Source organism: Marinovum sp. PR37 (genome assembly GCF_028807375.1).
Classification (GTDB): domain Bacteria; phylum Pseudomonadota; class Alphaproteobacteria; order Rhodobacterales; family Rhodobacteraceae; genus Marinovum; species Marinovum algicola.
On sequence record NZ_JARAML010000006.1, the window covers coordinates 164,028 to 210,391 of the forward strand.

The 46,364-nt window shown below is 65.0% G+C and carries 38 protein-coding genes, 3 tRNA genes and 3 rRNA genes (1 of these 44 only partly in view); 22 read left to right on the forward strand and 22 right to left on the reverse strand.

Going from position 1 to position 46,364, the window contains the following annotated elements; genetic code table 11:
- On the forward strand, positions 1-909 hold the 3' end of the coding sequence (gene uvrC, locus PVW49_RS07640) for an excinuclease ABC subunit UvrC (RefSeq protein WP_074836995.1). Its footprint begins 966 nt before the window's first position; 909 of the gene's 1,875 nt are visible here — the last part of the coding sequence; the start codon falls outside the window, past its left edge; it ends in the stop codon at positions 907-909.
- A 127-nt stretch (positions 910-1,036) separates the two neighbouring features.
- Here uvrC and gph read toward each other — a convergent pair whose 3' ends face one another.
- The 5 genes from gph to PVW49_RS07665 form a co-directional block, all read right to left on the reverse strand.
- Positions 1,037-1,690: a phosphoglycolate phosphatase gene (gene gph, locus PVW49_RS07645; protein WP_274590258.1), complete on the reverse strand. Its 654-nt coding sequence runs from the start codon at positions 1,688-1,690 to the stop codon at positions 1,037-1,039.
- Positions 1,687-2,364, reverse strand: coding sequence for a ribulose-phosphate 3-epimerase (gene rpe, locus PVW49_RS07650; RefSeq protein ID WP_274565816.1), 678 nt, complete (start codon positions 2,362-2,364; stop codon positions 1,687-1,689). Before rpe ends, gph begins: the two co-directional genes overlap by 4 nt.
- Before the next feature lie 76 nt (positions 2,365-2,440).
- Positions 2,441-3,442: a P1 family peptidase gene (locus PVW49_RS07655; protein ID WP_274590259.1), complete on the reverse strand. Its 1,002-nt coding sequence runs from the start codon at positions 3,440-3,442 to the stop codon at positions 2,441-2,443.
- Positions 3,439-4,179, reverse strand: a complete 741-nt coding sequence (locus tag PVW49_RS07660; protein ID WP_274590260.1) for an SDR family oxidoreductase — start codon at positions 4,177-4,179, stop codon at positions 3,439-3,441. Before PVW49_RS07660 ends, PVW49_RS07655 begins: the two co-directional genes overlap by 4 nt.
- Before the next feature lie 16 nt (positions 4,180-4,195).
- On the reverse strand, positions 4,196-5,641 hold the full coding sequence (locus PVW49_RS07665) for an aldehyde dehydrogenase family protein (protein WP_074836998.1): 1,446 nt from the start codon (positions 5,639-5,641) through the stop codon (positions 4,196-4,198).
- Positions 5,642-5,823: 182 nt separating this feature from the next.
- On the opposite strand from PVW49_RS07665, the gene panB reads away from it, so the two are divergent.
- Both panB and panC read left to right on the forward strand, forming a co-directional pair.
- On the forward strand, positions 5,824-6,657 hold the full coding sequence (gene panB / locus PVW49_RS07670; protein WP_048529490.1) for a 3-methyl-2-oxobutanoate hydroxymethyltransferase: 834 nt from the start codon (positions 5,824-5,826) through the stop codon (positions 6,655-6,657).
- Positions 6,654-7,508, forward strand: a complete 855-nt coding sequence (gene panC, locus PVW49_RS07675; RefSeq protein ID WP_274590261.1) for a pantoate--beta-alanine ligase — start codon at positions 6,654-6,656, stop codon at positions 7,506-7,508. Before panB ends, panC begins: the two co-directional genes overlap by 4 nt.
- A gap of 135 nt (positions 7,509-7,643) precedes the next feature.
- Here the strand turns inward: panC and PVW49_RS07680 are convergent, their stop codons facing one another.
- From PVW49_RS07680 to PVW49_RS07690, 3 genes are all read right to left on the reverse strand, one after another.
- On the reverse strand, positions 7,644-7,991 hold the full coding sequence (locus PVW49_RS07680; protein WP_274565810.1) for a hypothetical protein: 348 nt from the start codon (positions 7,989-7,991) through the stop codon (positions 7,644-7,646).
- A gap of 85 nt (positions 7,992-8,076) precedes the next feature.
- Complete coding sequence (locus PVW49_RS07685; RefSeq protein WP_274590262.1) at positions 8,077-9,363, reverse strand: acetylornithine deacetylase/succinyl-diaminopimelate desuccinylase family protein; 1,287 nt, start codon at positions 9,361-9,363, stop codon at positions 8,077-8,079.
- A 200-nt stretch (positions 9,364-9,563) separates the two neighbouring features.
- Positions 9,564-10,550 (reverse strand): DUF2125 domain-containing protein, encoded by a 987-nt coding sequence (locus PVW49_RS07690; protein WP_274590263.1) that lies wholly within the window; start codon positions 10,548-10,550, stop codon positions 9,564-9,566.
- A 74-nt stretch (positions 10,551-10,624) separates the two neighbouring features.
- Here PVW49_RS07690 and PVW49_RS07695 point away from each other — a divergent pair, with 74 nt between their 5' ends.
- The 3 genes from PVW49_RS07695 to PVW49_RS07705 all read left to right on the forward strand — a co-directional run bounded on the left by PVW49_RS07695 (position 10,625) and on the right by PVW49_RS07705 (position 15,118).
- Complete coding sequence (locus tag PVW49_RS07695) at positions 10,625-11,155, forward strand: gamma-glutamylcyclotransferase (RefSeq protein ID WP_048529498.1); 531 nt, start codon at positions 10,625-10,627, stop codon at positions 11,153-11,155.
- Positions 11,156-11,227: 72 nt separating this feature from the next.
- Positions 11,228-12,472, forward strand: a complete 1,245-nt coding sequence (locus tag PVW49_RS07700; protein WP_048533649.1) for a biopolymer transporter ExbB — start codon at positions 11,228-11,230, stop codon at positions 12,470-12,472.
- A gap of 3 nt (positions 12,473-12,475) precedes the next feature.
- Entirely contained in the window at positions 12,476-15,118 is a 2,643-nt protein-coding gene (locus PVW49_RS07705; RefSeq protein WP_274590264.1) for a peptidoglycan -binding protein, read from the forward strand.
- A gap of 9 nt (positions 15,119-15,127) precedes the next feature.
- On the opposite strand, the gene PVW49_RS07710 is transcribed toward PVW49_RS07705, so the two are convergent.
- Positions 15,128-16,141: an NADP-dependent oxidoreductase gene (locus PVW49_RS07710; protein ID WP_274590265.1), complete on the reverse strand. Its 1,014-nt coding sequence runs from the start codon at positions 16,139-16,141 to the stop codon at positions 15,128-15,130.
- 102 nt (positions 16,142-16,243) lie between these two features.
- Here PVW49_RS07710 and PVW49_RS07715 point away from each other — a divergent pair, with 102 nt between their 5' ends.
- From PVW49_RS07715 to PVW49_RS07730, 4 genes are all read left to right on the forward strand, one after another.
- Positions 16,244-17,881 carry a long-chain fatty acid--CoA ligase gene (locus PVW49_RS07715; protein ID WP_274590266.1) on the forward strand — a complete coding sequence of 546 codons (1,638 nt, stop codon included), beginning with the start codon at positions 16,244-16,246 and terminating at the stop codon, positions 17,879-17,881.
- A 3-nt stretch (positions 17,882-17,884) separates the two neighbouring features.
- A complete protein-coding gene (locus PVW49_RS07720; protein ID WP_274590267.1) occupies positions 17,885-19,114 on the forward strand; it encodes an acyl-CoA dehydrogenase family protein in 1,230 nt (409 codons plus the stop codon).
- Positions 19,115-19,207: 93 nt separating this feature from the next.
- The gene (locus PVW49_RS07725) at positions 19,208-20,227 is read left to right on the forward strand and encodes a phosphotransferase family protein (RefSeq protein ID WP_274590268.1); all 1,020 of its coding nucleotides are present in this window, start codon (positions 19,208-19,210) and stop codon (positions 20,225-20,227) included.
- Positions 20,217-20,621: a PaaI family thioesterase gene (locus PVW49_RS07730; protein ID WP_274590269.1), complete on the forward strand. Its 405-nt coding sequence runs from the start codon at positions 20,217-20,219 to the stop codon at positions 20,619-20,621. The genes PVW49_RS07725 and PVW49_RS07730 overlap by 11 nt, the downstream gene beginning before the upstream one ends.
- Before the next feature lie 3 nt (positions 20,622-20,624).
- Here PVW49_RS07730 and PVW49_RS07735 read toward each other — a convergent pair whose 3' ends face one another.
- The 12 genes from PVW49_RS07735 to PVW49_RS07790 form a co-directional block, all read right to left on the reverse strand.
- Positions 20,625-21,044 carry an acyl-CoA thioesterase gene (locus PVW49_RS07735; RefSeq protein ID WP_048529511.1) on the reverse strand — a complete coding sequence of 140 codons (420 nt, stop codon included), beginning with the start codon at positions 21,042-21,044 and terminating at the stop codon, positions 20,625-20,627.
- Positions 21,041-21,802, reverse strand: coding sequence for a TIGR02186 family protein (locus PVW49_RS07740; RefSeq protein ID WP_074837007.1), 762 nt, complete (start codon positions 21,800-21,802; stop codon positions 21,041-21,043). The genes PVW49_RS07735 and PVW49_RS07740 overlap by 4 nt, the downstream gene beginning before the upstream one ends.
- Complete coding sequence (locus PVW49_RS07745) at positions 21,802-22,725, reverse strand: sulfite exporter TauE/SafE family protein (RefSeq protein ID WP_048529515.1); 924 nt, start codon at positions 22,723-22,725, stop codon at positions 21,802-21,804. The genes PVW49_RS07740 and PVW49_RS07745 overlap by 1 nt, the downstream gene beginning before the upstream one ends.
- Positions 22,726-23,006: 281 nt before the next feature.
- Positions 23,007-23,972 (reverse strand): ABC transporter permease, encoded by a 966-nt coding sequence (locus PVW49_RS07750; protein WP_048529516.1) that lies wholly within the window; start codon positions 23,970-23,972, stop codon positions 23,007-23,009.
- 3 nt (positions 23,973-23,975) lie between these two features.
- A complete protein-coding gene (locus PVW49_RS07755) occupies positions 23,976-25,070 on the reverse strand; it encodes an ABC transporter permease (protein ID WP_048529518.1) in 1,095 nt (364 codons plus the stop codon).
- A gap of 212 nt (positions 25,071-25,282) precedes the next feature.
- Positions 25,283-26,887 carry an ABC transporter ATP-binding protein gene (locus tag PVW49_RS07760; protein WP_274590270.1) on the reverse strand — a complete coding sequence of 535 codons (1,605 nt, stop codon included), beginning with the start codon at positions 26,885-26,887 and terminating at the stop codon, positions 25,283-25,285.
- Positions 26,888-27,160: 273 nt separating this feature from the next.
- Entirely contained in the window at positions 27,161-28,156 is a 996-nt protein-coding gene (locus PVW49_RS07765; protein ID WP_274565800.1) for a BMP family lipoprotein, read from the reverse strand.
- 145 nt (positions 28,157-28,301) lie between these two features.
- Positions 28,302-28,715 (reverse strand): GNAT family N-acetyltransferase, encoded by a 414-nt coding sequence (locus PVW49_RS07770; protein WP_274565799.1) that lies wholly within the window; start codon positions 28,713-28,715, stop codon positions 28,302-28,304.
- A complete protein-coding gene (gene tsaB, locus PVW49_RS07775) occupies positions 28,705-29,331 on the reverse strand; it encodes a tRNA (adenosine(37)-N6)-threonylcarbamoyltransferase complex dimerization subunit type 1 TsaB (protein WP_274565895.1) in 627 nt (208 codons plus the stop codon). Before tsaB ends, PVW49_RS07770 begins: the two co-directional genes overlap by 11 nt.
- A gap of 18 nt (positions 29,332-29,349) precedes the next feature.
- Positions 29,350-29,913 carry a NifU family protein gene (locus tag PVW49_RS07780; protein ID WP_048529526.1) on the reverse strand — a complete coding sequence of 188 codons (564 nt, stop codon included), beginning with the start codon at positions 29,911-29,913 and terminating at the stop codon, positions 29,350-29,352.
- Positions 29,914-30,102: 189 nt separating this feature from the next.
- Positions 30,103-30,558: a universal stress protein gene (locus PVW49_RS07785; protein ID WP_048529528.1), complete on the reverse strand. Its 456-nt coding sequence runs from the start codon at positions 30,556-30,558 to the stop codon at positions 30,103-30,105.
- 53 nt (positions 30,559-30,611) lie between these two features.
- On the reverse strand, positions 30,612-31,475 hold the full coding sequence (locus PVW49_RS07790; protein WP_274590271.1) for a branched-chain amino acid aminotransferase: 864 nt from the start codon (positions 31,473-31,475) through the stop codon (positions 30,612-30,614).
- A gap of 167 nt (positions 31,476-31,642) precedes the next feature.
- On the opposite strand from PVW49_RS07790, the gene PVW49_RS07795 reads away from it, so the two are divergent.
- Positions 31,643-32,830, forward strand: a complete 1,188-nt coding sequence (locus PVW49_RS07795) for a calcium-binding protein (RefSeq protein WP_274590272.1) — start codon at positions 31,643-31,645, stop codon at positions 32,828-32,830.
- A gap of 57 nt (positions 32,831-32,887) precedes the next feature.
- Here the strand turns inward: PVW49_RS07795 and clpB are convergent, their stop codons facing one another.
- Complete coding sequence (gene clpB / locus PVW49_RS07800) at positions 32,888-35,506, reverse strand: ATP-dependent chaperone ClpB (protein WP_274590273.1); 2,619 nt, start codon at positions 35,504-35,506, stop codon at positions 32,888-32,890.
- Between the two features lie 296 nt (positions 35,507-35,802).
- Here clpB and PVW49_RS07805 point away from each other — a divergent pair, with 296 nt between their 5' ends.
- The 11 genes from PVW49_RS07805 to PVW49_RS07855 all read left to right on the forward strand — a co-directional run bounded on the left by PVW49_RS07805 (position 35,803) and on the right by PVW49_RS07855 (position 46,329).
- A complete protein-coding gene (locus PVW49_RS07805) occupies positions 35,803-36,114 on the forward strand; it encodes a hypothetical protein (RefSeq protein WP_074837015.1) in 312 nt (103 codons plus the stop codon).
- 172 nt (positions 36,115-36,286) lie between these two features.
- Complete coding sequence (pyrF, locus tag PVW49_RS07810) at positions 36,287-36,991, forward strand: orotidine-5'-phosphate decarboxylase (protein ID WP_274590274.1); 705 nt, start codon at positions 36,287-36,289, stop codon at positions 36,989-36,991.
- Positions 36,992-37,139: 148 nt separating this feature from the next.
- Positions 37,140-38,045 carry a protein-methionine-sulfoxide reductase catalytic subunit MsrP gene (msrP, locus tag PVW49_RS07815; RefSeq protein ID WP_074837017.1) on the forward strand — a complete coding sequence of 302 codons (906 nt, stop codon included), beginning with the start codon at positions 37,140-37,142 and terminating at the stop codon, positions 38,043-38,045.
- The gene (gene msrQ, locus PVW49_RS07820; protein ID WP_074837018.1) at positions 38,045-38,662 is read left to right on the forward strand and encodes a protein-methionine-sulfoxide reductase heme-binding subunit MsrQ; all 618 of its coding nucleotides are present in this window, start codon (positions 38,045-38,047) and stop codon (positions 38,660-38,662) included. The genes msrP and msrQ overlap by 1 nt, the downstream gene beginning before the upstream one ends.
- Before the next feature lie 29 nt (positions 38,663-38,691).
- On the forward strand, positions 38,692-39,135 hold the full coding sequence (locus PVW49_RS07825) for a DUF302 domain-containing protein (protein WP_048529542.1): 444 nt from the start codon (positions 38,692-38,694) through the stop codon (positions 39,133-39,135).
- Between the two features lie 815 nt (positions 39,136-39,950).
- Positions 39,951-41,414: ribosomal RNA gene (locus PVW49_RS07830) — 16S ribosomal RNA — on the forward strand.
- A gap of 205 nt (positions 41,415-41,619) precedes the next feature.
- Positions 41,620-41,696: transfer RNA gene (locus PVW49_RS07835), tRNA-Ile, on the forward strand.
- Between the two features lie 175 nt (positions 41,697-41,871).
- A tRNA-Ala gene (locus PVW49_RS07840) sits at positions 41,872-41,947 on the forward strand.
- 477 nt (positions 41,948-42,424) lie between these two features.
- Positions 42,425-45,852 (forward strand): 23S ribosomal RNA (locus PVW49_RS07845).
- A 164-nt stretch (positions 45,853-46,016) separates the two neighbouring features.
- Positions 46,017-46,131 (forward strand): 5S ribosomal RNA (rrf, locus tag PVW49_RS07850).
- The 16S, 23S and 5S rRNA genes sit together here with 3 tRNA genes alongside, the layout of an rRNA operon.
- 121 nt (positions 46,132-46,252) lie before the next feature.
- Positions 46,253-46,329 (forward strand) — tRNA-Met (locus PVW49_RS07855).
- The last annotated feature ends 35 nt before the right edge of the window (positions 46,330-46,364 follow it).

A 46,364-nucleotide genomic window follows, 5' to 3' on the forward strand; every position in this document is an offset into this window, starting at 1 on the left:
AAGCAGCTGATCCTGAGCCATGCCATCGAGAACGCCGACCTGATGGTCGAGGCGCTGGGCCAGAAGGCCGGGCGCAAGGTCTCGTTGCTGGTGCCCCAGCGCGGCGAAAAGGCCGAGCTGATCGAGAGCGCCACCCGCAACGCCCGCGAGAGCCTGGGCCGCAAGATGGCCGAGACGGCGACCCAGGCCAAGCTGTTGCGGGGTGTGGCCGAAGCCTTCGGGCTCGACCGTCCGCCGGCTCGGATCGAGGTCTATGACAACAGCCACATCCAGGGCGCCCATGCGGTGGGGGCGATGATCGTGGCGGGGCCCGAGGGCTTCATGAAGAGCCATTATCGCAAGTTCAACATCCGTGGCGACGACCTGACGCCGGGGGATGACTTCGGCATGATGAAGGAGGTGCTCACTCGGCGCTTCAAGCGGCTGCTGAAGGAGGACCCGGAGCGCGAGAAAGGGCTCTGGCCCGACCTGCTTCTGATCGACGGCGGTGCCGGCCAGGTCTCGGCGGTGGCCGAGATCATGCGCGAATACGGCGTCGAGGATATTCCGATGGTCGGCGTCGCCAAGGGCATCGACCGCGATCAGGGCAAGGAGGAGTTCCACCGGGTCGGCCAGCGGGTGATGGCGCTGCGCCGCAATGACCCGGTGCTCTATTTCATCCAGCGCCTGCGCGACGAGGCGCACCGCTTTGCCATTGGCACCCACCGGGCGAAACGATCGAAGGCGGTCGGGGCGACGCCGCTGGACGAGATCGCCGGCGTCGGCGCGGCGCGCAAGCGAGCGTTGTTGGCGCATTTCGGCTCGGCCAAGGCGGTGAGCCGGGCCAACCTGGTGGACCTCAAGGCGGTGGACGGCGTGTCGGAGGCGCTGGCGGAGAAGATCTACGCCTTCTTTCACGAGAACGGCTAGCGGCTCTCTCGCGGGGCGCTGGCGCGCGCCGGCCTGTCTCCGTTCACGCCACGGAGGCGTTGGGGGCGCTGCCCCCAAACCCCCACTTCAAACCGGGGGCTCTGCCCCCAGACCCCCGGCGGTATTTTCAAAGAGAAGAAGACCGGGTTGCGATGAGATTCGGCAGGTCGGCGAAGCTGGAGAAGCTGGCGGTATGGGACAAGTCTTCGACCGCGGACTTGCGGTAGCCTTCGGTGAACAACAGGAAGGGAATGCCGGCCGCCTCGGCGGTTTCGGCATCGGTTTCGCTGTCGCCGACGTAGAGCGCGGTCCCGGAGCCGTCGAGGGCGGCATGCAGCATCGCGGGATCGGGTTTGCGGGTGGGCAGGCTGTCGCCGCCGATCACCCGGTCGAAGAGCAGCGTCAGGCCGGTGTCGGCAAGGCATTTCAGTGTCGCCGCATGCGGTTTGTTGGTGCAAATCGCAAGGCTGTGGCCCTCGTCCCTGAGCACCGCCAAAGCGGCGCGGACGCCGGGATAAAGCGCGCTCGCCGGGGTTTCGACACGGGTGTAGAGCGCGAGGATCTCGTCGTGCAGCGGGTCTGTGTCGGCCTCGGGCAGGCGCAGTTCCCGGGCGACCTGACGGACCAGCGCGGGCAGGCCCTTGCCGACAAAGCCCTGTACCGTCCGTTGCGTCAGCGGGCCGGTCCCGCGGGTGGCCAGCGCCGTGTTCACGCAATCGGCGATCTGGGGCACGCTGTCGATCAGCGTGCCGTCGAGATCGAAGGCGATGGTCAGGCTCATGCCAGGCTGTCGCGGATGGCCTGCATGTTGCGGCCGTAGACCTCGGGGGCCTCGACCGAGCCGCCCTTGAACACCGCCGAGCCGGCGACCAGCACGTCGGCACCGGCCGCGACCACCAGCGGCGCGGTGTTCGGGTCGACGCCGCCGTCGATCTGGATATGCACCTCGCGGTCGCCGATCATCTCGCGCACCTTGCGGACCTTGGCGGTCAGGTCGATGAACTTCTGCCCGCCGAAGCCGGGGTTGACGGTCATCACCAGCACCATGTCCGCGAGGTCGAGCACATCGGCCACCGCTTCGGCCGGGGTGCCGGGGTTGAGCGCGACACCGGCCTGCATGCCGGTCGCCTTGATCGCCTGAAGCGTGCGGTGGATATGCGGCCCGGCCTCGACATGGGCGGTGAGCATGTCGGCGCCGGCTTCGGCATAGGCCTCGATATAGGGATCGACCGGGGCGATCATCAGATGCACGTCCATGAAGGTCTTTACATGCGGTCGGAACGCCTTCACCGCCGGGGGGCCGAAAGTAAGGTTGGGCACGAAATGCCCGTCCATCACGTCGACATGCACCCAATCGGCGCCCTGATCCTCGATGGCGCGGATCTCCGCCCCGAAGTTGGCGAAATCGGCGGAAAGGATCGACGGGGCGATCTTGACGGAACGGTCGAAGGGCATGGGCATCTCCTGGCGGTTTGCCGCCTCATAAGCCGCGCCGGCCGCAAGGTCCAGCGATCCGGGCGCCGGCCGGGCTTCAGCCCGGCCCCCCCGAAGACCAGCAGGGCATCGTGTCCTCCGGCGCCGGGGTGGCGTGAAACACCGCCCGCGCGATTGCCCGGCTGAGGCAGGTGGCGGCTGCGTGGCAGATCTCGATCATCTGCCAGTCCGGCGCGGTCATCTCCACCGCGCCGGTGGCGGCGGCAAAGACTAGGTCGCCGTCCATCGGCGTATGGGCCGGCACCACCGCCCGCGCGATGCCGTCATGCGCCGCCACCGCCATGCGCCGGGCCTGCGCCTTGGTAAGCCGGGCGTCGGTGGCGACCACGGCGATGGTGGTATTGGCGCCTGGGGCCAGCGCCGCGAGCTTGCGGCTCTGCGCCAGGTCGAGGTGTTGCGGCGCGGGATCGGGGCCCAGACCGCCGAATTCGCGGCCCAGTTCGAAAGGCGCAGCCCAGAAATGACCTGTGCCGGGGGTGGTGACGCTGCCCACCGGGTTGGCGGCGACCAGCGCCCCGACGGTGATCTCGCCGCGCCGGAGCGAGGCCGAGCCGAGACCGCCCTTGAGCATTGCCGTGGTGGCGCCGGTGCCGGCGCCGGCAGTGCCGAGGGCGAAATCCTCGGCGGCATTGGCCAGGGCGCTGCGGCCGAGCGCGGGATAGGGGTTGGCCGCCCAGGCCTTGTCGCCGCCGTTGAGCAGGTCAAAGAGGATCGCCGCCGGCACGATCGGCACCCGGGCGGGGCCGACGGCAAAGCCGCGGCCCTGTTCGGCCAGCGCGTCCATCACGCCCTGCGCCGCCGCAAGGCCGAAGGCCGATCCGCCGGAGAGCACCAGCGCATCCACCGCCGGCGCCATCTTGTCGGGTTCCAGGAGATCGGTCTCGCGCGTGCCGGGGGCGCCGCCCATGACCGCGACCGAGGCCACGAACGGCGCCGCGCCCACCAGCACCGTGGTGCCGGATTTCAGCGTCGCGTCCTCGGCATTGCCGACGCGCAGACCGGCGATATCGGTGATCAGGTTGCGGGGGCCGGGGGTCATATGCAGCGGCCTCCGTCGACTTCCATGCAGACCCCGGTGACAAGGCTGGCCTCGTCAGAGCAGAGATAGCAGGCGGCGCCGGCGATGTCCTCGGGCGTCGAAAAGCGGCCCAGCGGGATGGTGGCGAGGAACTGGGCCCGTTGTTCGGGCGTGTCCTCGCCCATGAAAGAGGCCAGCAGCGGGGTGTCGCCCGCCACCGGATTGACGGCGTTGACGCGGATGCCATGTGGCGCCAGCTCGATCGCCATGGCGCGGGTGGCGGTGGTCATCCAGCCCTTCGAGGCGTTGTACCAGTTCAGGTTCGGCCGGGGCGAGACAGCGGCGGTGGAGGCGATGTTGAGGATCACGCCCGACCCGCGCGCCTTCATCAGCGGCACCACGGCGCGGGCGGCAAGATAGACCGATTTGCAGTTCACCGCGAAGACCCGGTCGAACTCGGCTTCCTCGATCTCCTCCATCGGGGCCGGCATATGGGTGACGCCGGCGTTGTTGACCAGGATGTCGATCTCGCCCATGGCCGCGCGGGCCTCGGCCACCATCCGCGCCATGCTGCCGCCGTCGGAGACATCCACATGTGCCGCGCGACCGCCAATCTCGCGGGCCTGCGCCTCGGCGGCCTCGTGATTGATATCGGCGAGCAGGACCAGCGCGCCCTCGGCGGCAAATTTCCGCGCGATGCCGGCGCCAAAGCCCGATCCCGCGCCGGTCACGATGGCGCGTTTGTCCTTCAATCTCATGCTCTCTCTGCCTCCCTCAGCCATGATAGGCCGCCACGGTCTTGAGCGTTGAAAAGCCGTATAGCGCCTCGAAGCCCTTTTCCCGGCCGTGGCCGGATCTGCCGGTGCCGCCAAAGGGCAGTTCCACCCCGCCGCCGGCGCCGTAATTGTTGAGGAAGACCTGGCCCGAACGCAGCCCCCGCGCCAGCCGCATCTGCCGCGCGCCGTCCCGGGTCCAGACACCGGCCACCAGGCCGTAATCGGTGCCATTGGCAATCCGCAGCGCCTCTTCCTCGGTGTCGAAGGGAATGATCACCTGCACCGGGCCGAAAATCTCCTGCTGGGCCAGCGGGTGGTCCGGCGGCACCCTGTCGAGCAATGTCGGCGCGGTGAAATAGCCCGGGCCCTCGGGCACCTCGGCCCGGGCCGCCATGGCGAGCCCCTGCGACTGGTCCAGAAAGCAAGCGACAAGGCCTTGCTGGCGGGCGCTGATCAGCGGGCCGACATCGAGATCCTCGAGCGCCGGGCCGACCCGCAGGGCGGCGTAGCGCGCGGCCATCCGGTCGCGCAGCGCGGCATGCACCTCGCGCTGCACCAGCACCCGCGACGCGGCCGAGCAGGTCTGGCCGGCATTCTGGATGCCGGCGCCGACGAGAAAGGGCAGGGCGGCGTCGAGATCGGCATCGGCAAAGACCAGTTGCGGCGACTTGCCGCCCAGTTCCAGCGTTACCGGCACGACATGTTTCGCCGCCAGCGCCTGCACTGTCGCGCCGGTGGCGACCGAGCCGGTAAAGCTCAGGTGGTTGATGCCCGGATGGCCGGCCAGCGCCGCACCGGCCTCGGCGCCGAGGCCCGGCACCACGTTGAGCGCGCCCTTCGGCAGCCCGGCCTCTTCGGCCAGCCAGGCAAAGGCCAGCGCGGTCAGACAGGCCTCTTCCGCCGGTTTCAGCACGCAGGCATTGCCCGCCGCCAGCGCCGCGCCGACGGATCGGCCGATGATCTGCATCGGGTAGTTCCAGGGCACGATATGGCCGGTCACCCCATGCGGCTCGCGCAGGGTATAGACGGTGTAGCCATCGAGATAGGGCAGGGTTTGGCCGTGCAGCTTGTCGGCGGCGCCGCCGTAGAATTCGCAGTAGCGCGCCAGCGCCACCGCATCGTTGCGCGCCTGGGTCAGCGGCTTGCCGACGTCGCGCGCCTCGAGCTCGGCAAGCCAGTCGACACGCGCGCGGATCAGCCCGGCCAGGCGCGTCAGGATGCGGCCGCGCTCTGCCGCGGGCATCCGGCCCCAGCCGCCATCGCGGGCAGCCTGCGCGGCCGTGACGGCGGCGTCGATATCTTCGGGGCCGCCGCGGGCGATGCGGGCCAGATCGCTGGCGTCCGACGGGTCGATCAGCGCGAGCGTCGCGCCGCCCTGCGCCGCGCGCCAGCCGCCGCCGATCAGCACCAGCGACGGATCGAACGGCAGATCCGTGAGCGTCATCCGAGCCTCCTCTTGCTTTGCCCCACGATCCGTCAGCGGTTCGCGGACCGCAAGCCACGATTTATCCTTGCGTCACGGCGCCCGCTTCGGCCACGATCTTGCGCGGCAAAGTGCGGTGGTCACTGGATTCCCCCGATGGCCGCTGTTACATCGGGGCAACGCGAAGCAACCGGAGGCCCGCCATGAGCGCGACCGCCCGCCAGAAAGCCCTCATGCCCAGTGAAATCCGGGCGATGAAGGGCGGCACACCGATCGTATCCCTCACCGCCTATACGACGCCGATGGCGCAGATGATGGACGCGCATTGCGATTTCGTCCTTGTCGGTGACAGCGTCGCCATGGTGCAGCACGGGCTCGCCTCGACGCTTTCGGCGACGATGGAGATGATGATTCTGCACGGCCAGGCCGTGGCGCGCGGGCTCGAGACCGCGATGATGGTGGTCGACCTGCCGTTCCGCAGCTTCGAAGAAAGCCCCGAGCAGGCGTTCCGCAATGCTGCGCGGATGATGGCCGAGACCGGCGCCGGAGCGATCAAGCTCGAGGGTGGCGAACATATGGCCGAGACCATCCACTTTCTCACCCGGCGCGGCATCCCGGTGATGGCGCATGTGGGCCTCACGCCACAGGCCATCCATACGCTGGGCGGCTACAAGGTGCAGGGCCGCGGGGCTGGGGCCGAGCAGATCCTCGCCGATGCGCGCGCCGTGTCCGACGCCGGCGCCTTTGCAGTGGTTCTGGAAAAGGTCACCGAGAGCCTGGCCGACCGGATCACCGCCGAAGTGCCGATCCCCACCATCGGCATCGGCGCCTCGGCGGGCTGCGACGGCCAGGTGCTCGTGGTCGACGACATGCTGGGGCTGTTCACCGCCTTCAAGCCGAAATTTGTCAAACGCTATGGCCAGCTCGGCCAGGACGGCGCGGCTGCGATTGCCGCCTATGCCGCCGATGTGCGCGCCCGCGCCTTTCCGGCGGCCGAACATGTCTTTGCCGACGAAGCGCCGGGAAAAGCCTCGTGAGCGTGCCGATCATTCGCGAGCCCGCGGCGCTGCGGGCGATGACCGCCGGGTGGCGGCGCGCCGGCGAGGCGATCGGCGTGGTGCCCACCATGGGCGCGCTGCACGACGGCCATCTCAGCCTTGTAGCGGCGGCGAAACAGCGGGCCGACCGGGTGATCGTGACGATCTTTGTCAATCCAAAGCAGTTCAACAATCCCGACGACCTCAAGAACTATCCCCGCACCGAAGAGGAGGACGCCCGCAAGCTCGAGCGCTTCGGGGTCGATGCGATCTGGGCGCCGGAGGGCGACATCATGTATCCGCCGGGGTTTTCGACCAATGTGTCGGTGGCCGGGCTGACCGGCGTGCTCTGCGGCGCCTATCGGCCGGGGCATTTCGATGGCGTGGCGACGGTGGTGACCAAGCTCTTTCGTCAGACCGCGGCCGATTTCGCCTTTTTCGGCGAGAAGGATTTTCAACAGCTTCAGGTCGTCCGCCGGCTGTCGCGCGATCTTGATCTCGGGGTCGAGGTGGTGGGTTGTCCGACGATCCGCGAGATCGACGGGTTGGCGATGTCGTCGCGCAACCTGCTGCTTTCGGATCGGGCCCGGGTCAAGGCGCCGCGCCTGCATGAGGTGATGGAAGAGATCGCCGCCGGGCTGGCTGCGGGCCGGCCGATGCCGGAGCTGGTGCCGCCGGCGCTGCTGGCGCTGGAAAAGGCGGATTTCCTCAAGGTCGACTACCTCGAACTGCGCAGCTGCGACACGCTCGCGCTGCTCGAGTCCCCGCGCGAGCCGGCCCGGCTCTTTGCCGCCGCCTATCTCGCCGGGGTGCGCCTGATCGACAATATCGATATCCCGGTGCGTGGCTGACGCTGCCTCGGCCGGCGGCGAGCCGACCGCGGGCGCGCGCCGATATCCGGCTTGAGGCTTGGTTTGCCGCCGGCGGCCAGGCCGCACCGGTGTCGCGCGGGCAAGCGGCCGGGCACCGGGGCGCCCGGCGCGGCTTCATGCCCGGGCCTCCGTTTCTCCCGGCAGTCGGGCGAGGGCGGCGACGAGGAAGGCCGCGGCCAGGGTGATCGTGATGATGATCGGCCAGCTTGTCAGGAACCAGCCGGCCACGCCGGTCAGCACCTCGGCAAGCAAGGCAAAGGCCGAGGCCGGCCCCTGTGAGGGGTGGTGCGGAAAGAGCGCGACATAAGCGGCCAGCAGTGCCGCGGCGGCACTGCCCAGCGCGGTGAGCAGCGCGCCCAGGGTGCCGTCCCCTCCGGTCGGCGTGCCGAAATAGAGCCGGAGCGAGATTGCGAAGGCCCCGAGCCCGAGCAGGACGGAGAGGGCCAGAAAAATGCGGGTCATCGAACACCTCGGATGCTTGCGGTAATCCAGGAAAAAACGCATGGCAGCCGTCGAAGGTTCCGGCCGGTTCCGGGGTGTCGCGAGGTCAGTCGGTCAGCAAAAGCGCGGCCAAGGACAGCGCCATGACCTGCGCGCTCTGGACCATGTCGTCGATGCCGACCCATTCGTCGGGCTTGTGCGCCAGTTCCAGAACGCCGGGTCCATAGGCGATGCAGTTTTTCAGTCGGCCGATGCGGTCGATATGCTTCTGATCGTAGGTGCCGGGCGAGGCGACATATTCCGGCGCCTTGCCCATGACCTCGCGGATCGCCTGCGCCACCGTTGTGACAACCGGCGCCTCGCGGTCGGTCATCGAGGGGGCGACATGGTTGATCTCCTGCAACCGGTAGTCGAACCTCGCGCGGGTCGCCTTCAAATCGTCGAGCAGCGCGCGGACCTCGCCGGCGACGCCGGCATGGGTCTCTTCGGCAAGATAGCGCCGGTCGATCACCACGCGGCAGCTGTCGGGCACGCAATAGGCGGGCAGGCCGGTGTAATCGTCGGGCGGCTCGAGTTCGCCGCCGTGGATCGAATTGATGTTCATCGTCGATTGCCGCGCGCCTTCGGGCACCACCGGCATGTCGGTGCGCCGTTGCGCCATGGCGGGGTAGAGCCGGCTCTCGAAGGCATCGATCACCGCCCCCATGTGGCGCACCGCGCAATCGCCGAGAAAGGGCATGGCGCCATGGGCGATCTCGCCTCTGGTTTCGATCTCGGCCCACCAGGCGCCGCGATGGCCCAGGCAGATCCGGTCCTTGTTGAGTGGCTCGGGGATGATGACATGCTGCACGCGCTCGGGTGCAAAAAATCCCTGTTCGGCGAGATAGGCGACGCCGCCATAGCCGCCGGATTCCTCGTCGGCGGTGCCAGAGATCTCGACCGCGCCGTGAAAGTCGGGGCAGAGATCGACAAAGACCTCGGCCGCGAGGATCGCCGCCGCCAGCCCGCCCTTCATGTCACAGGCACCGCGGCCGTAGATCCGACCTTCCTTCACCTCGCCGCCGAAAGGATCGACCGTCCATCCTTGGCCGACCTCGACCACATCGGTATGCGAGTTGAAATGCACGCAGGGCCCGGTGTGCCGGCCCTCGCGGCGGGCCATGACGTTCCAGCGCGGGTATCGGTCGCTGTCGCCCGGGGCGCCGGTCGCGCGGATCATCTGGATGTCAAAACCGCGTTTTTCCAGGCGCCGGCCGAGAAACTCGCAGATTTCCCGATAGTTGGCGCCGGGCGGGTTCAGCGTGGGAATGCGGATCAGCGCCTGCGTCAGCGCGATCAGATCGTCGCGCCGGGCGGTGAGTTCGTCTTTCAGGCGGTTGGTGATGGCGGTCATGGGCGCAGTCTCGCGTTTGGGACCGCGGGGCGCAAGGGCATGGTTGGCCGGGGCGGTCGGGAGGACGCGGGTTTCCGCGATGTGCCCGGTTTCGGGCATCCTCCGGTGACGCGCGGTTCGATGTCCCGCAAGGGGGGCGCCCCGGGCATGATCCGGCCGCTCCTCGGGCCGCGAGGTCCCGGGTCGAGCCCGGGACGGGGTCAACGCAGGAGGAACCTCGGGGCGTCACCCACCGGCACCGGGCCAAGCCAGATCGCGCCCTCCTCGAGCCGCAGCGTCAGATCGAGCGAGCGGCGACCACCGGAGAGCCCGGCCATCAGCGTCAGTGTCGCCTCGACCCCGTCGGCCAGCACATCCGCGACCTGCCCGGAGGCGCGGGCCACCGCGAGCATCTCCTGCCAGTTCTGCGCCTGCACATGCACATCGCCGGTGGCGCGGCCTTCTCCATCGATCTCGAGATCGCCGGTCAACCGGAGCGCCATCGGACCCCATTCCAGCGCCGCTTCGCGGACCGCGATCCGGGTCGGCTGCGGCCGCGCCTCGGCCGAGGTCAGCGTCCAGGGCGCGTCAAAGCCCAGTTGCGCCGCAATCCGCGCCTCGGAAAAGGTTTGCGGCAGGGCGCCGCCGGTGGCCTGGTTGAGCCCGCGCGGCAGGGCCAGCCCCTCGGCGGTCAGCGCCACGTCATAGCTGGCCGCGTCCACCCGGGTGCCGGCCAGGCGCAGCTGCGCCAGCGCCGTGGTCGCGCCGTCGGTGCCGGTGATGTTGAGCACATCGGCCACCAGGGTGCCCCGTGTCAGCGCGTGGTCCTCGCCCTCGGTCACCAGGCTGGCCTGCATCTGCTCGCTGGTGACGTGCAGCGGGCCGTCGGGCGTCACGATCACCTGGTGGCGGGGCCAGGCGGCAATCGCGTGATGGCGGTTGTAGCTCAGCAGAAAGAGCTGAAAGAACGGCGCTTCCCAGCCCAGCCCGCTTTCGGGGTCCAGGATGCGCAGATCGGTCCAGGTGGTGTCGTGGCGGTTGGGAAAGCCGCGCACCTTCATCTCGGCATACCCGGCCTCCCAGCCATCGTCGCGGCGCTCGGCGAACCAGCGCTGGTAGCCGGCCATGAGGCTCTGTTTGCCCCAGAGCCAATAGCCCGACCAGGCCAGGGCGGCGACGAGTATCACAAAGGCGAGACGTTTCATCATGGGCTTTCTCCGCGCGTGGGCTTTCGCCTCTTGCGGCAATGCTTTACTGGCAGAAGGCGGAAAGGAAAAGCATGATGGCACTCTGGGTCTTCGGATACGGCTCGCTCCTGTGGAACCCCGGCTTTGCGGTGGCGGAAAGCCGCCTTGCCTCGCTTGAGCATTATCACCGCAGTTTTTGCATGCATTCGATCCATCATCGCGGCACCGAAGCGGCGCCGGGCCTGGTTCTGGCACTCGACGAGGCGCCGGGCGCGATCTGCGACGGGGTGGCGCTGCGGGCCGAGCCGGGCACCGAGGACGACACGCTGGCCTATCTGCGCGACCGCGAGCTGGTGTCTTCGGCCTATGTCGAACGGCATGTGATGCTGGGGCTGGAGGATGGCCGCCAGGTCGAGGCGCTGGCCTATGTCATCAACCGCGATCACTGGCAGTACTGCCGCGACATCCCGCTCGAGGACCAGGCGCAGATCATTGCGCAGGCGGTGGGCGGCCGGGGGCCGAATACCGAATATCTCTGGAACACCGCGCAACATCTGACCGAACTGGGCATCGAGGATGCAGATTTGCAATGGTTGGCCGACCGGGTCCGTGACATTTGCCGATAACGCCTTGGCTTGACCGGGAATCCTCCCTAGAGTCCGGACGGATTTAGCTATCTTCAGGAATGGTCCCTCATGGTGGACAAGCCGGACCGCGAGGCCGCACCGAGATTTTCCCAGCCTGTCCGTCAGGTCTTCTTCATGGTCACCGTTCTGGGGCTTGTCGTGGCCGGTCTGGTGCTGGCGTTGCCCCGCGTGCTGCCGGTGTTCCTGTCGAACCCCTATCTGAACGGCTTCATCGTGCTGGTCTTCGTGATCGGCGTGCTGGCGACCTTCTGGCAGGTGCTGACGCTGATCGGCTCGGTCCGCTGGATCGAGAATTTCGTCTCGGAGAACGACGCCGGCAAGGAGGCGCCGCGCATCCTTGCGCCCCTGGCCGCGCTGATGCGGACCCGGGGCAAGCGGATGCAGATTTCGGCCACCTCGTCGCGCTCGATCCTCGACTCGGTGGCGCAGCGGATCGACGAGGCGCGCGAGATCACCCGCTATATCGTCAGCCTGCTGATCTTTCTGGGGCTTCTGGGCACCTTCTACGGGCTGGCCACCACGGTGCCGGCGCTGGTCGATACCATCCGCTCTCTGACCCCGGCCCCGGGCGAGACCGGCGGCCAGATCTTTGAGCGGTTGCAGGAAGGCCTCCAGGCGCAGCTCGGCGGCATGGGCACCGCTTTTGCCTCGTCGCTGCTGGGGCTGGCCGGCTCGCTGGTCGTGGGGCTGCTGGAATTGTTTGCCGGCCATGGCCAGAACCGGTTTTACCGCGAACTCGAGGAATGGCTCTCGACGATCACCCGTCTGGGGTATGCCGGCTCGGGTGAGGGCGAAGGCGCGAGCGACCAGCAATTGCTGGTCGCGGTGGTCGATCACATGTCCGAACAGATGGAGCATCTGCAACAGATGTTCGCCCAGTCCGACGAAAGCCGCGCGGTGGTGGATGACAAGCTCTCGACGCTGGCCGACAGCGTCGAGCGGATGACCGAACAACTCGAGCGGCAATCGGCACCGACCACGGCCCTGACCCGGCTGGCCGAGGGGCAGGAACGGCTGATCGACGCGCTCGAGAGCCGCAAGGGCGACGGCGAGGGCGGCATCGATGCCGAAAGCCGGATGCGTCTGCGCTCGATCGACGTGCAGATGCTGCGCATTCTCGAGGAAATGTCCGCCGGCCGGCAGGAAAGCATGGCCGAGCTGCGCACCGATCTGGCGCAGCTGACCCGGGCGCTCAACATGGCGGTGCGGCAGGTCAGCGCCGCAAGCGCCGCCTCGTCCCGGCCGGGCCGCCACCTGAGGCCGCCCAAGGTGGGAACCCCCGAACAGGAGGGCTGATCCATGGCGTTGTCACGCCGCACCGGTCAACGGTTTCAAAATTCGATCTGGCCCGGCTTCGTCGATGCGATGACCGGCTTGTTGCTGGTGCTGATGTTCGTGTTGACCATCTTCATGGTGGTGCAATTCACGTTGCGCGAAACCATCACCGGCCAGGAAAGCGAGCTCAACCAGCTCTCGAACGAGATCGCGGCGCTGGCGCAGGCCCTGGGGCTCGAACGGGAAAAGACCGCCGAATTGCAATCCGAGGTCGGCAATCTGGTCTCGACGCTGGTCGATGCCAATACCCGTGCCCGGGAACAGGCCGCCCTGATTGCCGGCTTGCAGCAGGACGTGACCGAGCGCGATGCCGCGCTGTCGCAGGCCGGGCAGCGGATCGCCACGCTGGAACAGACGGTTGTCGAACGCGAGGATGCGCTGGGCGCGGCCAATGCGCGGATCGCCTCGTTCGAGGATCGGGTCGCCGGGCTGCTGGCCGATCAGGAAACCGCCACCGCGCGGATCGCCGAGCTGGAAGATAGCGAGCAGGCGCTTCTGTCGGAGCAGGAGGCGCTGCAACTGGCCTTGGCCCAGGCCCGCGACGAGATCGACGCCGAGGTCGAGGCGGCGCGGCTGGCGGCGGCGCAGGCCGATGCGCTCGAGGCGATGATTGCCGATCTCAAGGCGCAGCAAGAGGAGTCCTCGGCGGAATTTTCCAGCCAAGTCAGCGCGTTGGAAGACCGGCTGAGCGAGGAAGAGGCGCGGCGGCTGGCCGAGGCGGCAGCGGCGGAGGCTCTGCGCGAAAAGCTGATGACGGCGGATGCCGAGCTTTCGGCAATGACGCTGGCGCTCGAGGAGCAGCGGCGCGAGGCGGAAGAGACGCTGTCGATGTTGGCGGCGGCGCAGGCGGCGGAACAGGATCTGGATGCGCGGCTGGCGGCGGCACTGCTGTCGCAACGGGCGGCCGAGACGCGGGTTGCCGAGATCGGTGCAACGCTCGAAGAAACCGCGGCCGAGACCGAGGCGCTCAAGCAGCAGCTGGCGGCGGCGCTTCTGGCCCAGCGGCAGGCCGAGCAGCGCAATGCGGCCCTGGCCGAGGATTTGCAGGCCGCGATCAGCGACGACCGGAGCACCTCGTCTCAGCTCAATGCGCTCGAGGCGCAACTTGCGGCCGCGCTGCTGGACAGCCAGGATCAATCGGCCCGGATCGGCGAGCTGGAACAGGCGCTGACCGCCCTGCGTGACAGCACCGACGCGGAAAAGGGCGCGCTGGAGCAGCAACTGGCCGAAGCGCTGGCCGCCAAGATCACCGCCGAACGCAGCGCCCGCGAGGCCGGGCAGGCGGTAGAGGCCGCCGAGGACCGGCAGGCGACGCTCGAGGCCGAGCTGGCGCGGGCGCTGGCGGCCCAGTCCGATCTGGCGGGCGTCGAGGACGAGTTGGCCGAAGCGCTGGCCGCTCAGGTCGCGGCGGAACAGGCGCGGGCGGCGGCGGAAGGCCGTCTCGAGACCGCGCAGGCGCGGCTTTCGGAGGCGCGGACCGAGACGCAATCGCTCGAGGACCGGCTGGCCGAGGCGCTGGCGGCACAATTGGCGGCGCAGGAAAACGCCGCGGCGCTGGGCGGGCAGCTGGAAGCGGCGCAGGAGGGTGTGGCGGCGCTGGAAAGCCAGCTTGCCAACCTGCGCGCGACGCTGGACGAGACCGAGACCGGCGAGGCCAGCCTGCGCGATCAGCTTTCGGCGGCGCTGGCGGCTACGGTCAAGGCCGAGACCGCGCAGGAGGACATTCGCAAGCAGCTGGCCGAGGCCCTGGCGCTGAAGCTCGCCGCCGAAGAGGCGGCCGAACAGGCCGAGGCCGCGGCCAGGACGCGGGCGCAGGAAGTGACCAACCGCGAGGCGCTTCTGGCGGCGGCACGGCAGGAGCTGGAGCAACAGACCCAGGTTTCGACCGAGGCGCAGAGACGCGCCGCGCTTCTTAACCAGCAGGTTGCCACGCTGCGCGACGAACTCGGGCAGTTGCGGGCCTTGCTCGATGATTACAAGGCCCGCGACGCGGCGCAGAACATCCAGATCGAGAACCTCGGCTCCGACCTCAATGTGGCACTGGCGCAGAAGGCGCTGGAAGAGCGCCGCCGGGCCGATGCCGAGGCGCGCAATGCGGCGTTGCTGGCGGCCGAGAAGGCGCGGCTCGAGGAAGAGGCCAAAGACCTCGAAAGATACCGTTCGGAATTCTTCGGCCGGCTGCGCGATCTGCTGGGCAGTCAGGAAGGCGTGCGGATCGAGGGAGACCGCTTTGTCTTTTCCTCGTCGGTTCTGTTCGGCTCCGGCGATGCCCGTCTCTCGGACGCGGGCCAGCACGAGATCGCCAAGGTGGCGAACATCCTCAAGGCGGTGGCCGATGACATCCCCGACGAAATCGACTGGGTGATCCGTGTCGACGGCCATACCGACGATGTGCCGATCGTGGGCTCGGCGCAGTTCGCCGACAATTGGGAGCTGAGCCAGGCCCGGGCGCTTTCGGTGGTGCGCTACATGATCAATTTCCTCGGCATCGCGCCCGAGCGGCTGGCGGCAAACGGCTTTGGCCAGTTTCAGCCGGTCGATCCCGGCACTTCCGAGGCCGCGCGGGCCCGCAATCGCCGGATCGAGCTGAAACTGACCGAGAAGTAGCCCGACCGGTCAGAGCGCCACGATCTGCTTGCCGAGGTTGCCGCCCCTGAGCATGTCGAGAAACGCCTGCGGCGCGTTCTCCAGCCCCTGCGCCACATCCTCGAGCCAGGTGACGCCGCCGGATTTCACCAGCGGCGCGACCTCGTCGAGGAAGGCGGGGAAATCGTCCCAGTGGTCAAAGATGATCAGCCCCTGGATGCTCAGCCGCTTGACCAGCACCTGACGCCAGAGGGCGGGCAGGGTGTCGGGCCCGTCGGTGGAAACGCCCTCGTACCAGGCGACGGTGCCGATCACCGGCACCCGCGCATGGGTGTTGAGCAGGGGCAGCACCGCGCGCAGGACGTCGCCGCCGACATTCTCGAAATAGACATCGACGCCATCGGGCGCGGCAGCGGCAATCGCCGCGCGCAGATCCGCCACCTCGTCAAAGGCATGGTGATCGATCGCGGTGTCAAAACCGAAGGTCTCTTGTGCGATGCGGCATTTCTCGGCCCCGCCGGCAATGGCCACGGTGCGCATTCCGGCGCGTTTCGCCAATTGCCCGACCATCGATCCCACAGGCCCGGTCGCCGCGGCGACGACCAGCGTCTCGCCCTGTTGTGGCCGGCCGTATTTGGTCATCCCGGTCCAGCCGGTAAAGCCCGGCATCCCCAGCACCCCGAGCGCGGTCGACGGCGCGAGATCGGCGTCGAGCTTGCGCAGCTCCTTGCCCGGCAGCACCGCGTGGCTCTGCCAGCCGGTCATGCCGGTCACCAGATCGCCCTCGGCAAAGCCTTCGGCGCGGCTCTCGACCACATGGCCCACGCCCTGGCCGGTCATCACCGCATCCACCGCCACCGGATCGGCATAGGATTTCGCATCGCTCATCCGCCCCCGCATGTAGGGATCGAGCGACAGATGGCTGACCTTGACCAATACCTCATCTGCGCCCGGGGCCGGCATCTCCGCCTGCTCGAGCCGGAAATGTTCCGGCCCTGCTTCGCCTTCGGGCCTTGCTGCCAATACCACACGTTCTACGACCATCTTACGTTCAGTCCTTTTCCGAAATCTGTTGCACCGCGGCGCGCTTCGCCGCCAGACTGTCACCTAGGCCGCCGGGAGAGCAAGCCAAAGGGAGGACGCCCCATGATGGGTCAAATGATGCAGCGCCCGCTGCAAGTGATTGAACTCTTGCGATATGGGGCGGAAATCTTCCCCGAGGCCGGGCTGGTCTCGGCGCTGTGCGAAGGCGGGCGTCACCGGCAGAGCTACCCCGAGACCCTGGCGCGCACCGCGCAGCTTGCGCATGGGCTGGCCGGGCTGGGCATTGTGCCGGGCGACCGGGTCGCGACCCTGGCCTGGAACACCCATCGGCATTTCGAGCTCTACTACGCCACCGCCGGCATGGGCGCGGTGGTGCATACCATCAACCCGCGGCTCTCGCCGGAACAGATGCTCTATGTCATCGGCCACGCCGGGGATGCCGCGATCTGTGCCGATCTGACCTTCGTGCCGATCCTCGAGGCGCTGGCGCCGCAACTGCCCGAGGGGATCCGCCTGATCGTGATGACCGACCGGGCGCATATGCCCGACAGCCCGCTCGACCTGATCTGCTACGAAGAGCTGCTGGCTGGCCAGCCCGAGACCTACCATTGGCCCGAGACCGACGAGAACGCTGCCATCGGCCTGTGTTACACCTCGGGCACCACCGGCCACCCCAAGGGCGCGCTCTATTCGCATCGCTCGACGGTGCTGCATGCCTTTGCCATCACCCTGGCGCTGCGGTCCTCGCTGACCGAGGGCGCGCGCATCCTGCCCGTGGTGCCGATGTTCCACGTCAACGCCTGGGGGCTGCCCTATTCCGCGCCGCTGGCCGGGGCCTCGCTGGTGATGCCGGGGCCGGGGCTGGCGGGCGATGCGCTCTGGGAGCTGATGAACGAGGAAGAGGTGACCTCGGCCTGGGGCGTGCCCACCGTTTGGCTCGGGCTTCAGGCAGAGATCGCCAGGCGCGGCGGCAATCCCAAGGGGTTCTCGCAGGTGGTGATCGGCGGTTCCGCCGCCTCGCGCGCGATGATCGAACGGTTCGAGACGGCAGGGGTGTCGGTCTGCCACGCCTGGGGCATGACCGAGATGAGCCCGGTCGGCACCCACGGCATCCTCAATGCCGCGATGCAGGCCCTGCCGCTGGACGACCGGCTGGATCTTCAGGCCAAGCAGGGCCGCCGGGTGTTCGGCTGCGAGATGAAGATCACCGATGCGGATGGCGCCCCGCTGCCCCATGACGGCACTTCCGTGGGCGAACTGCATGTGCGCGGCAACACCATCATCTCGGGGTATTTCGCCAATGACGCCGCCACAAGGGAGGCCTTCGATGCCGAGGGCTGGCTGGCCACCGGCGATGTGGCGACGCTTGATCCGCAGGGCTTCCTGTCGATCCAGGACCGCGCCAAGGACCTGATCAAATCGGGTGGCGAGTGGATTTCCTCGATCGACCTCGAGAATTGCGCCATGGCGCATCCGGGGGTGGCCAATTGCGCCGTGATCGCCGTGCCGCATCCGAAATGGGACGAGCGGCCGCTGCTGGTGGTGGTGCCCGCCGGCGATGACCGCCCCGGGCTGTCGGAGATTCACGACCTGATGCAGACGCGGTTCGCCGCGTGGCAAATGCCCGACGATCTGGTCTTTGCCGAAGATTTGCCGCTGACCGCCACCGGCAAGGTCTCCAAGCGGCAGCTGCGCGCGCGCTTTGCCGAATACACACACCCCGATCTGCGAAAGGGATAATCCATGGATCTTGGTATGACAGACCGGGTGCGCCCGCTGGTCGAGGCGGTGCGCGCAATGGTGCGGGACGAGATCGCGCCGCTGGACCGGGAGTTCCACGCAGAAGTGGGCCGGCATTCCTCGGGCGACCGGTTCCGCCACAGCGCGCGGCAGATCGAGATTCTCGAAACCCTCAAGGCCCGCGCCCGCGACCGCGGGCTCTGGAATTTCTGGCTGACCGACAGCACCCGCGGCCAGGGGCTGACCACGGTCGAATATGCCTATCTCGCCGAGGAGATGGGCAAGGTGCATATCGCCGCCGAAGTGTTCAACTGTAACGCCCCGGACACCGGCAACATGGAGGTCTTTGAACGCTACGGCCCGCAATGGATGAAGGATCGCTGGCTGGCGCCGCTGCTCGAGGGCGAGATCCGTTCGGCCTATGTGATGACCGAGCCCGATATCGCCTCGTCCGATGCGGCCCAACTCGCCTTTGCCGCGCGGCGCGACGGCGACGATTACGTGCTGAATGGCGAAAAGTGGTGGATCTCCGGCGCCGGCGATCCGCGCTGCAAGGTCTATATCCTGATGGCCTGCACCGATCCCCAGGCCCCGAAGCACCAGCGGCACACGATGTTCGCGCTGGATGCCGAGACGCCGGGGATCGAGGTGCTGCGCCCGATGCAGGTCTTTGGCCAGGACGACGCGCCGCATGGCCACATGCACCTGCGTTTCACCGATGTGCGCATCCCGGCCGAGAACGTGATCCTGGGCGAGGGCCGGGGCTTCGAGGTGGCGCAGGGGCGGCTGGGGCCAGGGCGCATCCACCATTGCATGCGCGCCATCGGCCAGGCGGAAAAGGCGCTCGAGATGATCTGCCGTCGCGGCCTCACACGCGAGGCTTTTGGCAAGCCGCTGGCCGAGCTGGGCGGCAATTTCGACAGGATCGCCGACGCCCGGATGGAGATCGAGATGGCGCGGCTTCTGTGCCTCAAGGCGGCCTGGATGATGGACACGGCGGGGGTGCGCGCGGCGCAGCCGTGGATTTCCAAGATCAAGGTGGTGGCGCCGCTGATGGCCGGCCGTGTGCTGGACGAGGCGATGCAGATCCACGGCGCGGCCGGCATCTCGCAGGATTTCGATCTGGCGCATATGTGGACCCATGTGCGCACCCTGCGCTTTGCCGACGGGCCCGACGCGGTGCACCGCCGGCAGGTGGCGCGGGCCGAGCTGCGGAAGTATCGCAATGGGTGAATGGCAGCGCGACAGAGGACTGCGCCCGCCCGGGATCGGCGCGGAATGCGCCCGGCCTGAGGCCGGGCGGGCAGTCCTGGGGAGGCCGAGCTGATGGACAGCGATGCGCTTTCGCGCCTGACCCCCTGGCTGGCTGACCATATCGCCGGCTTCCAGGGCCCAGTCGCGGTGGAAAAATTCGCCAGTGGCCAGTCGAACCCGACCTTCCGCCTCACGACCCCCGGCGCGGATTACGTGCTGCGCCGCAAGCCGCCGGGCCAGCTCCTGAAGTCCGCCCATGCCGTCGACCGCGAATTCCGCGTGCAAAAGGCGCTGGCCGACACCGATGTGCCGGTTGCCCGCGTACTGGCGCTCTGCGACGACGACAGCATCCTCGGCGCGATGTTCTATGTCATGGAGCATGTCCCCGGCCGGGTGATCCTTGACCCCTCACTGCCTGGCGCCACGCCGGACCAGCGCGGTGCGCATATGGCCGAGATGAATCGCATTCTTGCCGCCATCCACGAGGTCGACCTCGCCGCCTGTGGCCTGTCTGATTATGGTCCGCCCGGCGATTACTATGTCCGGCAGCTCGCCCGCTGGACCAAGCAGTACCGGGCGAGCGAAACCGGTGCGCTGCCCGAAATGGACCGGCTGATCCTCTGGCTCGAGAGCAATTTGCCGGAAGAGGACGGCCAGCGCTGCCTTGTTCATGGCGATTACCGGATCGACAACCTTCTCTTTGCCCGGGAAGCGCCCGAGATCCGCGCCGTGCTCGACTGGGAACTGTCCACCCTTGGCCATCCCTTTGCCGATCTGGCCGGCGTCATCATGCAATGGCAGTTGCCGCCCGGCGAAGAGGGCCGGGGGCTGGCCGGCCTCGACCGTGCGGCGCTGGGCCTGCCCGACGACGCGGCCTTTCTTGCCAGCTATTTCGACCGCCGGGGGATCGACCCGCCGGACAGTTTCGGCTTTTACCTGGCCTTTGCCTTCTTTCGCATGGCGGCGATCCTTCAGGGGGTCAAGAAAAGGGCTCTGGACGGCAGCGCCTCGAACCCCGAAAAGGGCCGCAGGCTTGGCGCCTTCGTGCCGCGCTTTGCCGAATTGGGACTGGAGGCCGCAGATGCGCGATGACACCGCCGCCGATTGGGAAACCCCCTCGCCCTGGGGCAGCCATATCGGCATGGACCTGACAGAATGGCAGGCGGATTTCGCCCGGGTCGAGCTGTCTCTCGCCGCGTTCACCCGCAATCGCCATGGTGCGCCGCACGGCGGGGTGCATGCCAGCCTGCTCGACACCGCCATGGGCTTTGCCGGATGTTACACCGGCGATCCGGCGCGGCGGCAGATGTGCCTGACGCTGAACCTCTCGGTCAATTACCTGTCACGGCCGCAAGGCAGTCGGCTCGTCGCCGAAGCCCGCAAGACCGGCGGCGGCCGGTCGACTTTCTTTGCCGAGGGCAAGGTGCTGGATGTGGATGGCACGGCGATTGCCACCGGCACCGGGGTGTTTCGCTACCGCAAGTAAGGCTCAGCCGATCGCTTCGAGCAGTGCGCGCCGGGGCGCGTCAAGCGGACTGGGGCGGTGGCTTTGGGCATCGACCTGCACCTGCGCGAAAAAGCCGGTGGCGGCGGCCTCTTCGGAGGTGCCCCGAAACAGCGCCAATTCCAGCGTGAAAGAGCTGGTGCCGATGCGGCCACAGCGCAGGCCGGCATGGATCAGATCGGGAAAGCGGAGCTCCTGGAAAAAGCGACAGCCGTTTTCGACCACCAGAAAACGGGGCGAATCCACGGTCTCGCCGAGAAAGCCGGTCTCGATCTGCCACAGGGTCAGCGCGGTGTCGAAAAGCGAGAAATAGGTCGCGTTGTTGAGATGGCCGTATTGATCGTTGTCGGCCCAGCGGGTGGGCAGGGCGGTGTGCCAGGGGTATGCGCCGCGCGCGCGGGTCATCCCCGGTTGAGCAGACGGAAGGCCGAGGAGGCGCCCCAGCCGGCGGCGATGGCAATCGCCAGCGACAGCAAACCATAGATCAGTGGTTGTTCGCGCGACAGGTTGAACAGGAAGCGTTCCAGCCCGACCTTGCGCACATCGATCACCGTCTGGTGCAGCGAGATCACCTTTTGATCGCGCACCAGGAAGACGCGGGCGATATAGGGGCCTTCGGTCAGGTTCGCCGGCATCTGGACAGTGCTGCGGAACAGCGCCTGTTCGGCCACTTCCACTGCGCCCTCGTTGCGCTGATACAGTCCGTTGTTGCTGCGGATTCGCAGCACGGCCTCGGCAAAGGCGGCCTCGGATTTCAGCGTCCAGACCGCGCGGTCGGCGGTGATCCGGTACTGGTTGTTTGCGTTCTCGCTCAGGATTTCGTCGAGCGGACGCGAGGAGGACACGGCATAGAAGCTGGGTGCCGCCGAGACATCGACCGACTCGGTGTTGATCCAGATGCCGAAGCGCCGCTCCTTGCGGCGCACCACCACCGGCTCGGACGGGCCGGCAATGGCGATGATCACGTCAAGCTCGCCCTCGGGCTGCGGCGCATTGCGCTTGATCGCGCCAAACAACAGGATTTCGGAGCCGTCGAAATTGGCGGTGATGCGAACCCGCTTCTGCGACAGGCCCAGAACCACGTCTTCTTCGACGGCTTCGGTCTGGGCGGTGACACCAAGCGGGGTGAGCAGGCAAAGCAGGAAGGCGGCCAGTCGCAGCATCAATGGCCCTCCACATCGCCGATGGAATACAGCTCACCGGGTTGCAGCAGCAGGTCGAGCGCCAGTTTGCCGCACACCACGAGGACCAGGATCGCCAGCAGGATGCGCAGTTGCTCGGCCTTGAGCTTGACACCGATCCGGGTGCCGATCTGGGCGCCGATGACACCGCCCACCAGCAAGAGGACCGCCAGCGCCATGTCGACGGTAAAGTTCGTCGTGGCGTGCAGCAGCGTGGTAAAGGCGGTGACGAAGATGATCTGAAAGAGAGAGGTGCCGACCACGACCTTGGTCGGCATGTGCAGGATATAGATCATCGCGGGCACCATGATGAACCCGCCGCCGACGCCCATGATCGCCGCGAGAATGCCGACAAGCACCCCCACCATGATCGGCGGGATCACCGAGATATAAAGACCGGAGGTGCGGAAGCGCATCTTGAACGGCAGCGCGGTGACCCAGCCGCGATGCTTGCGCTTGGCCGGAGCGACGCCGCCGGACTGGCGCATCTTGCGGATCGCGCGCAGGCTTTCGATGAACATCAGCGCGCCGATGATGCCGAGGAACACGACATAACAGAGGCGCACAAGAAGATCGACTTGGCCCAAGGATTTCAGGTAGTTGAAGACAAATACACCCACCGCGGCGCCAATCAGGCCGCCGATCAGGAGGACAACCCCCATTCGGAGATCGACGGTCTTTCGCTTGAGATGCGCCAGGAGGCCAGAAAAGGAAGAGGCGACAATCTGGTTGGCCTCGGTGGCCACGGCAACCGCCGGCGGGATGCCGATGAAGAACAGCAGCGGCGTCATCAGAAAGCCGCCGCCCACGCCGAACATGCCAGACAGGACGCCCACCATGCCGCCCAGCCCGAGGAGCAGGAAGGCGTTTACCGAAACTTCGGCTATAGGCAGGTATATTTGCATGCGGTTCTCTAGCCGCAACTCAGAGGGCTTTGCAAGCGGGCCGGCGGCCTCTGAAGGCAAGTTTTTCCGCGTTGCGGCATTTTTTTTGACGACGGGTCAGGTTGAAGCGGTTTGATGTTGTGTCTTCTGCGAAAAGATTTCCGTAAATACTCGTTATGGTTGTGCAATCTTTGAGGGAAAGGAAAAAATGTCTCTGGTGCGGACGGTTTTGCAGGAATCTGTCGCAAAAGGATTCGCAGGCGCAATTCGTGCTGCGCCTGCGAGATGTCGGCCCCTGGCGGTCAGCGCTCCTTGACGTAGGGCTGGCCGCCGGCGCGCGGCGGGATCGCCTTGCCGACAAAGCCTGCGAGGATTACCACGGTCAGCACATAGGGCAGCGCGTCCATGAACTGCACCGGCAGGGTGATGAGGCCCAGATCGATGTTCTGATAGCGCAGAGCCACGGCTTGCAGCAGGCCGAAGAGCAGACAGGCATAAAGCGCATACCACGGCCGCCACTTGGCAAAGATCAGCGCCGCCAGCGCGATGAAGCCGCGACCGGCCGTCATGTCCTTGACGAAGCCGGCCTGAAGCCCGGTCGCCAGATAGGCACCTGCGATGCCGCAGAGCACGCCACAGATCGCTACCGCCGCATAGCGCAGCCCGACGACCGAGACGCCGGCGGTATCGACCGCCGCCGGGTTTTCGCCCACGGCGCGCAGGCGCAGGCCGAAGCGGGTGCGAAACAGCACCCACCAGCTCAGCGGCACCATCAGGAAGGCGACATAGACGAGGATGGAGTGGCCCGAGATCAGTTCGTAATAGATCGGACCGAGCACCGGAATGTCGATGACTTCTTCGGCGAAGGGCAGGGTGATCGGTTCGAACCGGCCCTTGCCGATCAGCGATGGCGTGCGCCCGCCCTGGCTGAACAGATCCTGCGCGATCAGCACGGTCATCCCGGCGGCAAGGAAGTTGATGGCGACGCCGGAAATCAGCTGGTTGCCGCGAAAGGTGATCGAGGCCAGCCCGTGGATCGCCGAGAGCATCAGCGAGGCGGCAATGCCCGCCAGCAGCCCGAGCCAGACCGAGCCGGTGATTGCCGCCAGCGCGGCGGCAAAGAATGCCGCCGCCAGCATTTTGCCTTCGAGGCCGATGTCGAAGATGCCGGCGCGTTCGGAAAACAGCCCGGCGAGGCAGGCAAGAAGCAGCGGCGTCGCCAGCCGGACGGTGGAATCGAGCACTTGCAGGATGGTGAAAAGATCCATGGCTCAGCCCTCCTTCCGGCGCAGCGCCAGGAAGACACGTTCCAGCGGCATGCGCACCATATTGTCGAGCGCGCCGGTGAAGAGGATCACCAGAGCCTGGATGACGACGATCAGCTCGCGCGGAATATTGGTCCAGAGCGCCAGCTCGGCCCCGCCCTGAAAGAGGAAGCCGAACAGGATCGCGGCAAGAAAGACGCCAAAGGGATGCGACCGCCCCATCAGTGCTACGGCGATGCCGATGAAGCCGGCGCCCTCGGTCGCGTTGAGGATCAGCCGTTCGCTTTCGCCCTGGGTGGTGTTGAGCGCCATCATGCCCGCAAGCGCGCCAGAGATCAGCATGGCGATGACGGTGATGCGCACCGGCGAGATGCCGGCGTATTTCGCCGCGCTCTCGGAATGACCGAAGGCGCGGATCTCATAGCCCAGACGGGTGCGCCAGAGCAGCAGCCAGACCACGAGACAGGCAATCACGGCAAGGAAGAAGGTGACATTGGCCGGCGCACCGCGAAACATGATGGTCTCGGCGCTCGAGAACATGTCGCGGAAGGTGGGCAGATGGGTGGCTTCGGGGAATTTCTCGGTCGCCGGGTCCATCGCGCCCTGTGGCCGCAACAGGTTGACCAGAACGTAGTTGAGAAAAGCGGCGGCGATGAAGTTGAACATGATCGTGGTGATCACGATATGGCTGCCGCGCTTGGCCTGAAGGTAGGCCGGGATGAAGGCCCAGACCGCGCCAAAGGCGGCCGCCCCCAGGGTTGCGGCCAGCAGCGCCAGCGACCAGTGCGGCCAGGGAATGTAGAGCAGTACCAGCGCCACCCCGAGCCCGCCCAACGTGGCCTGCCCCTCGCCGCCGATGTTGAACATCCGCGCATGGAAGGCGACGGCCACGGCGAGGCCGGTGAACATGAAGTTGGTGGCGTAATAGAGCGTGTAGCCCCAGCCGGCCGAGCGCATCAGTGCGCCTTCGACCATCAGGTTGAAGGCGGCGACCGGGTCTTCGCCGATACCGATGATCACCAGCGCCGACAGGATCGCCGCGAGGATCAGCGAGATCAGCGGCACGAGGACGGCATCGGCCCAATGGGGCATTCTATCCATGGAGCGGGTCTCCGTCGTTGAGTAACCAGGCGTGAAGCCGCGCGATCGCCGCCCCGCGAGGGGGTGAACCGACGGCGCTTCGGGCCACTTTATGGCGCCAAATCCGCAGGAGTTCGGAACAGAGCGCCAAACTTGCGAAATCGCCGCCCCGGGCGGCAGTCGGGTGATCTCGCGGCGGCCTCGGGCCTTGATCCCACGCGCGGGAACCTGTCTCACCCATGTTGCTCGGCCTCCCGCGCTTCCTTGGCCGCCAGTTGCTCTTCGACCGCGTCGATGATCGGCTTGTCCGGCATCTCGGTGATCCCGGCCATCAGCAGCCCCAGCTCCTTCTCGTCGGTCTCCGAGGCGCGCCGTTCGCCCATGATCACCCCGTCGAACATCACCGCCACCCGGTCCGCGAGCGACAGGATCTCGTCCAGCTCGACCGAGACCAGCAGCACCGCCTTGCCGGCATCGCGCAGGGAAACGATCTGCTGGTGAATGAACTCGATGGCGCCGATATCGACGCCGCGCGTCGGCTGGCCCACGAGCAGCAGGTCGGGATTACGCTCGATTTCGCGCGCGACGACGATCTTCTGCTGGTTGCCGCCCGAGAAATTCTTGGCGGCAAGGTTGGGATCGGGCGGGCGGACGTCGAATTTCTCCATCTTGCGTTCGGTGTCGGCCTTGATCGCGGCATTGTTCATCAGAATGCCGGATTGATAGGCCGCGTCGTGGTGATAGCCGAAGGCCACGTTTTCCCAGGCGTGGTAATCCATGATCAGCCCTTCGCGCTGGCGATCTTCGGGCACATGGGCGATGCCCCGCTTGCGGCGCGACTGGCCATCGGATTTCTTGCCGGTCAGGCCGATCACGTCGCCGTTGAGCCGCACCTCGCCGGTGGCGTCGCGATAACCGCCCAGCACTTCGAGCAATTCCGACTGGCCATTGCCGGCCACCCCGGCGATGCCGAGGATCTCGCCGGCATGCACCTCGAGGTCGATGCCCTTGAGCCGTTCGACCCCGTCGCCATCGACAACCCGCAGCCCCCGCACCTGAAGGATCGGAGCGCCGGGCTCCGCCGGCTGTTTGTCCACCCGGAGCAGGACCTTGCGGCCCACCATCAGCTCGGCCAGCGCCTCAGGGTCGGTCTCGGCGGTCTTGACCGTGGCGGTCATCTCGCCGCGGCGCATCACCGAAACCGTATCGGTGATATCCATGATCTCGCGCAGCTTGTGGGTGATCAGGATGATCGTCTTGCCCTCTTCACGCAGCCGGTTGAGGATGCGGAACAGCTGATCGGCCTCGGCCGGGGTCAGCACGCCGGTGGGTTCGTCGAGGATCAGGATATCGGCCTGCCGATACAGCGCCTTGAGGATCTCGACCCGCTGCTGGTGACCGACCGAAAGTGTCTCGACCACGGCATCCGGGTTGATCTTGAGTTCGTATTCCGCTGCCAGATCGGTCAGCGCCTCGCGCGCCTTGGCCAGCGAGGGTTTGAGCAATTCGCCGTCCTCGGCCCCGAGAATGACGTTTTCCAGCACGGTGAAATTCGGCACCAGCTTGAAATGCTGAAACACCATGCCGATGCCGGCGGCGATGGCGGCCTGGCTGTCGGGGATGGTGGTCTTCTGCCCCTGAATGAAGATCTCGCCGGCGTCGGCCTTGTAGAAGCCGTAGAGGATCGACATCAGTGTCGATTTGCCGGCGCCGTTCTCGCCGATGATGCCGTGGATCGTTCCCGGCATCACGCGGATCGAAATGTCCTTGTTGGCCTGAACCGGGCCAAAGGCCTTGGATATGCCTTTGAGTTCAATGGCGGGGGCGGTCTGGGTCATCCGGTCTGTCCTCGTGATCCTGGTCAGAGTTGCAAAGCTGGACGGATTTGCAAAGAGGCAAATGCCCCGTGCCGTGGCGGCAGGGCGGGGCCTGGTGCGACTTGTGCGTTTTGTCAGTCCGGGGCCGGGCGTCGGGCGGCCGGCGGCGCAGAGAGCGGCGAGAAATCCCGGCGCGCGAATGTCCGCCGGCTTGGTCCCGGGTCTCGGGCCTCGGGAGATGCAAAGAAGCCGCGCCATTGCGGGCGCGGCTTCGGTTTCAGTCTCGCGCGGGGATCAGAAGTTCAGATCCGGGCAGCTGTCGTCCGAGGTGTAATCATGCACCGTCAGCTCGCCGCTGGCGATCTTGCCCTTGGCTTCATCGACGGCGGTTTTCATCGCCTCGCCGACCAGCGCTTCGTTGTGCTCGTCCAGCGCGTAGTCGATGCCGCCATTGCCGACGCCCATCACATTGATGCCGGTTTCCAGCGCCTCGCCCTGGGTCATCGCGTCATAGACCGCGTTGTCGACCCGTTTCAGCATCGAGGTCAGGACCTTGCCGGGGTGCATGTAGTTCTGGTTGCTGTCGACGCCGACCGAGAGGATGCCCTCGTCGGCCGCGGTTTGCAGCACACCGACGCCGGTGCCGCCGGCGGCGGCATAGATCACGTCGGCGCCCTGGGAGATCTGCGCCTTGGTCAGCTCCGAGCCTTTCACCGGGTCGTTCCAGGCCGCCGGCGTGGTGCCGGTCATGTTCGACAGCACGGTGATGTCACCGTTGACCGCCTTGGCGCCCTGGGCATAGCCGCAGGCGAACTTGCGGATCAGCGGAATGTCCATGCCGCCGATAAAGCCGACGGTGCCACTGTCAGAGGCCATCGCCGCCATCATGCCGACGAGGTAAGACCCCTCGTGCTCGTTGAACACCACCGAGCGCACGTTGGGCTCGTCCACCACCATGTCGATGATGGCGAATTTGGTCTCGGGGTAATCGGGGGCCACTTCCGACAGCACGTTGCCAAAGGCAAAGCCGGTCATGACGATCGGGTTGTTGCCGTTTTCGGCAAAGCGGCGCAGCGCCTGTTCGCGCTGGGCCTCGGATTGCAGCTCGATCTCGCGGAAGCTTTCGCCGGTTTCTTCGGCCCAGCGCTGCGCGCCGGCAAAGGCGGCTTCGTTGAAGCTCTTGTCGAATTTGCCGCCGAGGTCAAAAATCAGCGCGGGTTCGGCCAGCGCCGCCCCGGCAGACAGCGCCATCGCGGCCGTGGTGGCAAGTACTTTATGCATGAATGTCATATGGTTGCTCCCGTTGGTATGCCTCGGGGTAGCCCCCCGGGCAAAGGTCTCTTGCCCGGGCTGCCCCGGATCATGGCCAATTAAGGCCGGGTTGCCGGCAAAGGGTCAACCGATTCTTGTGCAGTTCCGCTGCGGAAACCGGGGGTTAGCCCAGCGCGCGGCGCAAGATCAGCGCATCGGCGGCGGCGCCGTCGCGACGCGGGTAATAGCCCCTGCGCCGGCCTGCCATCGCAAAGCCCGCGCCGGCATAAAGCGCGCGGGCGGCGGCATTGTCCTCGGCCACTTCCAGAAACAGCGTCTCGGCGCCGCGCCCGGCCAGTCCGCCGAAGAGCGCGCCAAGCAGCCCGCGCGCGACGCCCTGGCGGCGCCGGGCGGGATCGGTCGCGATGGTGAGAAGCTCGGCCTCGTCCAGTGTCACCCGCGCCAGGGCAAATCCCTCGGGGCGGGCCACCAGAAGACAGGCGGGATCGGCCAGAAAGCTGTCGAATTCAGCGGCGCTCCAGCCGCGGGCGGGGGCAAAGGCGGCGGCGTGCAGCGCCGCCAGAGCCTCAGGCCTCATCGAGGATCTCCGGCGGCAGATCGCGCGCCGGTGCGGCATCGGCCGGGCGAATGTAGAGCGGCGCCGGCGGGCGGGTCTCGGTGGCAAAGCGCTGCGCGGCAATCCGGGCGATGGCTTCGGCTATCGGCACCGGCTGGGGCAAGGTCCGGGCGCTCAGCAGCGCGGCCCCGGGGCCGGTGATCGCGGTTTCCGGGGCAAAATCCGCCAGCGCCACCAGGCCCGGAGCGCCGTCGGGAAACCGCTGCACATAGGCGCGCTCGCGCCGCGCGTCGACCACCGCCGTCACCGGCTCGGGCAGGCCGAAGGCCGCCGCCTCCAACGCCGAGACGCCCACCGCCGGAAGACCCAGCGACAGCGCCAGCCCGCGGGCGGCGGCGACCGAGATGCGGATGCCGGTGAAATTTCCAGGGCCGGTGCCGACGCCAAGCGCCGTCAGGTCGCGCCAGGTGACGCCGCCTTCGGCCAGCAGTTCCTCGAGCAGCGGAAACAGCCGTTCGGCCTGGCCGCGGCCCATGTCTTCGGCGTGTTGCGCGACAACCCGGTCGGCGCACAGCAAAGCGGCCGCGCAATGCGCGGCCGATGTGTCAAATCCCAGAACCAGCGGTTCAGACATCAGGACTATCCGCGCCGCCGCTCAGACAGCGACGGGGCGCACCTCGGTGACCTCGGGGATATAGTGGCGCAGCAGGTTCTCGATGCCCATCTTCAGCGTCAGCGTCGACGAGGGGCAGCCGGCACAGGCGCCCTGCATGTGCAGATACACGACGCCGCGCTCGAAGCCGTGGAAGGTGATGTCGCCACCATCCTGTGCCACCGCCGGGCGCACCCGGCTGTCGAGCAGTTCCTTGATCTGACTGACGATTTCGCCATCTTCGCCGGAATGCTCGGCATGGCCCGAGGGGCCTGCGGCATCGCCCGCCATGACCGGCGCGCCGGATTGGAAATGCTCCATGATCGCGCCGAGAAGCGACGGCTTGAGGTGATCCCAGTCCATTGCCTCGGCTTTGGTGACGGTCACGAAATCATGGCCGAAAAACACGCCCTCGACGCCATTGACCGCAAACAGCCGCTCCGCCAGCGGCGAGGCCGAGGCGCCCTCGGCCGAGGGGAAATCCGCGGTGCCCATTTCCAGCACGGTCTGGCCGGGCAGGAATTTCAGCGTTGCGGGGTTCGGTGTGGATTCGGTCTGGATGAACATGGGTCAGGGTCCTTATCGCTTGGATGAGATATGTCCATCCGCCGGGGCATTGTCAATGTTTGGAACGGTTCTAAACCGCGGCACCCGGCGCATCCTTGCGGGTGCCGGCCTGCGGTGTATCGACAAGGTGAAGCGCCGAGTCCGCCTCGGGAGCCGCCCGCGGGCCGCGATGAGGGCCAGCGCTGGCGGTCAGGTGATCGCTTCCAGCCGCTCCTTGGAAAGATCCCCCGGCACGATCGTGACCGGGATTGGCAGCAGGCCGGAGTTGCGGGTGAGCTGGGTGACCAGCGGGCCGGGGCCCTGCTTGTCAGTGCCGGCGCCCAGCACCAGCACGCCGATTTCGGGGTCCTCGCTGACCTGGGCGATGATCTGATCCACCGGCTCGCCTTCGCGGATCACCAGCTTGGGGTCGACGTTCTGCCGGTCGCGCATCCATTTGGCGAAGACCTCGAAATGCGCATGAATGCGCTCGCGCGCCTCTTCGCGCATCACTTCGCCGACGCCGATCCAGTGGTTGAACTCGTCCGGCGGGATCACCGAGAGAATCTCGACCCCCCCACCGGTATGGTTGGCCCGCATCGCGGCGAACCGCATCGCGTTCAGGCATTCTCGGCTGTCATCCAGCACGACGAGGAATTTGCGCATCTGTCCACTCCTTGCGACGGATCATGCCCGCCTTCGTCCTTACGGACAATTGGTTATTGCTGCGAGGCCGCCCAGTCCCAGTACAGCGCGCGGGCGCGGCGGGTCAGGGGGCCTGTCTGATAAACGGTATCGTCGAACCCGGTGACCGGGGTGACCTTCATCATGTTGCCCGAGAGAAACACCTCGTCGGCGGCATGGAAATCGGCAAAGCTCAGCACCTTTTCCACCACTTCGACGCCATCGGCGCGAAGGTTCTCGATATGCCGCGCGCGGGTGATCCCGGCGAGGAAGGTGCCGTTGGCCACCGGCGTGAAGACCACGCCGTCGCGCACCATGAAGACATTGGCTGTCGCGGTCTCGGCCACATTGCCCAGCGCATCGGCCACCAGCGCATTGCCAAAGCCCTTGGCGCGGGCCTCGGCCAGCATGCGGGCATTGTTGGGGTAGAGACAGCCGGCCTTGGCATTGACCACGGCATCGGCCAGCACCGGGCGGTGAAACTGGGTCCGGGTCAGCGTCGTGCTGGCCTCTTCGGACGCCATCGGGATGGCCTCGAGGGAAATGGCGAAGCCGGTGGCGCCAAGCTTGGGCACGACACCGAGGAAATCCCCCTCGAGCGCCCAATACATCGGCCGGATATAGACCGCGGTGCCGGGGGCATAGGCCGCAAGACCTTCCTGGACGATCGCCACCATGTCTTCGGTGCTGACGGTGGGGGTGATCATCAGCGCCTCGGCCGAGCGGTTGACCCGGGCGCAATGGCGATCGAGATCGGGGGTCAGGCCGTTCACCATGCGCGCGCCGTCGAACACGGTCGAGCCCAGCCAACTGCCGTGATCGGCCGCCTTCATCACGGCAACATCGCCGTCATGCCACTGGCCGTCGAAATAGGTGCGGATCTCTGTGCCGGTCGCCATTTGCGTCCTCCTTCGCGCGGACACTAGGCGGGCCGGCGGGCAAGGTCCAGAGGCTGCACCGGGGGCCACCGGAAAACCCGTTTTGCCCGAGAACCGCCCTCAAGAGGACACAATTACCGAGAAAAACCGGATTTGTTTCCAATTCGAGCGGTACAAGGAGACCCGCGTTGCCCGACGTCCTGTCCTTTGGCAAGAGCCTGACACTTTTCGCGACCTCGCCGATCACCGGCACGGCGCTTGGCGATTATCTGCGCGGCACGGGTGCGGCCGATACGATCTTTGGCGGGGGCGGCAGCGATACCCTGCGCGGTGGATATGGCGATGACCTGCTCTCGGGGGGCGCCGAGGCGGATTACCTGCATGGCAACCGGGGCGCGGACACGCTCGAGGGAGGCGCGGGCGACGATCACCTCAGCGGCGGCGGCGACGATGACGTACTGTCCGGCGGCCTGGGCGCCGATGCCCTGCGCGGCGGCAGCGGCAGCGATCTGCTCGACGGCGGTGCGGGGGTCGACACGCTCAATGGCGGCAGCGGCAGCGACACGCTGGATGGCGGCGCCGGAGATGACAGGTTCTACGGCGGCACCGGCGCGGATGTGATCCTTGGCGGCGCGGGGCACGACACGGCCTACGGCGGCACTGGCAACGACACGATCGCCGGCGGCGACGGCAATGACAGGGCCTATGGCGGCAGCGGCGCGGACCTGATCGGCGGCGATGCGGGCGATGACACGATCTACGCCGGCGGCGGCAATGACACGGTGCTGGGCGGCGCGGGCCACGACCGGATTTCGGCCAATGGCGGCCATGACAGCGTTGACGGCGGCGCCGGATACGACAGGCTGGCCGGCGGTGCCGGGCATGACACACTGGTCGGCGGCGCGGGCAATGACCGCCTCTCGGGCGGCAGCGGCCACGATTTCCTGACCGGCGATGAGGGCCGCGATGCTCTCTTTGGGGGCAGTGGCGACGATGTTCTGTTCGGCGGCGCGGCGCAGGACACCCTGACCGGCAGCAGCGGGCATGACCGGCTTGACGGCGGCGGTGACGACGATCTGCTGCGCGGCGGGTCGGGCGCGGATACGCTGACCGGCGGGGCCGGCGACGATCTGCTGATCGGCGGCCAAGGGGATGATGTCTTTGTCTTTCTTCCGGGGTTCGGCGCGGATACGGTCGCGGGCCACGGCACTGGCGACGACCTGATCGACATGACCGCGCTCGGGGTGAGCGACCTTTCCGACCTGGCGTTTGCCGAGACCGAAGCCGGGCTGGTGATCACCGCGCCCGAGGGCGACAGCCTGCTGATCGACGGTGCCACGCTGGCGAATTTCGACAGCGACACCATCCTGATCTGAAACGCAAAGACGCGCCGGGTTTCCCCGGCGCGTCTGTCTCTCTCAGGTGTCTTTCGCTCAGTGAACGACGGCATCATCCGGCCGTGGCCGGTTGGTCGCCGCCACTCGATCGCCGATGATCAACCCCTCGGACCCGGCGCTCACCGGCACCAGATCGCCATCGGCCACGTCGCCGGCCAGCAGCATTTCGGCCAGCGGATCCTGCAAGGCGCGCTGGATCACCCGCTTAAGCGGACGCGCCCCGAACACCGGATCATAGCCTTCGTCCGCCAGCCATTTGCGCGCCGTCTCGTCCAGCTCGAGCGCGATTTTGCGCGTGGCCAGCCGCTTGAGCAGCCGGGCAAGCTGAATGTCGACGATGCCCGACATGTCCTCGCGCTTGAGCCGGTCGAAGATGATCGTCTCGTCCAGGCGGTTGAGGAACTCGGGCCGGAAATGCGCCCGCACCGCATCCATCACGTCGCGTCGGGCCTGCGCCGAATCCGCGCCTTCCGGCAGTTGCGACAGCGCCTGACTGCCGAGGTTCGAGGTCAGCACGATCAGCGTCTGCTTGAAATCGACCGTGCGGCCCTGACCATCGGTCAGCACGCCGTCATCGAGCACTTGCAACAGCACGTTGAAGACATCCGGGTGCGCCTTTTCCACCTCGTCGAAGAGCACGACCTGATAGGGCCGGCGCCGCACCGCTTCGGTCAGCACCCCGCCTTCGTCGTAGCCGACATAACCCGGCGGCGCGCCGATCAGGCGGGCAACGGCATGTTTCTCCATGAACTCGGACATGTCGATACGCACCATCGCATTGTCGTCGTCGAACAGGAAATCGGCCACCGCCTTGGTCAGTTCGGTCTTGCCCACACCGGTCGGCCCGAGAAAGAGGAAGGAGCCAAGCGGCCGGTTCTCGTCGTTCAGACCGGCGCGGGCGCGGCGCACGGCATTGGAGACCGCTTTGACCGCCTGATTCTGACTGACGACACGGCGGTGCAGGTCTTCCTCCATCCGCAGAAGCTTCTCGCGCTCGCCCTCGAGCATCTTGCCGGCAGGGATGCCGGTCCAGCGTTCGACAACCGAGGCGATCTGATCGGGGCGCACGGCCTCTTCGACCATGACGCCGTCCTGCTCCTGCTCTTCGGCTTCCGAGAGCTGCTTTTCGAGCTGCGGAATGACGCCGTAGGACAGTTCGCCGGCTTTGGCCAGATCGCCATTGCGCTTGGCAATGTCGAGCTCGGCGCGGGCGCGGTCGAGCTGTTCCTTCAGGTCGCGGGCCGAGGCCAGCTTGTCACGTTCGGCCTGCCATTTGGCGGTCAGCTGCGCCGACCGGTCCTGCAAGTCGCCCAGCTCCTTTTCCAGCTTTTCCAGCCGGTCCCGGGAGGCCTGGTCATCCTCGCGCCGCAAAGCTTCGACCTCGATCTGCTTTTGCAGGATGTCACGGTCGAGCGCGTCGAGCTCTTCCGGCTTCGAATCCACCGCCATGCGCAACCGGCTGGCGGCCTCGTCCATCAGGTCGATTGCCTTGTCGGGCAGGAAACGGTCGGTGATGTAGCGGTGCGACAGGGTCGCGGCCGCGACCAGGGCGCTGTCGGAGATCCGCACGCCGTGGTGCAGCTCGTATTTCTCCTTGATGCCGCGCAGGATCGAGATCGTGTCCTCTTCGGTCGGCTCGGCCACCATCAGCGGCTGGAACCGCCGCGCCAGCGCCGCGTCCTTTTCCACGTGCTTGCGGTATTCATCCAGCGTGGTCGCGCCCACACAGTGCAGCTCGCCGCGCGCCAGCGCCGGTTTCAGCAGGTTCGAGGCATCCATTGCGCCATCGGCCTTGCCGGCGCCGACCAGGGTGTGCATCTCGTCGATGAAGAGGATGATTTCGCCGGCGGCCGCCGTCACCTCGGCCAGCACCGCCTTCAGACGTTCCTCGAACTCGCCGCGGTATTTCGCACCGGCGATCAGCGCGCCCATGTCGAGCGACAGCAGGCGCTTGTCCTTCAGGCTCTCGGGCACGTCGCCATTGACGATGCGCAGGGCGAGGCCCTCGGCAATCGCCGTTTTACCGACGCCGGGTTCCCCGATCAGCACCGGGTTGTTCTTGGTGCGGCGCGACAGCACCTGCATGGCGCGGCGGATTTCCTCGTCGCGGCCGATGATCGGGTCGATCTTGCCTTCGCGGGCCCGTTCGGTGAGGTCGAGGCTGTATTTCTTCAGCGCCTCATATCCGTCTTCGGCGCTTGCGGTATCGGCGGTGCGACCCTTGCGGATGTCGTTGATCGCGCTGTTCAGCGCCTGGGCATTGACCGCCCCGGCCTCCAGCGCCTTTTTCGCTTCGGAGCGGACCAGCGCCAGCGCCATCAGGATGCGTTCGACCGGCACGAAACTGTCGCCGGCCTTCTTGGCGACCTTCTCGGCCTCGTCCAGCACCTTGCCGGTGCCGCTGTCCATGTAGATCTGGCCGGCGTCGCCGGTCACCTGGGGGATCTTGCTCAGCGCCAGATCATTGGCCTGCACCACCCGTTCCGGCGCGCCGCCGGCACGTTTGATCAGGTTGGCGGCCAGGCCTTCCTCATCATCTAGCAGGGCTTTGAGAATGTGTTCCGGGGCGAGCCGCTGGTGGCTTTCCCGCATTGCGATGGTCTGCGCGGCCTGAATGAACCCGCGCGACCGCTCCGTGAACTTCGACAAGTCCATGGCTGTCTCCTTCATGTCAAGCGCCCGGTAATGTGGATGCCCGGCTTGGCGGCACATCCCCTTGTGGGCCTTATGACAGAAAAATGGGCACGGCGCCCGGCATTTCAAGCCTGCGGGTGCAGGCTTTGCCAGCCCGCACCGATGGGTCCGCCGGGGCCTCTGCGGCGCCGCGCCCGACAGCCCCGGAGCCAGGCGCGGGGCAGGGCGCGCCGGGGGTGGGCGGGAACAAACCCCGGACCTGCCGGGTTTTCTTGCCAGGGGTCACGCCCCGCGAGCAGACAGATGGAGGCAGGAGCATGCCGTTCAAGACCCGTATCACCGACGCCCGCCACAATGCCGAAACCGGTTGTTTCGAGGCGCATGTCACCCTGATGGAGGGCACCGAGAGCTTCACCTATTCGGTTGAATGCCCCGCCCCCATCGACAGTGACACCGACGAGGTGCAGGCGGCATTGGTGGCCCGCGCCCGGCGCCGGCACCGCCCGGCAGAATGCCGGCTGGTCCGTCGCCGTGTGGCCACGCCCCTGCCGGACCGGCAGGAGGATATCTCCCGCCGCATCCTCGACGCCCGGCCCAATTACCTCGAGCAGATCCTCACGCGGCACTGAGCTACATCTGTAGAACCACGCGCCCGCGCGCGTGCGTATGCCGATGGCGTGCAGGTCCGTGACCTCGGTAGCGCGGTAGAACCACGCGCCCGCGCGCGTGCGTATGCGCGAGGCTTGACCTCCTGCGGCCACTCGGCCAACAAGGCGCGACCCTGCCCAACGGAGCTGCGCCATGACCCTTCCCCCCTCTGATGACCGCCTGATCGTTGCCCTCGACGTGCCGAATGCCTTGGCCGGGCTGGCACTGGCCGAAAAGCTGGGGGACAGCGTTTCGTTCTACAAGATCGGGCTGGGCATGCTCACCGGCGGCGGCATGGCGCTGGCCAACGAGCTGAAGGCGGAACAGGGCAAGCGCATCTTTCTCGATATGAAGCTGTTCGACATCGGCGCCACGGTCGAGGCCGCGGTGCGCGGGCTGGCGCAGTTCGATCTCGATTTCCTGACCGTGCACGGCGATCCGCATGTGGTGCGCGCCGCCAAGGAGGGTGCCGCCGGCAAGGAACTGAAAATTCTCGCGGTGACGATCCTCACTTCGCTTGATCGCGACGATCTCGATGACGGGCTAATTGCGCCGGGCGACATTCATGACATCGTCGCCACCCGCGCCGCCCGCGCGCTGGAGGCGGGCGCCGACGGGGTGATCGCCTCGGCGCAGGAAGCCGCGATGATCCGCGGCCTGCCCGAGGCGCAGGGCCGGCTGATCGTCACCCCCGGCATCCGCCCCGCCGGTGCGGCGGCCGGCGACCAGAAGCGCATCGTCACCCCCGGTGCGGCGGTGGCCAGCGGCGCCGATCACATCGTCGTCGGCCGCCCGGTCTGGCAGGCCGGCGATCCGCGCGCCGCGGCCCAGGCCATCGTGGCCGAGCTCAATGGCTGAGCCCGGGCACCCCGGGGCGCCAAACGTTACAGAAAGGCCACGCAGAGTTGAGCAAGCGTGGTTTTGTCCAGACCCCGACGGCCGCTAGATAGAAGGCTAAGCGGGGCGCCTGCACTCGGACCCTGCGCGACAAACCAAAGGGAACGACATGGCCAATCGCTGGAAGAACACGCTGACCGAGACCGACGTCACGCCGGAAACCGTCTACCTTAATCGGCGGCAGCTCATGGGAGGGGCCGCCGGCATCGGCCTCGCCGGCCTCGCCGGCCCGGCGATGGCGCAGGAGGATGCGCTCGAGCCCAATGAATGGGACGACATCACCACCTACAACAACTTCTACGAATTCGGCACCGGCAAGGATGACCCGGCGCGCAATGCCCATGCGCTCACCACCGATCCGTGGAGCGTGAAAATCGATGGCATGGTCGACAATCCCGGCGAGTTTGCCTTCGAGGACATCATGGCCCGGATGACCGTCGAAGAGCGCATCTATCGCTTTCGCTGCGTCGAGGCCTGGTCGATGGTGGTGCCCTGGAACGGCTTCGAGCTGGCCGACCTGCTGAACCTGGCCGGGGTGCAATCGGGCGCGAAATACGTGGCCTTCGAGACGCTCTATCGCCCGGACGAGATGTGGGGCCAGAAATATCCGGTGCTGGAGTGGCCTTATGTCGAGGGGTTGCGGCTGGACGAGGCGATGCATCCGCTCACCATCATGGCCACCGGCATCTATGGTCGCGACATCCCCAATCAGAACGGCGCACCGCTGCGGCTGGTGGTGCCGTGGAAATACGGCTTCAAGTCGATCAAGTCGGTGGTGCGCATCACCCTGACCGATCAGGAGCCGCCGACAAGCTGGAACATTGCCAATGGCCGCGAATATGGGTTCTACAGCAACGTGAACCCCGAGGTGGACCATCCGCGCTGGTCCCAGGCCAGCGAACGGCGGATCGGCGGCGGGCTGTTTGCGCGCAAGATCCCGACGCTGATGTTCAACGGCTACGAAGAAGAAGTGGCCAGCCTCTATGAAGGCATGGATCTGCGAAAGTTCATCTGATGGTCGATTCCCTCAATACGGCGTTGCGCCGGGTGCCGGCGTGGCTGCTCTATATCGTGCTGCCGCTGCCGGCGTTCTGGTTCCTCTATCTCGGCCTGACCGGCGGGCTTGGCGCCGAGCCGATCAAGGCGCTCGAGCAGGAGCTTGGCGAATTTGCCCTGCAATTGCTGATCGTCGGGCTGGCGGTGACGCCGCTGCGGCGGTTCGCCGGGCTCAACCTGATCCGGTTTCGTCGCGCCATCGGCCTCATGGCCTTTTTCTACGTGGCGCTGCACCTGCTGACCTGGCTGGTACTCGACGTGCAGATCCTGTCGCAGATCTGGGCCGATATCGTCAAACGCCCCTATATCACCATCGGCATGGCGGGCTTTGTCCTGTTGGTGCCTCTGGCGCTGACATCGAACAACTGGTCGGTGCGCCGCCTGGGGCCGCGCTGGCGCAAGCTGCACAAGCTGACCTATCTGGCGGTGTTGCTGGGCGGTGTGCATTACCTGATGCTGGCCAAGGGGCTGCAACTGGAACCATTGCTCTATCTCGGCGTTATCCTCGGACTGCTCGCGCTTCGGATCGAACCCGGCAAGCTGCGTCGCCGCATCGGCCGGCGCAGCGCGGCCTGACCGGCGCCATAGACATATTGGAGAGACCCATGTTGCGTTCCCTCATCCTCGCCTTGCCCTTTCTGGCCGCCACCGGCGCCGGCGCCGAGACCGTGAAGGTCGCCACCGGCAAATCCGTGGCCGAAGCCGCCGAGGCGCTGGCCCAGGCGATCGAAGCGGCCGGGGCCACGCTCTTTGCCCGCGTCGATCACGGGGCAGGGGCGCAGAAGGTGGGCCAGGACATCGGCGCATCCGAATTGCTGATCTTCGGCAACCCCGAGGTCGGCACGCCGGCGATGGTCGAGGCCCGCGAAGCCGGGCTGGCCCTGCCGCTCAAGGTGCTGGTCTATGAAGACCGCCAGGGCGGCACCTGGCTGGCCTATGAGGCGCCCGCCGAACGGCTCGCCGATCTGGCCGATGGCGCCTTGCCCTCCGAGGTGACCGATCCGATGACCGGCGCGCTCCGGAAGCTGACGGCCAAGGCGGCGGAATAACCTGCGGGGTCCGGCGGGCGCGATTCCAGGGCGCGCGTCGGTCACATCCGGAGATTCGACTCGGCAACGGCTCCTTTCGGAGCCGTTTTTGATTCCGAAGGGGGTGACTCGGCCGAGTTACGGGGCTGAATCGGGGGCTATAGGGCCCGGATCTGTGGGTAAGCCTGTGGATAGGCCGTTCGAGTCGGAATCGCCGCCTCCGAGAGGCCTTCCGGCAGGCGGCGAAATCCGCGCCAAAGCGAGAAAGTGCAGAAAAAATGACATCGTAACCTTATGATTTTGTGTCATTTTTTGTATATGTGTTAGAAAGTTTGGGATTTGAGTAAAAAAGCGCTTGCGGGTTTGTGTGGGTATACGTAAAAGCCCCCTCACCGGCGGCGCTGAGGCGCACAACGGGACGCCAGACGGGGCGGCGGCGACGAGGCAACGAGACGCTGACGCAGACGAGGCGGAAGATTTTGAGGGAATGACGGGCGGGCGCGCCAAGAAGTTAGGGCGCATCCGGTTGGTTTTTGTCTCTACGCTGTTTGAAATTGATGGTATCTGAAGAGATATGTGGGCGGTTTGGTTCGTTTCGACGAACGACGTCTGTATATCAACGCTGGTAGGGTTTCGGCCCGATGATCCAGTGTCAGCTTCACTGTTTGAGCGGCTTTCGGTTTCTTTAGGAAACCAGAAGCACAATCAAACAGATGACTTTCAATACGTGTCCAATCCTTAGCCGGGTGGACATAGGGTTCTGCCCCCAAAGCGGACCTGAAGTATTGAAGATGTGCAGAGGTTCGAACGTCAAGGATACGCTGGTGACAGCGTTTCAACTTGAGAGTTTGATCCTGGCTCAGAACGAACGCTGGCGGCAGGCCTAACACATGCAAGTCGAGCGAGCTCTTCGGAGCTAGCGGCGGACGGGTTAGTAACGCGTGGGAACGTGCCCTTCACTGCGGAATAGCCACTGGAAACGGTGAGTAATACCGCATACGCCCTTCGGGGGAAAGATTTATCGGTGAAGGATCGGCCCGCGTTAGATTAGATAGTTGGTGGGGTAACGGCCTACCAAGTCTACGATCTATAGCTGGTTTTAGAGGATGATCAGCAACACTGGGACTGAGACACGGCCCAGACTCCTACGGGAGGCAGCAGTGGGGAATCTTGGACAATGGGCGCAAGCCTGATCCAGCCATGCCGCGTGAGTGATGAAGGCCTTAGGGTCGTAAAGCTCTTTCGCCAGAGATGATAATGACAGTATCTGGTAAAGAAACCCCGGCTAACTCCGTGCCAGCAGCCGCGGTAATACGGAGGGGGTTAGCGTTGTTCGGAATTACTGGGCGTAAAGCGCACGTAGGCGGATCAGAAAGTTGGGGGTGAAATCCCGGGGCTCAACCCCGGAACTGCCTCCAAAACTCCTGGTCTTGAGTTCGAGAGAGGTGAGTGGAATTCCGAGTGTAGAGGTGAAATTCGTAGATATTCGGAGGAACACCAGTGGCGAAGGCGGCTCACTGGCTCGATACTGACGCTGAGGTGCGAAAGTGTGGGGAGCAAACAGGATTAGATACCCTGGTAGTCCACACCGTAAACGATGAATGCCAGTCGTCGGGTAGCATGCTATTCGGTGACACACCTAACGGATTAAGCATTCCGCCTGGGGAGTACGGTCGCAAGATTAAAACTCAAAGGAATTGACGGGGGCCCGCACAAGCGGTGGAGCATGTGGTTTAATTCGAAGCAACGCGCAGAACCTTACCAACCCTTGACATCCTCAGCTACATCGAGAGATCGATGGTTCACTTCGGTGACTGAGTGACAGGTGCTGCATGGCTGTCGTCAGCTCGTGTCGTGAGATGTTCGGTTAAGTCCGGCAACGAGCGCAACCCACATCCCTAGTTGCCAGCAGTTCGGCTGGGCACTCTATGGAAACTGCCCGTGATAAGCGGGAGGAAGGTGTGGATGACGTCAAGTCCTCATGGCCCTTACGGGTTGGGCTACACACGTGCTACAATGGCAGTGACAATGGGTTAATCCCAAAAAACTGTCTCAGTTCGGATTGTCGTCTGCAACTCGACGGCATGAAGTCGGAATCGCTAGTAATCGCGTAACAGCATGACGCGGTGAATACGTTCCCGGGCCTTGTACACACCGCCCGTCACACCATGGGAGTTGGGTTCACCCGAAGGCCGTGCGCCAACCTTTCGAGGAGGCAGCGGACCACGGTGAGCTCAGCGACTGGGGTGAAGTCGTAACAAGGTAGCCGTAGGGGAACCTGCGGCTGGATCACCTCCTTTCTAAGGATGTTTCTAGTCATTGATGTTCGCATCAATCGTGAAACACTTAGCAGCTTCCAGTCCTCAAGTAGCCGCAAGGCGGTAGGACATAAACGGAAGCAATATCAGCTCCTCAAGAGCTTGAACCCGACCGTCCTCATATCTCTTCAGACAGAACAAGCGGGCCGCCGGCCCGTCGATATTTGCCAGCAGGCAATATCAACTTGGGTCGGTAGCTCAGGTGGTTAGAGCGCACGCCTGATAAGCGTGAGGTCGGAGGTTCAAGTCCTCCTCGACCCACCAACGTCATCTTCGCCGGAGGCGAAAATGACGGTCGCGGCAATGCTTGGCATGGCCAAGCACCTGCGACACGGCTGAACCACAAGCGGATCGCAGGGTCTTTCCCCTCTCGGTGTTTCCTTCGGAATCACCTGTCGGGTTTACGGCCCCTTTGATGATCCGCAGGCGGATCATCAAAGGGGCCTTAGCTCAGCTGGGAGAGCGCCTGATTTGCATTCAGGAGGTCAGGAGTTCGATCCTCCTAGGCTCCACCAACGTCACATCGCGATGCGAAGTGACGGCGAGCGAAAGCACGTGGCGCAGCCAGGTGCGTGCGAGATGACATTGTTCTGACCCGGTCGATTAGATCGTTAAGCACTGTCTGAGTGTTTAACCGTCCAATCGGACGTTGGCTTTCTTCGGAAAGCCTTTGACATCGTTTAGAGAGATACAAATATCAACACTGTTTGGTCACCCGAGTATGGGATTGACCTCGGTTTGGTTCTGCTTCGGCAGAAGGCACATTCTGGAATGCTTCCTCACTCCAGGCTGTGTATCCCGGATCGAAAAGAACAGCGTTGTCCAAGTCAAGTACACTAACTGATGCTGATCAATGATCAGCATGGGATAGTTTGCTTTTGATCGGAAAGAGCATTTGCACATATTGCGATACGGCTGGCTGCTTGGTGTTTAACCGCGCTCAAGCAGCCGAACAGGCGGTAGCGCAAGCGAATCTGTCTCTTTCTGGATCAAATCAAGCGCGAGAAGGGCGTTTGGTGGATGCCTTGGCAGTAAGAGGCGATGAAGGACGTGATACTCTGCGATAAGTCATGGGGAGCCGAGAATAGGCTTTGATCCATGAATTTCCGAATGGGGGAACCCACCTGAATGTTCATTATAATAACTTCGGTTGTTTATAATGTTCATGACCAGGTACTTGAGACCTGAATACATAGGGTTTTAAGAGCAAACCCGGGGAACTGAAACATCTAAGTACCCGGAGGAAAGGACATCAATTGATACTCCCCTAGTAGCGGCGAGCGAACGGGGACCAGCCGAGCTGTGAGTGTGAATAGAATGGCATGGAATGGCCAACCAGAGTGGGTGACAGTCCCGTATATGAAGCATGATCAGACGTATTAAGTAGGGCGGAACACGTGAAATTCTGTCTGAAGATCGGAGGACCACCTTCGAAGGCTAAGTACTCCTTACTGACCGATAGCGAACCAGTACCGTGAGGGAAAGGTGAAAAGCACCCCGACGAGGGGAGTGAAACAGTACCTGAAACCGAACGCCTACAATCAGTCGGAGCTTGACTGGACTCTAATGACAATCTGATGCACCTCTGATCCCGGAAATCGGGAGACGAAGATGGCAGACGGAACCTTTGCAATTCTCATGCTGGTCGCAGGGCTGGCGGATATGGGATTGAACTATTGCGGCACGGAGACGGGCTGCGTCGGCCGGACCGAGACAGCGCCCCGCGTTGCGATCTCGGGCGGGCAGGTTCTTGAACGCCGGGCAGAGACGGGTGGCGAGGCTTACCTGCGCTACGATCTGGGACACCGCATCGGGCCGTTCGGCCAGGCTGTGGGGCTCAGCATCGGCGACAAGGGTGAGGCCTGGGTCGGCTTCGGCCAGACCTACCGGCAGAGCTTCGGATCGACCCCGTTCTATGCCGAGCTGCATGCGATGACCGGCCTTTACCGGGCCGGTGACGGTCTTGATCTGGGCGGGCCCATCGTGTTCCGCTCGGGCATCGAGGCCGGCTGGGAAAACCGCCGGGGATGGCGGTTCGGTCTCGGCTTCGACCATCGGTCGAACGCGGGGATTTACGACGAGAACCCCGGTGTCGAGACGGTGCACCTGCGGGTGTCCATTCCGACGCGGTAGCATCGAGATTATTATTAGTGTCCAGTCTTGTGACGGCGTACCTTTTGTATAATGGGTCATCGACTTAGTGTATCTAGCAAGCTTAAGCCGTTAGGTGTAGGCGCAGCGAAAGCGAGTCTTAATAGGGCGACTGAGTTAGATGCATTAGACCCGAAACCGAGTGATCTAGGCATGACCAGGATGAAGGTAAGGTAACACTTACTGGAGGTCCGAACCCACACCTGTTGAAAAAGGTCGGGATGAGTTGTGCCTAGGGGTGAAAGGCCAATCAAACTCGGAGATAGCTGGTTCTCTGCGAAATCTATTTAGGTAGAGCGTCATCCGAATACCCCGGGGGGTAGAGCACTGGATGGGTAATGGGGCCCCACAGGCTTACTGATCCTAACCAAACTCCGAATACCCGGGAGTACTAGATGGCAGACACACTGCGGATGCTAACGTCCGTAGTGGAGAGGGAAACAACCCTGACCTACAGCTAAGGCCCCCAATTCATGGCTAAGTGGGAAAGCAGGTGGGACGACCAAAACAACCAGGAGGTTGGCTTAGAAGCAGCCATCCTTTAAAGATAGCGTAACAGCTCACTGGTCTAAACAAGTTGTCCTGCGGCGAAGATGTAACGGGGCTCAAGCCATGAGCCGAAGCTTAGGATGCCGTAAGGCATGGTAGCAGAGCGTAGTGTGACATAGGACCTCTCCTCTTTAGCGATCCTCGGATCGCCTTGGAGGAACGGGTTCTTTCTGTGAAGCCGGCGCGTGAGCGATCCGGTGGAGAGATCACTAGCGAGAATGATGACATGAGTAGCGACAAAGAGTGTGAGAGACACTCTCGCCGAAAGTCCAAGGGTTCCTGCTTAAAGCTAATCTGAGCAGGGTAAGCCGGCCCCTAAGGCGAGGCAGAAATGCGTAGCCGATGGGAACCACGTTAATATTCGTGGGCCAGGAGGATGTGACGGATCAAGAGGGTAGTTCATTCTTATCGGATTGAATGGGCTGCTTATTGGTCCCTGGAAATAGCCCTCCATCAGACCGTACCCTAAACCGACACAGGTGGACTGGTAGAGAATACCAAGGCGCTTGAGAGAACGATGTTGAAGGAACTCGGCAAAATACCTCCGTAAGTTCGCGAGAAGGAGGCCCGGTTCCTAGGCAACTAGGGGCTGGGGGCACAAACCAGGGGGTGGCGACTGTTTACTAAAAACACAGGGCTCTGCGAAGTCGCAAGACGACGTATAGGGTCTGACGCCTGCCCGGTGCCTGAAGGTTAAAAGGAGAGGTGAGAGCCTTGAATTGAAGCCCAGGTAAACGGCGGCCGTAACTATAACGGTCCTAAGGTAGCGAAATTCCTTGTCGGGTAAGTTCCGACCTGCACGAATGGCGTAACGACTTCCCCGCTGTCTCCAACATCGACTCAGCGAAATTGAATTGCCTGTCAAGATGCAGGCTTCCCGCGGTTAGACGGAAAGACCCCGTGCACCTTTACTACAGCTTCGCACTGGCATCAGGACTGCAATGTGCAGGATAGGTGGTGGGCTTTGAAGCGCGAACGCCAGTTTGCGTGGAGCCTCCCTTGAGATACCACCCTTTGCATTCTTGATGTCTAACCGCGGTCCGTTATCCGGATCCGGGACCCTGCGTGGCGGGTAGTTTGACTGGGGCGGTCGCCTCCTAAAGAGTAACGGAGGCGCGCGATGGTTGGCTCAGACCGGTCGGAAATCGGTCGTTGAGTGCAATGGCAGAAGCCAGCCTGACTGCAAGTCTGACAAGACGAGCAGAGACGAAAGTCGGTCATAGTGATCCGGTGGTCCCGAGTGGAAGGGCCATCGCTCAACGGATAAAAGGTACGCCGGGGATAACAGGCTGATACTGCCCAAGAGTCCATATCGACGGCAGTGTTTGGCACCTCGATGTCGGCTCATCTCATCCTGGGGCTGGAGCAGGTCCCAAGGGTACGGCTGTTCGCCGTTTAAAGAGGTACGTGAGCTGGGTTTAGAACGTCGTGAGACAGTTCGGTCCCTATCTGCCGTGGGTGTAGGATACTTGAGAGGAGTTGCCCCTAGTACGAGAGGACCGGGGTGAACGATCCACTGGTGGACCTGTTGTTGCGCCAGCAGCAGTGCAGGGTAGCTATGATCGGACAGGATAACCGCTGAAGGCATCTAAGCGGGAAGCCCCCCTCAAAACAAGGTATCCCTGAGGACCGTGGTAGACCACCACGTCGATAGGCCGGAGATGTAAGTGCAGTAATGCATTCAGTTGACCGGTACTAATGGTCCGATAGGCTTGATTTGATCCAGTAACAGACAGATTTGTCAAACTGGTCACGATCAAAGCAAACTACACACACATATATCAGTAACTTGACTTGGAATTTGCCTCTGTCTTACGGCCTTGAACGCATAACGCGCTCAAGTAGCCGAATAGGCGGTAGCGCAAAATACCGGGGCTTTCCCGGTTTGGTGATCACAGCACGAGCAAAACACCCGGTCCCATCCCGAACCCGGCCGTTAAGTGCCGTCGCGCCAATGGTACTGCGTCTCAAGACGTGGGAGAGTAGGTCATCGCCAAACCTGATAAGCCCCGATAATACGTATCTCTCAAAACGATGAAACACCCAGGCCTCAAACAGCCGTCAGGCGCGAGGCCGCACCGGCCTCAAGCAACCGCAAGGCAGCAGGCCAACAAAAGTGTCGCGGGGTGGAGCAGCCCGGTAGCTCGTCAGGCTCATAACCTGAAGGTCAGAGGTTCAAATCCTCTCCCCGCAACCAAATCTACACACAAAAATATACCGAAAAAACAGACC

Coding starts and splice junctions, on each gene's coding strand:
- PVW49_RS07735 (WP_048529511.1), bottom strand. CDS start 21,044: ATGACCCGCGCGCGCGGCGCATACCCCTGGCACACCGCCCTGCCCACC.
- PVW49_RS07660 (WP_274590260.1), bottom strand. CDS start 4,179: ATGAGATTGAAGGACAAACGCGCCATCGTGACCGGCGCGGGATCGGGC.
- PVW49_RS07710 (WP_274590265.1), bottom strand. CDS start 16,141: ATGGTCGTAGAACGTGTGGTATTGGCAGCAAGGCCCGAAGGCGAAGCA.
- PVW49_RS07695 (WP_048529498.1), top strand. CDS start 10,625: ATGGCACTCTGGGTCTTCGGATACGGCTCGCTCCTGTGGAACCCCGGC.
- PVW49_RS07745 (WP_048529515.1), bottom strand. CDS start 22,725: ATGCAAATATACCTGCCTATAGCCGAAGTTTCGGTAAACGCCTTCCTG.
- panB (WP_048529490.1), top strand. CDS start 5,824: ATGAGCGCGACCGCCCGCCAGAAAGCCCTCATGCCCAGTGAAATCCGG.
- msrP (WP_074837017.1), top strand. CDS start 37,140: ATGGCCAATCGCTGGAAGAACACGCTGACCGAGACCGACGTCACGCCG.
- PVW49_RS07760 (WP_274590270.1), bottom strand. CDS start 26,887: ATGACCCAGACCGCCCCCGCCATTGAACTCAAAGGCATATCCAAGGCC.
- PVW49_RS07655 (WP_274590259.1), bottom strand. CDS start 3,442: ATGACCCCCGGCCCCCGCAACCTGATCACCGATATCGCCGGTCTGCGC.
- PVW49_RS07665 (WP_074836998.1), bottom strand. CDS start 5,641: ATGACGCTCACGGATCTGCCGTTCGATCCGTCGCTGGTGCTGATCGGC.
- PVW49_RS07805 (WP_074837015.1), top strand. CDS start 35,803: ATGCCGTTCAAGACCCGTATCACCGACGCCCGCCACAATGCCGAAACC.
- gph (WP_274590258.1), bottom strand. CDS start 1,690: ATGAGCCTGACCATCGCCTTCGATCTCGACGGCACGCTGATCGACAGC.
- PVW49_RS07725 (WP_274590268.1), top strand. CDS start 19,208: ATGGACAGCGATGCGCTTTCGCGCCTGACCCCCTGGCTGGCTGACCAT.
- PVW49_RS07720 (WP_274590267.1), top strand. CDS start 17,885: ATGGATCTTGGTATGACAGACCGGGTGCGCCCGCTGGTCGAGGCGGTG.
- pyrF (WP_274590274.1), top strand. CDS start 36,287: ATGACCCTTCCCCCCTCTGATGACCGCCTGATCGTTGCCCTCGACGTG.
- PVW49_RS07785 (WP_048529528.1), bottom strand. CDS start 30,558: ATGCGCAAATTCCTCGTCGTGCTGGATGACAGCCGAGAATGCCTGAAC.
- PVW49_RS07765 (WP_274565800.1), bottom strand. CDS start 28,156: ATGACATTCATGCATAAAGTACTTGCCACCACGGCCGCGATGGCGCTG.
- PVW49_RS07740 (WP_074837007.1), bottom strand. CDS start 21,802: ATGCTGCGACTGGCCGCCTTCCTGCTTTGCCTGCTCACCCCGCTTGGT.
- PVW49_RS07715 (WP_274590266.1), top strand. CDS start 16,244: ATGATGGGTCAAATGATGCAGCGCCCGCTGCAAGTGATTGAACTCTTG.
- PVW49_RS07680 (WP_274565810.1), bottom strand. CDS start 7,991: ATGACCCGCATTTTTCTGGCCCTCTCCGTCCTGCTCGGGCTCGGGGCC.
- PVW49_RS07750 (WP_048529516.1), bottom strand. CDS start 23,972: ATGGATCTTTTCACCATCCTGCAAGTGCTCGATTCCACCGTCCGGCTG.
- rpe (WP_274565816.1), bottom strand. CDS start 2,364: ATGCCCTTCGACCGTTCCGTCAAGATCGCCCCGTCGATCCTTTCCGCC.
- msrQ (WP_074837018.1), top strand. CDS start 38,045: ATGGTCGATTCCCTCAATACGGCGTTGCGCCGGGTGCCGGCGTGGCTG.
- PVW49_RS07770 (WP_274565799.1), bottom strand. CDS start 28,715: ATGAGGCCTGAGGCTCTGGCGGCGCTGCACGCCGCCGCCTTTGCCCCC.
- PVW49_RS07730 (WP_274590269.1), top strand. CDS start 20,217: ATGCGCGATGACACCGCCGCCGATTGGGAAACCCCCTCGCCCTGGGGC.
- PVW49_RS07780 (WP_048529526.1), bottom strand. CDS start 29,913: ATGTTCATCCAGACCGAATCCACACCGAACCCCGCAACGCTGAAATTC.
- PVW49_RS07755 (WP_048529518.1), bottom strand. CDS start 25,070: ATGGATAGAATGCCCCATTGGGCCGATGCCGTCCTCGTGCCGCTGATC.
- PVW49_RS07790 (WP_274590271.1), bottom strand. CDS start 31,475: ATGGCGACCGGCACAGAGATCCGCACCTATTTCGACGGCCAGTGGCAT.
- PVW49_RS07685 (WP_274590262.1), bottom strand. CDS start 9,363: ATGACCGCCATCACCAACCGCCTGAAAGACGAACTCACCGCCCGGCGC.
- PVW49_RS07825 (WP_048529542.1), top strand. CDS start 38,692: ATGTTGCGTTCCCTCATCCTCGCCTTGCCCTTTCTGGCCGCCACCGGC.
- clpB (WP_274590273.1), bottom strand. CDS start 35,506: ATGGACTTGTCGAAGTTCACGGAGCGGTCGCGCGGGTTCATTCAGGCC.
- PVW49_RS07705 (WP_274590264.1), top strand. CDS start 12,476: ATGGCGTTGTCACGCCGCACCGGTCAACGGTTTCAAAATTCGATCTGG.
- PVW49_RS07690 (WP_274590263.1), bottom strand. CDS start 10,550: ATGATGAAACGTCTCGCCTTTGTGATACTCGTCGCCGCCCTGGCCTGG.